Source organism: Phycisphaeraceae bacterium, from assembly GCA_019636735.1.
Classification (GTDB): Bacteria; Planctomycetota; Phycisphaerae; order Phycisphaerales; family SM1A02; genus VGXK01.
The window spans coordinates 171,385-225,578 of the sequence record JAHBWY010000007.1 but is presented as its reverse complement, the minus strand read 5'-3'; the positions used below and the strand labels follow the sequence as shown (position 1 = coordinate 225,578).

General features: G+C 65.7%; 46 protein-coding genes (1 of these 46 running past the window's edge). 17 read left to right on the top strand and 29 right to left on the bottom strand.

Features of this window, described 5'->3' with window-relative positions:
- The 6 genes from KF724_11410 to KF724_11385 all read left to right on the top strand — a co-directional run.
- Positions 1-879, top strand: an 879-nt coding sequence (locus KF724_11410) for a hypothetical protein (protein ID MBX3356290.1), incomplete at its 5' end; no start/stop codon positions are given.
- Positions 880-889: 10 nt separating this feature from the next.
- A complete protein-coding gene (locus KF724_11405) occupies positions 890-1,648 on the top strand; it encodes a DUF4391 domain-containing protein (protein MBX3356289.1) in 759 nt (252 codons plus the stop codon).
- 14 nt (positions 1,649-1,662) lie between these two features.
- On the top strand, positions 1,663-3,687 hold the full coding sequence (locus tag KF724_11400; GenBank protein ID MBX3356288.1) for a site-specific DNA-methyltransferase: 2,025 nt from the start codon (positions 1,663-1,665) through the stop codon (positions 3,685-3,687).
- 2 nt (positions 3,688-3,689) lie between these two features.
- Positions 3,690-4,769, top strand: a complete 1,080-nt coding sequence (locus tag KF724_11395; GenBank protein ID MBX3356287.1) for a virulence RhuM family protein — start codon at positions 3,690-3,692, stop codon at positions 4,767-4,769.
- Positions 4,766-7,747 (top strand): DEAD/DEAH box helicase family protein, encoded by a 2,982-nt coding sequence (locus KF724_11390; protein MBX3356286.1) that lies wholly within the window; start codon positions 4,766-4,768, stop codon positions 7,745-7,747. Before KF724_11395 ends, KF724_11390 begins: the two co-directional genes overlap by 4 nt.
- Before the next feature lie 118 nt (positions 7,748-7,865).
- Positions 7,866-8,366, top strand: a complete 501-nt coding sequence (locus KF724_11385; protein MBX3356285.1) for a hypothetical protein — start codon at positions 7,866-7,868, stop codon at positions 8,364-8,366.
- 65 nt (positions 8,367-8,431) lie between these two features.
- Here KF724_11385 and KF724_11380 read toward each other — a convergent pair whose 3' ends face one another.
- From KF724_11380 to otsB, 3 genes are all read right to left on the bottom strand, one after another.
- On the bottom strand, positions 8,432-9,511 hold the full coding sequence (locus KF724_11380; protein ID MBX3356284.1) for a PCRF domain-containing protein: 1,080 nt from the start codon (positions 9,509-9,511) through the stop codon (positions 8,432-8,434).
- A 111-nt stretch (positions 9,512-9,622) separates the two neighbouring features.
- Positions 9,623-9,868: a 50S ribosomal protein L31 gene (gene rpmE / locus KF724_11375; protein MBX3356283.1), complete on the bottom strand. Its 246-nt coding sequence runs from the start codon at positions 9,866-9,868 to the stop codon at positions 9,623-9,625.
- Positions 9,869-10,216: 348 nt separating this feature from the next.
- A complete protein-coding gene (gene otsB / locus KF724_11370) occupies positions 10,217-12,814 on the bottom strand; it encodes a trehalose-phosphatase (GenBank protein ID MBX3356282.1) in 2,598 nt (865 codons plus the stop codon).
- A gap of 26 nt (positions 12,815-12,840) precedes the next feature.
- On the opposite strand from otsB, the gene KF724_11365 reads away from it, so the two are divergent.
- Complete coding sequence (locus KF724_11365) at positions 12,841-14,505, top strand: Na/Pi cotransporter family protein (protein ID MBX3356281.1); 1,665 nt, start codon at positions 12,841-12,843, stop codon at positions 14,503-14,505.
- A gap of 11 nt (positions 14,506-14,516) precedes the next feature.
- Positions 14,517-14,882 (top strand): CrcB family protein, encoded by a 366-nt coding sequence (locus KF724_11360; protein MBX3356280.1) that lies wholly within the window; start codon positions 14,517-14,519, stop codon positions 14,880-14,882.
- Positions 14,883-14,906: 24 nt separating this feature from the next.
- Here the strand turns inward: KF724_11360 and KF724_11355 are convergent, their stop codons facing one another.
- Together KF724_11355 and KF724_11350 are read right to left on the bottom strand one after the other, a co-directional pair.
- A complete protein-coding gene (locus KF724_11355; GenBank protein ID MBX3356279.1) occupies positions 14,907-16,691 on the bottom strand; it encodes a cation:proton antiporter in 1,785 nt (594 codons plus the stop codon).
- Positions 16,692-16,709: 18 nt separating this feature from the next.
- Positions 16,710-19,199, bottom strand: a complete 2,490-nt coding sequence (locus tag KF724_11350) for a response regulator (GenBank protein ID MBX3356278.1) — start codon at positions 19,197-19,199, stop codon at positions 16,710-16,712.
- A 217-nt stretch (positions 19,200-19,416) separates the two neighbouring features.
- Between KF724_11350 and KF724_11345 the strand changes: the two genes are divergently transcribed.
- The 4 genes from KF724_11345 to KF724_11330 all read left to right on the top strand — a co-directional run bounded on the left by KF724_11345 (position 19,417) and on the right by KF724_11330 (position 22,284).
- On the top strand, positions 19,417-19,959 hold the full coding sequence (locus KF724_11345) for a hypothetical protein (protein MBX3356277.1): 543 nt from the start codon (positions 19,417-19,419) through the stop codon (positions 19,957-19,959).
- A gap of 6 nt (positions 19,960-19,965) precedes the next feature.
- Positions 19,966-20,847: a hypothetical protein gene (locus KF724_11340; protein ID MBX3356276.1), complete on the top strand. Its 882-nt coding sequence runs from the start codon at positions 19,966-19,968 to the stop codon at positions 20,845-20,847.
- Positions 20,848-20,931: 84 nt separating this feature from the next.
- Complete coding sequence (locus KF724_11335) at positions 20,932-21,321, top strand: GntR family transcriptional regulator (GenBank protein ID MBX3356275.1); 390 nt, start codon at positions 20,932-20,934, stop codon at positions 21,319-21,321.
- A 30-nt stretch (positions 21,322-21,351) separates the two neighbouring features.
- A complete protein-coding gene (locus KF724_11330; GenBank protein ID MBX3356274.1) occupies positions 21,352-22,284 on the top strand; it encodes a hypothetical protein in 933 nt (310 codons plus the stop codon).
- A gap of 34 nt (positions 22,285-22,318) precedes the next feature.
- On the opposite strand, the gene KF724_11325 is transcribed toward KF724_11330, so the two are convergent.
- From KF724_11325 to KF724_11265, 13 genes are all read right to left on the bottom strand, one after another.
- Complete coding sequence (locus tag KF724_11325) at positions 22,319-23,302, bottom strand: asparaginase (protein MBX3356273.1); 984 nt, start codon at positions 23,300-23,302, stop codon at positions 22,319-22,321.
- An 87-nt stretch (positions 23,303-23,389) separates the two neighbouring features.
- Positions 23,390-26,476 (bottom strand): efflux RND transporter permease subunit, encoded by a 3,087-nt coding sequence (locus KF724_11320; GenBank protein ID MBX3356272.1) that lies wholly within the window; start codon positions 26,474-26,476, stop codon positions 23,390-23,392.
- Complete coding sequence (locus KF724_11315; protein MBX3356271.1) at positions 26,473-27,591, bottom strand: efflux RND transporter periplasmic adaptor subunit; 1,119 nt, start codon at positions 27,589-27,591, stop codon at positions 26,473-26,475. Before KF724_11315 ends, KF724_11320 begins: the two co-directional genes overlap by 4 nt.
- A 156-nt stretch (positions 27,592-27,747) precedes the next feature.
- Positions 27,748-29,364 (bottom strand): hypothetical protein, encoded by a 1,617-nt coding sequence (locus tag KF724_11310; protein ID MBX3356270.1) that lies wholly within the window; start codon positions 29,362-29,364, stop codon positions 27,748-27,750.
- Positions 29,361-30,884, bottom strand: a complete 1,524-nt coding sequence (locus KF724_11305) for a hypothetical protein (GenBank protein MBX3356269.1) — start codon at positions 30,882-30,884, stop codon at positions 29,361-29,363. Before KF724_11305 ends, KF724_11310 begins: the two co-directional genes overlap by 4 nt.
- Positions 30,885-30,886: 2 nt before the next feature.
- Positions 30,887-31,240 carry an NADH-quinone oxidoreductase subunit K gene (locus tag KF724_11300; protein ID MBX3356268.1) on the bottom strand — a complete coding sequence of 118 codons (354 nt, stop codon included), beginning with the start codon at positions 31,238-31,240 and terminating at the stop codon, positions 30,887-30,889.
- Positions 31,237-32,178 (bottom strand): DUF4040 domain-containing protein, encoded by a 942-nt coding sequence (locus KF724_11295; GenBank protein MBX3356267.1) that lies wholly within the window; start codon positions 32,176-32,178, stop codon positions 31,237-31,239. The genes KF724_11300 and KF724_11295 overlap by 4 nt, the downstream gene beginning before the upstream one ends.
- A complete protein-coding gene (locus KF724_11290) occupies positions 32,175-32,492 on the bottom strand; it encodes a monovalent cation/H(+) antiporter subunit G (GenBank protein ID MBX3356266.1) in 318 nt (105 codons plus the stop codon). Before KF724_11290 ends, KF724_11295 begins: the two co-directional genes overlap by 4 nt.
- Complete coding sequence (locus KF724_11285; GenBank protein ID MBX3356265.1) at positions 32,492-32,827, bottom strand: hypothetical protein; 336 nt, start codon at positions 32,825-32,827, stop codon at positions 32,492-32,494. The genes KF724_11290 and KF724_11285 overlap by 1 nt, the downstream gene beginning before the upstream one ends.
- Positions 32,824-33,294 carry a Na+/H+ antiporter subunit E gene (locus KF724_11280; protein ID MBX3356264.1) on the bottom strand — a complete coding sequence of 157 codons (471 nt, stop codon included), beginning with the start codon at positions 33,292-33,294 and terminating at the stop codon, positions 32,824-32,826. Before KF724_11280 ends, KF724_11285 begins: the two co-directional genes overlap by 4 nt.
- 210 nt (positions 33,295-33,504) lie before the next feature.
- The gene (locus KF724_11275; GenBank protein ID MBX3356263.1) at positions 33,505-34,068 is read right to left on the bottom strand and encodes a carboxymuconolactone decarboxylase family protein; all 564 of its coding nucleotides are present in this window, start codon (positions 34,066-34,068) and stop codon (positions 33,505-33,507) included.
- 8 nt (positions 34,069-34,076) lie between these two features.
- Positions 34,077-34,988 (bottom strand): DUF2950 domain-containing protein, encoded by a 912-nt coding sequence (locus KF724_11270; GenBank protein ID MBX3356262.1) that lies wholly within the window; start codon positions 34,986-34,988, stop codon positions 34,077-34,079.
- Complete coding sequence (locus KF724_11265; GenBank protein MBX3356261.1) at positions 34,985-36,472, bottom strand: DUF3300 domain-containing protein; 1,488 nt, start codon at positions 36,470-36,472, stop codon at positions 34,985-34,987. Before KF724_11265 ends, KF724_11270 begins: the two co-directional genes overlap by 4 nt.
- 278 nt (positions 36,473-36,750) lie before the next feature.
- Between KF724_11265 and KF724_11260 the strand changes: the two genes are divergently transcribed.
- On the top strand, positions 36,751-37,956 hold the full coding sequence (locus tag KF724_11260) for a hypothetical protein (protein ID MBX3356260.1): 1,206 nt from the start codon (positions 36,751-36,753) through the stop codon (positions 37,954-37,956).
- Positions 37,957-38,076: 120 nt separating this feature from the next.
- Here KF724_11260 and KF724_11255 read toward each other — a convergent pair whose 3' ends face one another.
- Entirely contained in the window at positions 38,077-39,396 is a 1,320-nt protein-coding gene (locus KF724_11255) for a lamin tail domain-containing protein (GenBank protein ID MBX3356259.1), read from the bottom strand.
- 169 nt (positions 39,397-39,565) lie between these two features.
- Here KF724_11255 and KF724_11250 point away from each other — a divergent pair, with 169 nt between their 5' ends.
- A complete protein-coding gene (locus KF724_11250; GenBank protein ID MBX3356258.1) occupies positions 39,566-41,605 on the top strand; it encodes a hypothetical protein in 2,040 nt (679 codons plus the stop codon).
- A complete protein-coding gene (locus KF724_11245) occupies positions 41,598-43,112 on the top strand; it encodes a DUF418 domain-containing protein (protein MBX3356257.1) in 1,515 nt (504 codons plus the stop codon). Before KF724_11250 ends, KF724_11245 begins: the two co-directional genes overlap by 8 nt.
- Positions 43,113-43,218: 106 nt before the next feature.
- Here the strand turns inward: KF724_11245 and KF724_11240 are convergent, their stop codons facing one another.
- The gene (locus KF724_11240; GenBank protein MBX3356256.1) at positions 43,219-43,677 is read right to left on the bottom strand and encodes a hypothetical protein; all 459 of its coding nucleotides are present in this window, start codon (positions 43,675-43,677) and stop codon (positions 43,219-43,221) included.
- Entirely contained in the window at positions 43,674-44,225 is a 552-nt protein-coding gene (locus KF724_11235) for a PGPGW domain-containing protein (protein ID MBX3356255.1), read from the bottom strand. Before KF724_11235 ends, KF724_11240 begins: the two co-directional genes overlap by 4 nt.
- Positions 44,226-44,235: 10 nt before the next feature.
- Between KF724_11235 and ettA the strand changes: the two genes are divergently transcribed.
- Both ettA and KF724_11225 read left to right on the top strand, forming a co-directional pair.
- Positions 44,236-45,975: an energy-dependent translational throttle protein EttA gene (gene ettA, locus KF724_11230; protein MBX3356254.1), complete on the top strand. Its 1,740-nt coding sequence runs from the start codon at positions 44,236-44,238 to the stop codon at positions 45,973-45,975.
- Positions 45,976-45,991: 16 nt separating this feature from the next.
- Positions 45,992-47,179, top strand: coding sequence for an aminopeptidase P family protein (locus KF724_11225; GenBank protein MBX3356253.1), 1,188 nt, complete (start codon positions 45,992-45,994; stop codon positions 47,177-47,179).
- Here KF724_11225 and KF724_11220 read toward each other — a convergent pair.
- The 8 genes in view from KF724_11220 to KF724_11185 are tightly spaced (at most 30 nt apart) and all read right to left on the bottom strand, a layout consistent with a single transcriptional unit that may run on beyond the window.
- Positions 47,155-47,823: a hypothetical protein gene (locus tag KF724_11220; GenBank protein MBX3356252.1), complete on the bottom strand. Its 669-nt coding sequence runs from the start codon at positions 47,821-47,823 to the stop codon at positions 47,155-47,157. The genes KF724_11225 and KF724_11220 overlap by 25 nt on opposite strands.
- Before the next feature lie 21 nt (positions 47,824-47,844).
- A complete protein-coding gene (locus KF724_11215) occupies positions 47,845-48,624 on the bottom strand; it encodes a hypothetical protein (GenBank protein MBX3356251.1) in 780 nt (259 codons plus the stop codon).
- Positions 48,621-49,502, bottom strand: coding sequence for an acyl-ACP--UDP-N-acetylglucosamine O-acyltransferase (lpxA, locus tag KF724_11210; protein ID MBX3356250.1), 882 nt, complete (start codon positions 49,500-49,502; stop codon positions 48,621-48,623). Before lpxA ends, KF724_11215 begins: the two co-directional genes overlap by 4 nt.
- 3 nt (positions 49,503-49,505) lie before the next feature.
- On the bottom strand, positions 49,506-50,858 hold the full coding sequence (gene lpxC / locus KF724_11205) for a UDP-3-O-[3-hydroxymyristoyl] N-acetylglucosamine deacetylase (protein ID MBX3356249.1): 1,353 nt from the start codon (positions 50,856-50,858) through the stop codon (positions 49,506-49,508).
- A 30-nt stretch (positions 50,859-50,888) separates the two neighbouring features.
- The gene (gene lpxD / locus KF724_11200; protein MBX3356248.1) at positions 50,889-51,950 is read right to left on the bottom strand and encodes a UDP-3-O-(3-hydroxymyristoyl)glucosamine N-acyltransferase; all 1,062 of its coding nucleotides are present in this window, start codon (positions 51,948-51,950) and stop codon (positions 50,889-50,891) included.
- Positions 51,947-52,567: an OmpH family outer membrane protein gene (locus KF724_11195; protein MBX3356247.1), complete on the bottom strand. Its 621-nt coding sequence runs from the start codon at positions 52,565-52,567 to the stop codon at positions 51,947-51,949. Before KF724_11195 ends, lpxD begins: the two co-directional genes overlap by 4 nt.
- Before the next feature lie 29 nt (positions 52,568-52,596).
- A complete protein-coding gene (locus KF724_11190; protein ID MBX3356246.1) occupies positions 52,597-53,232 on the bottom strand; it encodes an OmpH family outer membrane protein in 636 nt (211 codons plus the stop codon).
- A gap of 25 nt (positions 53,233-53,257) precedes the next feature.
- Positions 53,258-54,194, bottom strand: partial view of a BamA/TamA family outer membrane protein gene (locus tag KF724_11185; GenBank protein ID MBX3356245.1) — the end only. It continues 1,460 nt past the right edge of the window; 937 of the gene's 2,397 nt are visible here — the last part of the coding sequence; its start codon lies beyond the right edge, outside the window; its stop codon occupies positions 53,258-53,260.

Sequence of the window (54,194 nt, the reverse complement as noted above, 5' to 3'; positions counted from 1 at the left end):
CAGGACTGCGACTGGCTGATCAACTACGACATCCACTGGAACCCGGTGCGCATCATTCAGCGCTTCGGCCGCATCGACCGCCTCGGGTCACCCAACGAACGCATCCAACTGGTCAACTTCTGGCCCAACATGGAGCTGGAGGAGTACATCAACCTGGAACAGCGGGTGAGCGGCCGCATGGTGCTGCTCGACATCTCCGCCACCGGCGAGGAGAACCTGATCGAGCAGCAGTCGGGCAACCCGATGAACGACCTCGAGTACCGCCGCAAGCAGTTGCTCAAGCTACAGGATGCCGTCATCGACCTGGAGGACCTCTCCACCGGCGTCTCCATCGCGGACTTGACGCTCACGGACTTCCGCATCGACCTGGCCGAGTACCTGCGCGCGAACCCCGGCGTGCTCGAATCCCTGCCACTCGGCACGATGGCTGTCACCACCACCACCGAGGCCGAGATCCCGCCGGGCATCATCTTCTGCCTGCGGGCGGAAGGTGCGGCCGCCACGCGCGCCTTCGAACCGGGCTACCCGCTGAGCCCCCACTACCTCGTGCATGTCGGCGACGACGGCGCCGTGCTGCTGCCGTTCCCGCAGGCCAAGCAGATCCTCGACCGGCTGAAGCGCCTGTGCGTGGGCCGCGACCTGCCCGACGCTGCGGCCTGCGCCCGCTTCGACAAGGCCACCAGGCATTGCGAAGACATGCGCCACGCCCAGCGCCTGCTCGCCGCCGCCATCGGCTCGGTGGTGGGCAAGACCGAGGAACGGGCGGTCGCAAGCCTGTTTGCGCCGGGCGGCACGCACGCGCTGGCGGGCGAGTTCGCCGGGATGGACGACTTTGAAGTGATGGCCTTCCTGGTGATCCTGCCGGAGGCGATCGCGTGAACGCCGTCGTATGACCGCAGCCGATCTCATCGCCGCCCTCGAGATACCCCCCGGCGCACGGGTGGACCGCCGCGTGCCCAAGACACTGCTGGTGGAGCACGGTGCGCCGACGGCCGCGGACAAGCGGCGCATCAACGAGGGCATCGAAGAAGTGCAGTGGGTGGCGGCGCTCAAGCCCACCACCATCGGCATGCCAGCCTTGCGCGACGAGGTTCGCGAGTACCTGGAGATTGCCGTGCTGAGCGCGACTCTCCGTGCGGAGGCAAAGTCGGACCGGCTCGCCGAGCTGATCCACCGTGCGGTGCCCTATCCGGTGTTCCTGCTGGTGGCCGAGGGCGCTCGCCTCACGCTCTCGTTGGCCCACAAGCGTCGGTCGCAGGGGCAGGCGGGGGCCACGGTGCTGGACGGCGATCTGGTCGCGGCCACGCTCACGGACTCGGATTCAGGCGGGCGGCTATCTCCGTTCCAGGAGGCGCTCTCGCTGGCTCGTCAGCCGCGGGCCGACCTGCACCAGCTCTACCAAGGCTGGATCGATACGCTGATGGCTCTGCACGCCGCCCGGGTGACGGGCGTCTTTGCGGTGGCCACCTCGCCAGATCAGGCCGCAACGAGGCGCGAGGCGCTGCGCGAGTGCGCCCGGCTCGACGCCGAGATCGCTCGATTGCGAGCGGCCGCCGCGAAGGAGAAGCAGGTGCCCCGGCAGGTCGCACTGAACCTGGAACTGAAGCGCGCCGAGGCCGCCTGGACCGCCGCGATCGAAAGACTATAAAGAACGAGGACCCGATGAAGAAGCTGACCGCCACCGACCCCGAGACCAGGAGCCCCGACCTTGTCGCCGAGAATATCGAGCGGCTCAAGGCGCTGTTCCCCGAACTGGTCACCGAGGGGCCGGACGGCGCAGCCGTGAATGTAGATGTGCTGAAGGCGCTGGTGGGCGACAAGACCGTCACCGACGCCGACGAGAAGTACGGCCTCAACTGGCACGGCAAGCGCCGCGCCCGGCAGCTCGCGCTCACACCCTCGACTGGCACGCTGCGTCCATGCCCCGAAGACAGCGTGGATTGGGACACCACGCAGAACCTGATGATCGAGGGCGACAACCTGGAGGTGCTGAAGCTCCTGCAGAAGAGCTACGCCGGCAAGGTGAAGCTCATCTACATCGATCCACCGTACAACACCGGCAAGGACTTCGTGTATCCGGACAACTTCCATGACAACATCAGGAACTACCTGGAGCTGACCGGGCAGGTGGAGGGCGGGCGCAAGATCAGCAGTAACACCGAGGCCAGCGGACGCTTTCACACCGACTGGCTCAACATGATGTTGCCGCGCCTGAAGTGGACCCGAGCGATGCTTTGCAGGGACGGTGTCGTGTTCATCTCCATCGACGACCGCGAGCTCACCAACTTTCGGATGGTTGCCAACGAAGTCTTCGGTGAAGAGAACTTCGTCGCCACGGTCTGTGTCGTGAACAACATGAAGGGCCGAAACGACAAGAAGCACGTCGCAGCCTGCCACGAGTACGTGGTTATCTATGCCGGTCCGGAATTCATTTCGAACGGGCTTCCGTTGACGGATGAACAGAAGGCCGCCTTCAAGTACGCGGACGAGAAGGGCAACAAGTACGCGCTTCGAGATCTAAGAAAGCGCGGTGGGCCGGACAAGCGCGAGGACCGACCGAACATGTGCTTTCCCATCTATTGGGATGAGAGATCCGGGCGAGTAGCGCTTGAGCGGATGACGCCGAGTGACGCCGAGATTCTCCCAATTCGCGGAGATGGGACTAAAGGTCGTTGGCGGTGGGGCATTGACAAGGTGCGAAAGCACTTGGACTGGATGCATCCTAAGCGCTCTGGCAGAACTGGTCGGCTGGATGTGGAGCATCGCGTTTACCTGGACACATCTATCGCCATCGATGACGAACCTGAAGAAGACGAGGACGACGAGGGTGCTGTTGAGCGCACCTCAAAGCCCAAGTCGTTCTGGATTGGCGGCGAGTTCTCAACCGACACCGGAAAGCGCGCCCTCAAGGAATTGCTCCCTGGGGAGGTGTTTGACTTCCCAAAGTCGATCGACTTCCTGCGCACCTGTGTTCTTCTCGGAACAAGCGGCGATGACATCGTGATGGATCTCTTTGCGGGCTCCGGCGCGACTGCGCAGGCGGTCATGCAACAGAACTCACTGGACTCACAGGCTCGCCGTTATATATGCGTGCAGCTGCCGGAACCGTTGGACCCTTCGTACAACGCACAGAAAGCTGGAGCGGCGCTTTGCGACAAGCTCGGCAAGCCTCGCAATATCGCCGAGCTGACCAAGGAGCGCCTCCGCCGCGCGGCGAAGAAGATCAAGGACGAGAACCCCATGTTCGCGGGCGACCTCGGCTTCCGCGTCTTCAAGCTGGACTCCAGCAACATCCGCGCGTGGGAGCCGGACCGCGACAATCTCGACAAGACCCTGCACGACCACACGGAGCACCTGAAGGCCGACCGCACGGAGCAGGACATCCTCTACGAGCTGCTGCTCAAGCTCGGCCTCGACCTCTGCGTCCCGATCGAAACCAAGACCATCGCCGGTAAGGCCGTCCACAGCATCGGCGGCGGCGTGCTGCTGGCCTGCCTCGCCACGCAGATCCCCCGCGACGAGGTGGAGCCGCTGGCGCAGGGCATCGTGGCTTGGCACCAGGCGCTCGCCCCGGCGGGCGACACCACCTGCGTCTTCCGCGACAGCTCCTTCGCCGACGATGTGGCCAAGACCAACCTCGCCGCGATCCTGAACCAGCACGGCCTCACCACGGTGCGGAGCCTGTAGCCATGTCGACCCCGGAAGAGCCACCCGGCGAGATCGTCCTCTACCAGACCGACGACGGGCGCACCCGAATCGAGTGCCGCTTTGCTGGGGAGACGCTCTGGCTCAGCCAGGCGCTGATGGCAGACCTGTTCCAGACGACCCCACAGAACATCACGCTGCACCTCAAGGCTCTCTACGAGGAGGGCGAGATCGACGAGGCGGCAACCTGTAAGGAGTACTTACAAGTTCGACAGGAGGGCGCGCGCGAGGTCCGTCGTTCGGTGAAGCACTACAACCTGGACGCCATCCTGGCCGTGGGATACCGCGTCCGGTCCGAGCGAGGCATCCAGTTCCGCCGCTGGGCCACCGAGCGGCTGCGCGAGTACCTGGTGAAGGGTTTCGCGATGGACGACGAGCGGCTCCGGAACCCGCCCGTCGAGGGGTCGAGTGCCCCTGACTACTTCGACGAGCTGCTTGAACGCATCCGCGACATTCGCGCAAGCGAGCGGCGGATGTACCTGCGCGTCCGGGAGATCTTCGCCCTTGCCGGCGACTACGACTCCGGCAGCCGCGGGACCACGGAGTTCTTCCAGACGATCCAGAACAAGCTGCACTTCGCCGCCACCGGCAGGACTGCTCCTGAGCTGATCGCCAAGCGGGCCGACCACTCCCGCCCCAACATGGGGCTGACGAGCTGGAAGGGCGAGGTGGTCCGAAAGGCCGATGTGACGGTGGCGAAGAACTACCTGAGCTCGGACGAGATCGATGGCCTCAACCGGATCGTCGTGATGTGGCTGGACTTCGCCGAGGATCAGGCCAGGCGTCGCCGCCAGGTGTTCCTGGGCGACTGGGAGCGGAAGCTCGACGAGTTCCTTGCCTTCAACGAGCGGCGCGTCCTGACCGATAAGGGCGGCATCAGCAAGGCGGACGCCGATGCCCGCGACGAAGCCGAATACGACGCGTTCGCTGCCCGCCGTCGCGAGTTGGCCGAAGCTGAAGGAGAGCGTGCGAGGAAGGCTGCGCTTGAGTCTGCGGCGAAGCGCCTTCCCTCGCCTCAGACGAGCCGGCAGAAGAGGGGCCGGAAGAACGGATCAGCCGAGTGAAGCTGCACTTCGAACCCAACCTCGACTACCAGCTCCAGGCCATCGAGGCGGTCTGCGACCTCTTCCGCGGGCAGGAGATCTGCCGCACCGATTTCACCGTCACGCAGCACGCCGTCGGCGGCCAGCAGGCGCTGGCCTTCGCCGAGAGCGACCTCGGCGTGGGCAACCGCTTGACGCTGCTGGACGACGAGCTGCTGAAGAACCTCGGTGACATCCAGCTTCGCCATGGCCTGCCCCCGTCCGGCACGCTCGCCTCCGGTGACTTCACCGTCGAGATGGAGACCGGCACCGGCAAGACCTATGTCTACCTGCGCACCATCTTCGAGCTGAACAAGCGCTACGGCTTCACCAAGTTCGTCATCGTGGTGCCATCGGTGGCGATCAAGGAGGGTGTGTACAAGTCGCTGCAGATCACCGAGGAGCACTTCAAGGGGCTGTATGCGGGCGTGCCCTTCGACTACTTCCTGTACGACTCGGCCAAGCTCGGCCAGGTGCGCAACTTCGCCACCAGCGCCAGCATCCAGATCATGGTGGTCACGGTTGGCGCCATCAACAAGAAGGATGTCAACAACCTCTACAAGGACAGCGAGAAGACCGGCGGCGAAAAGCCCATCGACCTGATCAAGGCGACGCGGCCCATCGTCATCGTCGACGAGCCGCAGAGCGTGGACGGCGGCCTCCAGGGCCAAGGCAAGGCAGCGCTCGACGCGATGAACCCCCTCTGCACGCTGCGCTACTCAGCCACCCATGTGGACAAGCACCACATGGTCTACCGCCTCGACGCAGTGGACGCCTACGAAAGGCGGCTGGTGAAGCAGATCGAGGTGGCCTCGGCCACGGTCGAGGACGCGCACAACAAGCCCTTTGTGCGGCTGGTCTCGGTCAGCAACAACAAGGGCACGATCAGCGCGCGGGTCGAGCTCGACATGCAGTCCGCCAGCGGCGCGGTGCGTCGGCAGGAAGTCACCGTGCAGGACGGCGACAACCTGGAGCAGACCACCGGCCGCGCCCTCTACGCCGACTGCCGCATTGGCGAAATCCGCGTGGCCAAGGGCCATGAGTACATGGAGCTGCGCGTGCCCGGCGGCGAGCAGTGCCTGAAGCCCGGGCAGGCCTGGGGCGATGTGGACGCTCTGGCCGTGCAGCGCGAGATGATCCGTCGCACCATTCGCGAGCACCTCGACAAGGAGAAGCGGCTGCGCCCACAGGGCATCAAGGTGCTGTCGCTCTTCTTCATCGACGAGGTGGCGAAGTACCGCGCCTACGACACCGACGGCAACCCGGTGAAGGGTGACTACGCGCGCATCTTCGAGGAGGAGTACCGCCGCGCGGCAAACCTGCCCGACTACCGCACGCTGTTTGCGGAAGTTGACCTCAGCCGTGCCGCCGAGGAGGTGCACAACGGCTACTTCTCCATCGACAGGAAGGGCGGTTGGACCGACACCGCCGAGAACAACCAGACCAACCGCGACAGCGCCGAACGCGCCTACAACCTGATCATGAAGGAGAAGGAGAAGCTGCTCGGCTTCGACACGCCGCTCAAGTTCATCTTCTCCCACTCGGCGCTCAAGGAAGGCTGGGACAACCCCAATGTCTTCCAGATCTGCACCCTGCGCGACATCCAGACCGAGCGCGAGCGGCGCCAGACCATCGGCCGCGGCCTGCGCCTATGCGTCAACCAGCAGGGTGAGCGCGTGCGCGGCTTCGAGGTGAACACGCTGACCGTGGTGGCGATGGAGAGCTACGAGCAGTTCGCCGAGAACCTGCAGAAGGAGATCGAGCAGGACACCGGCATCCGCTTCGGTGTCGTCGAACCGCACCAGTTTGCCGGCGTTACGGTCGCTCATCCCGACGGGAGCGCGGCGCCGCTCGGCGTGGAGAAGTCGCAGGCTCTCTGGGGGCACCTCAAGGCGGCGGGTCACATCGACGCCGGAGGCAAGGTGCAGGATTCACTCAAGCAGGCGCTGAAGGACGGCACGCTGACCGTTCCCGAGCCCTTCGCCGCGCAGCTCGACCAGATCACCGCCGTGCTGAAGAAGCTGGCCGGGCGGCTGGAGATCAGGAACGCCGACGAACGGCGCCAGGTGCGTCCCCGCCAGGCGGTGCTCCATAGTGAGGAGTTCAAGGCGCTGTGGGACCGCATCAAGCACAAGACCACCTACCGGGTGCAGTTCGACAACGAGAAGCTGATCGAGAGCTGCATTCGCGCGGTGCAGCAGGCGCCCGCGATCCCGAAGACGCGCCTGCAATGGCGCAAGGCCGACATCGCCATCGGCAAGGCCGGCGTTGAGGCCACCGAGCGGGAAGGCGCCGCAACGGTGGTGCTCGACGAAGCCGATATCGAACTGCCCGATCTGCTGACCGACCTGCAGGACCGCACCCAGCTCACGCGGCGCAGCATCCAGCGCATCCTGAGCGGCAGCCGGCGGCTCGACGACTTCAAGCGCAACCCGCAGGCCTTCATCGAGCTGACCGCCGAGGCCATCAACCGGTGCAAGCGGCTGGCCGTGGTGGACGGCATCAAGTACCAGCGCTTGGGCGACGAGCACTACTACGCGCAGGAGCTGTTCGAGCAGGAGGAACTGACCGGCTATCTCAAGAACCTGCTGAACGCCACCAAGGCCGTGTACGAGCAGGTGATCTACGACTCGGACGCCGAGCGCACATTTGGCGACCAGCTCGAGAAGAACGGGGCCATCAAGGTCTACGCCAAGTTGCCGGGATGGTTCACCGTGCCGACGCCGCTGGGCAGCTACAACCCGGACTGGGCGGTGCTCGTGGAGCAGGAGGGCGAGGAGCGCCTGTACTTCGTCGTCGAGACCAAGGGCACGGCACTCTTCAGCGATGCGCTGCGGCCAATGGAGCAGGCCAAGATCCAGTGCGGGCGGGAGCACTTCAAGGCACTGGAGGTTCGAGAGGCGCCTGCTCGCTATGTTGTGGCAAGCTCCGTGAACGATGTTCTGGAGCAACCGCGATGAGCATTCCGAAACAGGTGCGAGAGTTCGATGTGTGCCGAGCATCCGGTTCCAGCGGACGGTCCGCTGCGAGGCCCGCCGCCGACCAGACTCTTCGTGCTGCGAATGCACTTCCCGCCCTATGACTCCAGATGCGCACGGAGACGATCTCGCGTTCGAGGCGGCTCGCACCGCGCTGCGCCCTGATGCACCGATCGAGGTCGATCGCCTGCTGCTGGTGGTGGTCGGCGCTCACCTCCGCGCGGAAGTCGCCGATCGCCCCCTGGCCGACCGCCTGGTGCGACAGATCCGCGCGTGGCAGGCGCGGGAACTTGATGAACTCGATGGTCCGCTGCTGCCGCTTGTCTGCACGGACATGTGGTATCTGAACGAACCCGCGCTCCTTGAGCGCCCAGCCGTGGTGATCGGCGAGCCGGGCGTGAATGCGGCAACCGCCTTCTATGCCACGCGTCTCCCGCAGGCGCTGGTCATCGATGACGCCTGGGAGATCCGCATGGACCCCGAGTGCATTGATCCGCGCGTGGCCCTCTGGGGTGAAGGGCCGATGCAGACCGAGCGAGCGGCCGATGAGTTCACCCGGCGCGTGCTCGATCGATACCTCCGTGCGGTGCATTGCGCCTAGGCGAGGCCGCGGCATCTGGGCAGCGTCTCGCCTTTGGCGACGAGGGCCACATCGGGCTCGATGGGTCAGAGTCGAGCCAGGCGGTCCGCAAGGTCCACCGCTGACAGGGCCGACACGAGCGGGTCGAGGTCCCCTGACATGATCGAGTCGAGCCGCTGAGCACCTTCGATCCGTTGGTCGGAGACGAGGTTCTCCTTCCAGCGGTAGGTCCTGATCTTCTCGGCGCGGTCGCCGGAACCGATCATGCTGCGCCGCTGTTCGCGCCGCGCGGCGATTGCTTCCAGTTCCCGTCGCTCGTGGACTCGGGCCCGCAGAAGCCGCCACGCCTTCTCCCGGTTCTGCGCCTGCGAGCGGGTCTCTTGCATATGGACCTCGATGCCGGTCGGCTGGTGGACGAGGTGAACGGCGGTCGCGACCTTGTTCACATTCTGACCGCCGGGGCCCTGGGCCGTGGTGATGATCTCCTTCACCTCGGCGGGATCGACCTCGCTCTCGATGGTCTCCGGCTCGGGAAGGACCGCGACGGTGGCGGTCGAAGTGTGCACGCGCCCCTGAGCCTCGGTCGCCGGCACCCGCTTGACCTGGTGCGTTCCTCCCTCGTACCCGAGGGCGCTCCAGACGCCTTCCCCGCGCACGCTCACGATGGCGCGCGTCACGCCACCGGCATCACCCGGGGCCAGGTCGAGCTCATCGAAGCGCCAGCCCCGCCTCTGGGCGAAGCGGCGGTACATCTCCAGCAGATCACCCGCCCAGAGGGCCGCTTCCAATCCACCCACGCCCGCGCGGACCTCGAGAATCACGCTGCCAATCGCCAGGTCCTCGGCACTCACGAACTGGCGCTCGATATCGATGATCAGCGAGCGAGCCTCCTCTCGGAGGCGCGGAATCTCCTCCTTCGCCAGCGCGGCGATGTCGCTGGCGGGATCGCGCGCGACCTCCTCGCAGTCGCGCCGCTCCTGTTCAAGGGCCTTCCACCGGCGATAGCGCACGACGATCGGCTCGATCGCGCTGCGCCGCACGGTGCGCCGGCGCACCTCGCGATGGTCCACAACGATCGCCTCATCGGAGAGTTCACGCGCAAGGCGATCGTCCTCCGCGAGGAGTTCATCGAGCTTCCGGATCAGGTTGGGCGAGGGATCGGCCACGCGGCGGGCAATCTCCAGGGAGGCGACGGTCGCAGTGGCCCGGCAGGGCGGCCACCAACACAACAGCCGCGCCCGAACGGACGCGGCTGGTCAGGTGATGCGGCGCTCGACCTACTTCCTGGCGGGGGCGGGAGCCTTCTCCTTGCCCTTGAAGTAGCCACCGGCGAACTTGCGCTGGAAGCGCTCGACGCGACCGGCGGTGTCGACGAAGACCTTCTGGCCGGTGAAGTAGGGGTGTGAACCACTCCACACTTCGACATGCAGTTCGGGCACCGTGGCGCCGCAGGTCATGACGACCTGGCCACGGTAATAGACCTTGCAGTCGTGGTAGTACTTCGGATGGCCTTCCTTCTTCATCGCTGGTCTCCATACCCCGTGACGGGGAATCGGGCATGGTAGCCAAAGGCCGGGGCCATGCCAAGGGTGCTCCTTCGCCGTGCGGGGGGAAGGGGCCAGGGGAAGACTGCGCGTGCTGGCGTTCGGATAAGCCGGGGCAGGATCCCGCGTGCTGGCGTGTGGATGAGCCGGGGCAGGATCCCGCGTGCTGGCGTTCGGATAAGCCGGGGCAGGACCCCGCGTGCTGGCGTTCGGATGAGCCGGGGCAGGATCCCGCGTGCTGGCGCGCGGGTCAGGGTGCCGGGGGTATCGGTGGTGTCGAAGGTATCGAAGGTATCGAAGGTATCGAGGGTATCGAGATCATGGCGTTCATCGAGCACCGGATGACCGCGCTGCTCCCGCCGAGAGGGCGACCGCGGCGTTGATGACTGCCACATGGGAGTACGCCTGCGGAATGTTGCCGAGCGCCCGATGACTGCCCACTTCGGATTGCTCCGCCATGATGCCGAGTGGCCCCGCGCACTCGAGAAGATCTTGGAAGAGTCGCTCCGCTTCGGCACGCCGACCGAGGAGCAGGTTCGCTTCGATGAGCCATCCGAGGCAGAGAAGGAAACCGCCCTCGCGACCGGGAAGACCGTCGTCGAAGCGATAGCGCAGGACGCCCTTGCCGCGGCGGAGGTTCCTGGTGACGGCATCGACGGTGGCGGCGAAGCGCGCATCGTCGGGCGGAAGAAACCCGCTGAGTCCGACCCAAAGTGCGCCCGCGTCGAACTCGATGAGTTCGTACGCCATGGTGAAGGCGCCGAGGCTGTCGCTCCAGCCGCGCGAGAGGATCTCGTTGCCGATCTCCTCTCGGAGGGCTCGCCATGTCGGACGATCCTCGCCAAGCATGGCATCGACGACGCGCAGCGCCCGATCGACGGCGTACCACGCCATGATCTTCGAGTGGACATAGTGGCGCTGCGAGCCACGAATCTCCCAGATTCCGCTGTCAGGATCACGCCAGCGCCGCTCGACCGCGGTCACCATCGCCTCGACCAGGCGCAGGTGATCAGCCGAGAGTGGCGCGCCTCCGGCCGCGAGCATCCATGCGAGGTCGCAGACCGGACCGAAGACATCGAGCTGCACCTGCTGCGCCGCGGCGTTCCCGATTCGGATCGGGCGACTCTCGGCATATCCGGAGAGTTCGGAGATCTCTCCTTCGGGGCCGAGGTCCTGGCCGCGCACCGTGTAGATCGGGCGGAGTCGCTCGGGTGAACCGATGGTGTCGAGAATGCCCAGCATCCAGTCGAGGAAGCGCATTGCCGGGCCGGTGTTCCCCAAGCGGTGCAGCGCCGCCGCCGCGAGGGAGGCATCGCGCGGCCAGCAGAAGCGATAGTCCCAGTTGCGCGAACCACCGAGGACCTCGGGCAGGCTCGTGGTGGCGGCCGCCGCAATCGCCCCCGTCGGACCGTGAATCAGCGCCTTCAGCAAGAGGGCGCTTCGAGTCACCGCTTCCTGCGCGACGGGTGGAAGCGAAAGGGACTTCACCCAGCTCGACCAGAAGCGCTCCGTCTGTCGCCTTCGATCGATCTCGGCCACCTGCGCGGCGCGGAGTGTGCCGGTGCCGTATCGAAGTTCGAGCACCACGGGTTGGCCCTGGAGTTCGACCTCCGCCGTCGCCAGTTGATGGGAACCTTCGTGTTCGATGGTCCACGAGACACCTGGCGCATGGAGCACCACGGGATCGTTCAGTCCACGAAGGACCACGCCCTGTCCCTGAACGATGTCGAGCGTCGCCGGAACGCGCCCGAAGTCAGGCCGCGGCGCAAACTCGATGCGTACACGGCCTCGCCCCTCGATGACGCGCACAAGATCGCTTCGACCGGCTCGCTGAAAGGGGCGCCCGCCCGAGCCGTCGAGGTAGTCGGTCACGCGCAGGTGAGGGCCCCACTCGGTCGTCAGGATGAGCGAGTGACCCAGATATGACTGCCGAGGCTCCGACAAGGCCAGCGATGGATCCGTGGGCACAATCGAGAAGCGCCCGGCGCTGGTCGATCGCTGCGAGCCGACGCCCAGGCGCGGACCGAGGAGCGAGGCAAAGAGCGGGGGAGAGTCGATCTGCGGCAGGCAGAGCCAGCAGATGACGCCGCGCGGATCGACCACCGCCGCAGTCCGCTGATCGGAGAGGATGGCGTGAGCATCGATCGCCGTCGGTTCGGTGTCGTCGGCCCACGCGCGCCGGAGTTCGAGCAGGCGCTCGAGGCTCTGGACGACGCTCGGCACATCGGGAAGCTCAAAGTGAGCGCCGCGGCGACGACCGTTCACAGCCACGCCGCTGTCCTGGAGTTCAAGCACGCGGAAGGCGTCCTCGTCGGTGACATCATCGCCGAAGAAGAGCACCGAAGTCGCTGAGGTCATGGCCCGGATGCGTCGGAGCGCATCGCCCTTGTCGAGGCCCTCGAGCACGAACTCGATGACCTTGCGACCTTCGAGCACGCGCACGCCCTCGTCGCCGCGCGCGAGTCCGCGCGCCGCCACCACGAACTCCGGTGCCGCCTCCTCGGCCACGCGCCGGTAGTGCAGTGCCAGCGACGCCGACTTGATCTCGAGGCGTGCATCGCGCCATGAACGAAGCAGCGTCTCCGCCCGATGCATGAGCGGCTTCAGCCGATGCTCCGCGGAGCGCACGCGATCATCATCATCGGCATCGGGCCATTCGGCGCCGTGACCGCCCACCATGTGCACACCGGCGCCGGAGAGGTCGCCCAGCAACGCCGTGAGCTCGGGAAGCGGCCGTCCGCTGATGAGCGCGACATCGGTCTGTCGGATCGCCGCCAACTCCGCGAGAAGCGAGGGAACCCCCGGCGCCGGACGAGCCTCGGCGGGGTCCTCCACGATGGGCGCAAGCACGCCGTCGTAGTCGCTCGCGATGAGAAGTCGTGGAGTCCTCGCGATCCGCAGCAGTTGGTGTTCAATGGCGCTCATGGCTTCGTGAGGGGTATTCTGCGCTGATGGTCGTGGCGCTGCTTGGAGGAATCGGCCTCTTTCTGCTCGGCATGCTCATGATGAGCGATGGATTGAAGTCCATGGCCGGGGATTCGCTGCGACAAGTCCTGATGCGGGTGATTCGAGGGCCCTGGAGCGGGCTTGCGGCGGGCGCTGCGGCGACGGCCGTGGTGCAGTCGTCAACGGCGACGACCCTCACGACGATCGGCTTCGTCAGCGCGGGCCTGCTCACCTTTCCGCAGTCGATTGGCGTGATCGTGGGCTCGAACCTCGGAACGACGAGCACGGGCTGGATCGTCTCATTGCTCGGACTCAAGATCTCGCTCGGGACGCTGGCGCCGCCGCTGGTGCTCGCGGGTGTGGCGCTTCGCCTGCTGGGTCGAGGGGGGCTTCGTGCGGGCGGTGATGCGCTCGCCGGGTTTGCGCTCATCTTCATCGGCATCGACCTGCTCCAGTCGGGCATCAGTCACCTGGCCACGCAGATCAACCTGGCCGGTGTGGGGGGTGAAGGTGTCGGGGGCCGGCTGATCATGGTCGGCATCGGCTTTGTGATGACCGTGCTCATGCAGAGTTCGAGTGCCGCGGTCGCGACGACCATCGTCGCGATCTCCACCGGCGCGATCACAATGGAACAGGCCGCTGCTCTGGTCATCGGTCAGAACATCGGGACGACTCCGAAAGCGGTCATCGCCGTCATCGGGGCGCCCGTGCCGGCGGTCCGTACGGCGGCGGTGCACATCACCTTCAATGTCGTCACGGGCGTCGTCGCGTTCCTGATTCTTCCCGTGTTCCTGCGCCTCGTGGTCGATGTCATGGAAGCGGAACATGCCTCGCCCGCAACCGCGCTCGCGGCCTTTCACACTGCATTCAATGGCTTGGGCACCCTGCTGATCATGCCCTGCGTGCGGCCGCTGTCGAAAGCCATCGAGCGCATCATTCCCGAGCGTCGGGAGTCCATGACCAGCCATCTCTCCTCACTGACCGCCGTGACGGGGTCGGTCGCCATCGAAGCGGCGCGGCGCGCGATGAGCGCGGTCATTCGGCGCATGGCCCGGTGCGGCCTCGATGCCCTCGATCGCGGTCTGCCGCCGTCGCGGATTCATGAGCAGGCCATCGAGGAGTGTCGCCGAGCGCTCGAAGAGGTCGGGCGATTCCACGCGCAGTTTTCCCGCTCGGCGCACAGTGAGGCGGAAGTGCGCGACACCGCATCGATGTTTCACGCGGCCGATCACCTCAGACGGCTTCTCGTGACTCTCCGGGAACTGACTCCGCCATCGCTCCCGATCACGGGGGTCGCAAGCAGCGAGATATCGAGCGCCGTGACCATCGCCCGAACCATGCTTCACCTGGCACTCGACGACGGGGAGCGTGGCGAAGCAGCCGTGCAGCAGGCCGCCTCGCTCTCGGCGCAACTCGCCGTGCTCAGGAAGGATGGCCGGCTGGTCCTGCTCGATTCGGCGGCCAAGGGCATGATCCCGGCAGAGGCAGCCATCGCGCGTGTGGAGACTCTGCTTCGACTCGATCGCCTGTGTTATCACCTCTGGAGAACCATGCATCATCTCGTGCCAGCTCAGGTCAGCAGCGCTCCTGAGGAGCCGTCCGAAGGGTCCTCACTGGTGCATGACGACGATGCGGTGCACCACGAGCGGGTCGACAGGGGGCTCTCTTGAAACTGGCGCTGATGATCTTTGCGGGAGCCGGGGTCGGCGGCCTCCTTCGCTGGGGCATCGGCGCGGGAGTGACACGACTGCTCGGCAGCGGATTCCCGTTCGGGACGGTGGCGGTCAATGTCGCGGGCTGCGCGCTCGCCGGCTATGCCCACGGGGCGCTCCATGACTCGGCCATCCGCGAGGAGTATCGAACGGCGCTCTTCGTCGGTCTCCTCGGGGGGTTCACCACCTTCTCCGCGTTTTCGCGTGACACGATCATGCTGCTCGAAGAGCGCCAGTATTGGCTGGCGTCGGCACATGTGATCATCGCGAACATCCTCTGCCTCGGCAGTGCGTTCCTGGGCATGAAGCTCGCCGGTCGTTCGGTCTTTGCCTGATGTCGGTGGTCGCCGACTCGGACGCTACTGCTCGATCGACCACATGCGCCGCAATGACGCGACCAGGCGATCTTCGGTGGCTGCATCGATCCCACGACGGCGTAGCACCTGGCGCGCGATTGCCATGCCCGCTTCACCTTCCTCGAAGATGACCGTTCGCGCGCCCGCGCGGCGCAGGGCATCCCGCTCTCCGAGGTATCTGGCGCGCACCGTGATGTCGATCTCCGGATTGAGCTCGCGCGCCTGCAAGATCATGGGAATCACTTCACCGGAGTTGGGAAGCGTGATGATCATCGAACCTGCCCGTCGCACGCCGGCATGTTCGAGAATCTCCAGGCGCTCGGCATCGCCGAAGATGGCCATGCGGCCCTGCGTCGCGAGGGTCGAGATGGTGTCGGCGTTGCGATCGACGATCGCGGTGTCGATCCCCGCGTCGCGCAGCAGTGCATCGACGACGCGACCGACGGGGCCATAGCCCACGATCACGGCGAGTGGCTTGGTGGTCTCGGCCACCTGCTGGGCCATCGCGGTGTTGCGCGCGGCTCCGCGTCGATCGGCGCGCCCGGCGAGCCAGCGATGAAGTCGCGGCCGTTGCTCCACCCAGCGCTCGATGGACCCGATCGAGCGGAAGGTCATGGGGTTCAGCGAGATCGAGATGATGGCCACGGCCACCAGGACCTGTCGTCCCGCGTCGGGAAGAAGCCCCGCCTCGACCGCGACATGCGCGAGGATGAAGGAGAACTCTCCGATCTGGGCGAGGCCCACCGCGACGGTCAAGCCCGTCCGAAGCGAGTGACCCAGGCAGACGACGAGCAGGAGCGCCGTCGCAGGTTTGACGACGAGCACCACGCCGAGGGCTGCGGCCACGAGCCATGGTTCCTGCCAGAGGAAGCGCGGATCAAAGAGCATCCCGACCGAGACGAAGAAGAGGACGGCGAAGGCGTCGCGCATCGGAAGAGCGTCGGCGCCGGCCTGATGGCTCGTGGGCGAAGCGCCGACGACCATCCCCGCAAGAAACGCGCCGAGGGCGAGCGAAGCGCCAAAGAACGCCGCGGAGCCGACGGCGATGCCGATCGAGAGCACGAGCACCGTCAGCGTAAAGAGCTCGCGCGAGCGCAGGCGAGCCACCTGGAGGAGGATCCATGGAACGACGCGTGACCCCGCAAGAAACATGATGGCGACGAGCGCCGCGAGCTTCACCATGGCCCACCCCAGCGTGGCGACGGTAGAGAGCGTGCCTCCCTCGTCAGCGCCGAGCGCGGCGACCGTGGGCAGGGTCGAGGTGCCCAACGCCCGTCCCAGCACGGGCAGCATCACGAGCAGGACCACGGTGAAGATGTCTTCGACGATCAACCATCCGATGGCCACGCGACCATGGACGGAGGTCACCATGCCGCGATCCATCAGGACACGCATGAGAACGACGGTGCTCGCCACTGCCATGGCCATGCCGAGCACGCCGCCACCAATCCATGACCAGCCAAACCACGCGAAGACGATGGCGGTCACAACAGTCGCGCTGGCGCTCTGCACGATGGCGCCGGGGACTGCGATGTTGCGGACCGCGAGGAGATCGCGGGGGCGGAAGTGAAGCCCAACCGCGAACATGAGGAGGATCACGCCGATCTCGGCGAGTTGCTGCGCGATCGCGGAGTCGCCGACCAAGCCGGGCGTCGAGGGCCCGATGAGCACGCCCGCGATCAGATAGCCGACGATGGGCGACAGCCCAAGGCGCTGGGTGATGACGCCGAAGATCCACGCGGCGGTGAACCCGGCAGCGATCGTGGTGAGCAGGCCGAGATCGTGCACACCGAAGGCTACCGCGCGTCAGCACAGCGGGGCCTCGGGGGAAGAGGCCGTCGCGGCGTTCGGAGCAGTCGTCTTGGCTTCGAGCCACCGGGCGCAGATCGACAGCAGCGCATCGCGATCGATGGGCTTCGTCGTGAAGTCGCTGCATCCGGCAACCAGGCAACGATCACGCTCCTTTCCGACAGCGTGGGCCGTGAGCGCGACGATCGGGATCGTCGAACCCGAGTTCCTGATCGTGCGCATCAGGGTCAGACCGTCCATCGTGGGCATCTGGAGATCGGTCACGACGAGATCGATCGGAGCGCCGGACTCCTCGGCCGACTTCAGCCGGTCGAGGGCGACACCTCCATGCTCGGCGAGCACGACTTCCGCGCCGGCGCGGGCGAGATAGTGAGCGATGAGCCTTCGGTTGTCGGCACTGTCCTCGACCAGCAGAATCCGGCCCCTGAGCGTGCGCCGCGCCGAGGATGCGCCCGGCAGGGCTGATCCGACGGGACTCGTCGGCGCGATCCGATGGCCCGATTCGCCAGTGCTCCCGCGCGGCGCTTGGATTCCGACCGGGAGAGTCACTGACTCAAATGCGGCCGGCGCCGTCGTCAAGGTGGCGGTCGATGACATCGGTGCCGCCACCCGGACACCGAAAGTCGAGCCGACTCCGGGCTCGCTTCGAACGAGGAGGACGGTTCCCCCCATCAGCTCCGCGAGTCGCCGACAGATCGCAAGGCCGAGGCCGGTTCCACCATGGGTGCGGGTGACCGAAGAGTCGGCCTGTGAGAAGGGCTTGAAGAGCTTGTTGGCCTGCGCCGGCGCGAGGCCAACACCCGTGTCCTCGATCTCGATCGAGAGGAGTTCGCCGGAGTAGCGGCACTTCATCCGCACTTCACCGACGCGCGTGAACTTGACTGCGTTGCTCAGGAGATTCAGGACCACCTGACGCAATCGGGTGGGATCGATCATGACTCGAGTGGGGATCGGCGAGTCGTAGCGCAGCTCGAGCGCGAGGCCCTTCTCCCTCGCCTTCAGGCGGACGAGATCGAGGCAACTGGTGAGGAGTGCGGGAAGGTCCGTCTCAATGCGCTCCACGCGCATGAAGCCCGCTTCGATCTTCGAGAAGTCGAGGACATCGTTGATGACCGTCAAGAGGTGTTCGCTGGCCGATCGAATGGACCGGAGCGCATCATCGACCGTGAGGCCCTCTTGGCGGAGGTCCTCCGACGATCGGATGAGATCGGTGTATCCGAGAATCGTGGTGATCGGAGTGCGAATCTCATGGCTCATGTTGGCGAGGAAGTCACTCTTCGCCTGATCAGCGGCCTGGGCCGCCTCGACGGCGCGCTTCATTTCCTCTTGGGCGAAGCGCAACTCCGTGATGTCGAGTCCGGCGCCAATGAGGCCGACGAAGACACCAGTCTCCTCGCGTGGCACGCCCTTGTCGATGATGAGGCGCCACTCGCCGTCGGCACGACGGATCCTGTACTCCGACAGGAACTGACGCTGCTCGCGGACGGCCGCGAAGAACTCCTCTCGGACCCGTGCGACATCGTCGTCGTGAATGTGGGTGAGCCAACCTCCGCCGACCTCGTCTTCGGTTCGAGCACCAACAAAGTCGCACCACGGCTTGTTCACGAAGTCGCAGTAGCCATCCGCGCGGGCGCTCCAGACAAGCATGGGAGCGCCGTCGGCAAGGGTTCGGAAACGCCGCTCGCTCTCAGCGAGGCGGCCCGCCGTCGCCATGGCGCGGCGCTCTCCCTCTTCGGCGGCGCGGAGCGCCATCTGATGGCGGCATCGGAGAATGAAGGCTCCGATGCCGACGGCCAGCGTCAGGAAGGCGGCCGGAATCAGCCCGAGCATCACTTGGCGCCGCTGCTCGCGGAGGTTGGCGTAGAAGGTGTCCACATTCAGGTCGACGCCCGCCACGCCGATCTGATGGCCATCGGCGTCAAGGATCGGCGCGTACCCCGTCATGAAGGTGCCCCACTCGTCGGTGTGAGGTCGCCGACTGGATGTCGCCATGCCCGGGCCTCCGGGCCCTCCGAACGCCATCAGGAGTTCAGGTTCCAGGGAGTCGTAGATCTCCCACACCTGCGCTCGGTCCTCTCGCCCATCGCCGTCATGATCTCCAGGCAGCGCAGTGTCGAGCACGAATCGGATGTGCGGCCCATCTTGGACCATGGTGTACATGTACTTGACATCCGGGGTCATGGCCTGCGCCCTTCGCAGACCCCGAATCGCGGCCTCATACAGCGGAGAGTCGATCTGTTCTGGACTTCTGAGCGCCTGATGAAGTTCTGGATCGATCGTGGAGGCCGCGATTCCTGCAAGCGTCCTCAAGTCCTGATGCATCTGGTGCAGAATGGTCCTCTCGCTGGTGCGCCACAGTCCAATGATCGAGACGAGCACGATGGCGGCCACGACCAATGCAGCGGCGGTGCTCTCGAGGAAGGCACGGCGTGCGATGGATGCGGCCGGTCCGGAACGGGCGCGCGAACGGAAAGGAGATCGCAGCATCTCGTGGGGGATCGGCTGAGGAGATCGCCCGGTTCTGGCTGGGTGACCTCCGACTGCAAAGCCAGTGTGAGTGGCGCCGGTGGCGCGATCTGAGCTGGCCCTGCGACTCGACCAGCCGAGGAAGCGGACCTGTTAAAGTGCGCCCGTGGAGGCGAACTCAAACCCCTCGGACCAGCCGAGTATCCCGGTCGCGCCGCCGACCACGCGCGGCGCACCGATGGCTCCACGACCGCCATCGTGGCCGACGCCTATCGCCGTCATCGGCATCGTGCTGGCGACGCTGGGGCTTGCCCAGTCGGCGATGGCGATCGTCGTCGTGACAGGCGTGTCGTTGTTTCTGCCCAGTTTGTTTCAACAGGCCTTTGCCGTGCAGGCTGGCGGCTCCCGTGTGGCCATTGTCCTGAGTGTGGCTGAGCTCGCTGCGGCGGTGCTCCTGCTCGTTGGTTCAATCGGGCTCCTTCAGCGCAAGCGTCGAGGCGTCGCGCTTCTGAAGTGGTGGGCATGCTTCAAGCTGGCGCTTGTCGTGCTGGGATCGGTGGTCGGTTGGATGAACACCATGGCCCACCTTGATGAGGCGTCGCTCCAGGGAATGAACCCGACAGCGATGATCATTCTCACCGTCCTTTCGATCATGTTCGGTGCGTTGATGTCCGCCGCCTTGCCCGTGTTCATTCTGATCTGGACAAGCCGGGCTTCTGTGCGGGCGGATGTTGACCGCTGCTTCACACCGAACCCGGCGCGAACGGCGACACTCTCCTGATGCCCCATGCGTTGCCGGACCTGCGACTATCCGCTTTGGAACATCTCGGCGAGAAGCTGCCCGGAGTGTGGTGCGCCATTCCGCCCATCGGACTTCGAGTTCGTTCCGAACAGCATCCGTTTCTGCTGTCCGGAGTGCCAGGTGGCGTACTACGGCACTTCGCCACAGGGCCATCTCGAGCCGCCGGCGTTCGAGTGTGTGCGCTGCGGTCGAGCGCTCACCATGGATGAGTGCGTACTGCTTCCGGCCGAGGGAGTGGTGGACGAGGAGACCGCTCCCGAGGTGATGCCATGGTTCGACCCCAGGCGGCGCTGGACCTTCGGAGGGTGGTTCACCATGCTCCTTCGCTCCATGTGCGAACCGCGGCGGTACATCCGTTCGATTCCACCTGAACGGTCGTCGGGCTTTCTCTTTGCACTCGTCATCCTGTGCGCCGGCTTTGCGATCGGCGGCGCAAGCTGGACCGGCCTGATGATGGTGGGTCAGGGCGCCTTCATAACGACGGGGAGCGTGCTTGACATGGTGTGGCGGTCGCTCGTCGTAGTCATCTGTTGGGCGGCGGCATCGGCACTGCTCCTGCTGCTCTGGTGTCTCGTGGCGCACGGCCTTCTGCGGATGACGGGGTCCGTGGCCCGGGGCCTGCACCGAACGACCCAGTGCCTCTGCTTCGGCGCGCCCATGTCATTGGCGATGGCGCTTCCATGTGTGGGTTGCTACACCATTCCCGTGATTCCCGTCTGGTGGTGCATTGTCGCCGCGACGATGGTGGCCGAAGCGCAGCGCGTCTCGGGGGCCCGGGCGGCCCTCGCCGTCCTTGCCTTTCCGCTTGTGAGCATCGGATCGTGCTGCGGCTTCCCGATGGTCGCCGTCGCCCTGCTCGGCCCGTGAAGTGGACTGGAGGGGCGGCGAGGCAGGGGGGCAACGCCTTGGGATTGGGCTTGCAAGTGTATCAAAGACTGATACAATGGGTATGTGATCACCGTCTCGCTCGCGAGTCCCGCTCCGCTCCACGATCAGCTGGTCTCCGAGCTGCGAGGGCTGATCGCCTGCGGCAAGCTCGTGGTGGGTGATGAGCTTCCGCCGGTGAGGCAGCTCGCTGCGGACTTGGGGATCAATCTGAACACGGTCGCCCGCGCCTATCGAGAGCTCACCGATGCAGGCCTGCTCGCCTCCACTCGAGGGCGTGGCACGGTGGTCATCGCGACGGTGGAACGACCCTCCGGCCCCCCGGAGCAGGAACGCCGTCGAGTTGAAGCATCGCTCGTCGCGGCGCTCACCAACGCCAAGATCGCCGGGCTCTCGAAAGCGGAGACCCGAAGGCTGCTTGAGAGGCAGCTGGAGCGAATCTGGTCGCCCGCCTAGCTCCGATCAATCATCACAGGAGGCCTTGTCATGTCCGACTCGCTTCACATCTTCATGCGGATGATCGTGTTCCTGATTGCGCCGGTGCTTCTTCTCTCGCCGATGGTGGTGGTGCTGCTCACGCCCACGCGCGTGTCCAATCGCGAGGATCGCATCCTCGTCCGTTCGCGAGTGATGGTGCTCGCCGTGGCCACCGGCGTCAGCCTGATCGCATGGGCAGGGTTGACCGTGGCGTCCGTGCAGTCGGCGTCGCCCGCCCTCTCGCTGACCGCGAGGTCTGCATGGGTCCTCTTCTTTCCCCTCTGGTTCATGCTGGCGATGCCGTCGATCCGGGCGAAGAACCCGGTGTGGGGCGGCGCGCTCGATGGATCGGATGGCCGGAGCGAGCCGGTTCGCACGGCGATGCTCACTAATCGGGAGCGGGAGAATCCGATCTCGCGCCGAGCGTGGGCGCTCGTCACCGCCGCGCTCGTGCTCATCATGCTGGCCATTGCAGCGCGAGGCATGGCGCCGTTCTCAGAGAGTGCCGAGGTCGCCCGCGTCGAGCGCGTTCGTTGGATCGTGGCCATGTGCACCATGGCGCTGTGCGGCACGCTCACGCTCGCGATCATGCCCTGGGCTCTCCGCCGCATCCACAGTGAGCCGGAGCCGCTCGTGCCGGGCGTGGAAGCGGAACTCATCGAGGCCTATCGCACGCATCGCCGTCGCAAAGTCACCGCACTCTTCTGGCTGCTTGGCGTGGCGGTTCCTGGATTTCTTGGTGCCCTCGCCGGAGCCATCGTCTGGGGCTCGGTCGGCTCCGGTGAGACCATTGGCCTCATCGGTGGAGTCGGCGGCAGCATGCTCGGAGTCGCTGGCGCGTTCATCGGGTGCCTGTTCGCCTTCGACCGGATCCGCATTGCCGAAGCGCGGGCGCGCCTCCAGCAGGCCCGCGGCGTGGAAACGGTGGGGGGCTCGGCGTGACCTGGCCGTGCGGGGCGCGGGTGTCGCCAGCGGCTCACTGATACGGCGCGAACGCCGCATCGATTCCCGCGCGGTCCTGGTTCGAGCGCATCACGAGCCCGAGGAGCAGTCGTGCCTTGAGACCGGAGAGATACCCCGCAGGAATGACACCGCGGGAGATGAGATCGATCTCGCCGCCCTCGTAGCCGTAGGTTCGTGTGAAGACCGGCCCGGTCATTGCCCGCGATGCAAGAACCACGGGCATGCGCGCCGCCAGGTGGCCGACACACTCGGCCATGGGCGCGGGAACATGGCCGGCTCCCATGCCCTCGATGACGCAGCCCTTGAAGCCGAGATCTGGCAACGCGCGGAGCAGTCGGCCATCGTCGCCCATGGCGATCTTGACGAGGGCGATCGGCACGGGCTCACCGCCTGCCACGGGCAGCGTTGGATTGCGCGGCACGCGAACATAGAGGCGAGCCTCCCGCTCGACGACCACACCGAGTTCACCGACCAGCGGTGAGAGGAACGCCGAGGGCAGTGCCGTGTGCGACTTCTGAACGAAGCGAGCGGCGTGAATGTCGTAGTTCAGCACCACCAGAGTGCCTTGTCCGCGAGCCTGCTCGCTTCCGGCCACGATGGCGGCGGCGAGCAGGTTCGCCGGACCATCGGCACCGGGGGCCGCCGCGCTTCGCATCGCGCCAGTCATCACGACGGTGCGATCGCCGCTGACCAGAAGATCGAGCATGAAGGCCGATTCCTCAATGGTGTCGGTGCCCTGGATGACCACAGCACCGTCGAAATCACCCTGGAAGGCGCGGTTCAACTCCTCTGCGACAGAGACCATGTGCGCCATCGAGAGCGAGGGGCTCGGCAGTCGCAGGGGCGATCGCGCTTCGATGTTCGCCACTTCGCCGAGTCCGGGCACCGACGCGATCAGTTCCTCGGCGCCGAGCGCGGGCGAGACACCGCCGCGCTCCCCTGGAACCATCGTGATTGTTCCGCCGAGTGAGAGAAAGAGCAGCTTGGGCTTGGACATGGCGAGTGGACGCAGGGAGAGAGGCGATCGAGGTGTGGGGCTCTCGGGCTGGCCGTCCCCAGTCGAGGGCGTTGTCTCCTCTTCAAGCTACTCCGGACGGGGCTCTGCCGATGGTGTCGCAGGCGGTGATGTCATGCGGGGTCGTTCCTGCACTCGGAAGAGCACCGCGTAGAGAACGGGAACAACGACCAGTGTCAGCACGGTGGCAAAGGTGAGACCCGCCATGATGGCGACGGACATCGCCACGAAAAAGGCGTCCGAAAGCAGGGGGATCATGCCGAGCACGGTGGTGAACGCGGCCAGCATGACCGGCGAGAGACGGCTGACGCCCGCTTCTCGGATCGCCATCAACGGGTTGTCCGAATCCTTGATGCGCACGCCGATCTCATCGAGAAGCACGATCGCGTTCTTGATGAGCATGCCGGACAGACTCATGAAGCCGAGCAGTGCCATGAACCCGAAGGGCTGACCGGTGGCGAGCAGGCCGAACGAGACGCCAATGATGCCGAGAGGCACCACGGTGAAGACGATCAGCGGCGGCCGCACGGCGTTGAAGAGCGCGATCACCGTCAGCACCATCAGGATGCCGACCAGCGGGAGATTGCCGGCGAGCGAGCGCTGCGCGGTGGTTGAATCCTCGAACTCGCCGCCCCAGTCGATCGAGTATCCCGGCGGCAGCGCGATCGCGGCCACGGCCGGCATCAAACGGCGCACGGCACCATCGGCATCTCCACTGGCGGCATCGGCCTTCACGGTGATCGTCGGGAGGCGGTCGCGGCGATGGTGGATGGTGTGCTCGCTCGTGGTTCTGAACTCGCCGACCACTTGGCGCAGCGGAATGCGCCGCGAGGCAATCGGCGACCAGATCTCCGCATCTCTCACGCTCTCGATGGTCTGCCGTTCACCCTGGCGCGGCCGCGCGATGATCGGCAGCAGGGCATCGCCCTCGCGATAGAGCCCCACCTGAATGCCGTCGGTGCTGAAGCGGATTGCCTGCGCGATATCGCGCCGCGTGAGCCCTGCATCTCTTGCATGAATCTCGTTGACGACGGGCACCACCAGTGGTGTGCGCTCCCGCCAGTTGTCGCTGAGATCGACGATGTCCGCATCGGCGCTGAATGCCGCCATGACATCGCCCTTGATCGACTGGAGAACCTCGGGGTCGGAGCCGCGAATGCGCACCTGGATGCGCTGGAGATGCGACGGGCCCAGGGAGAAGCGACGGGCCAGGATCGAGTGGTCGGGGAACGATTCGCGGAAATCCCGCTCGATCTTCGCGAGCAGCGGGCCGATCACGCTCGGATCATCGACCGACACGAGCGTGAGGGCATAGGCGGGGCTTGGATCTTCCGGTGTGTAGGTCAATAGGAAGCGTGGAGATCCTGCGCCGACGAATGTCGCCACATCGGTGACGCCGTCGAACCCCATGATCGTGTCGGCCATGGCCAGCGCGTCGCGCGTCGTGACCTCGATGGCCGTGCCGCGCGGCGCCCACGAATGCACCATGAACTGGAGGCGCGTCGACGGTGGGAAGAAGCTGCGCTCCACATGACGGAAGGCGAGGACGGCGCTGATGAGCAGGCCGAGCACGACGAGGAGCACCGCCATGCGATGGCGGAAGCAGAGGTCGAGGAAGCGTCGATACCCGCGGAAGACCGCGCCGGTGAACGGCTCCTTCTGGGGTGTCTTCGGCACCGACATCATCCAGAAGCCGAGCAGCGGTGTGATGGTGATGGCGAGAACCCAGCTCAACATCAGCGAATAGAGCATCACCAGGAAGAGTGAAACCGTGTACTCACCCGTGCGATCCTGCGAGAGCCCGATCGCCGCGAAGGCGAAGACGGCCACGAAGGTCGCTCCGAGCAGAGGCATCGCGGTCTGCCGCACCACGCGAGAGGCCGCCTCGATCGCGTTGATGCCGCGCTGCATGAGCCCCTGCATGCCGTCGACGATGACGATGGCATTGTCCACCATGAGCGCGAGGGCGATGACGAGGGCACCGAGGCTGACGCGCTCGAGCATCACGCCGGTTGCCTTCATGATGACAAAGGTGCCGAGCACGGTGAGCACCAGGCCGAGGCCGATGATAAGTCCGCTGCGAAGGCCCATGAAGATCATGAGCGTGCCGATGACGATCGCGAACGCCTGAACGAGACTGGTCACGAAGACATCGATTGCGGCCGTGACGGTGTCCGCCTGATGCGCCACGAGGCCGATCTCAACTCCGATGGGGATCTGCGCCTCGAGTTCCTTCATGCGGCTGGTGACCGCGTCACCCATCCGGACCACATTGCCGCCCGACACCGTCGAGAGTGCAACGCCGATCGCCGGCGCTCCGTTGAAGAACATCAGATTGGCCGGCGGGTCGGCATAGCCCCGAGTGATCGTCGCAATGTCGCGCAGATAGAGCCGCGTGCCATCGGCCGTGTTGTTCAGGATCAGGAGATCGCCGATCTCCTCGACCGATCGGAACTGCCCGGTCGGTTCAACGCGCAGACGGCGGTTTCCGGCGACGATCTCGCCCGCATCGACGGCAAGGTTCTGGCCGACCAGCGAGGCAATCAGCAACTCGGGGGCCAGACCGAGTTGGGCGATCCGCTCCGTGGCGAACTCGACGAAGACGACTTCCGGCTGGACGCCGAAGAGCTGGATGCTGCCCACATCCTCGACCAGCAGGAGTTCGCGACGAAGCGTCTCGGCGTACTCCTCCAGTGTGGACATGGGGAAACCGTCGCCGGAGATGGCATAGAAGACGCCGTAGACATCCCCGAAATCGTCCCGGACAAGCGGAACCGAAGTTCCCGGTGGCAGCGTGCGAGCCGCATCATCGACACGACGCCGCAATTCATCCCAGATCTGAGGCAGCGCGTTGCCGTCGTAGCGATCGCGCATCACCACCTTCACCACCGAGCGACCGGGCTCTGAAATGCTCTCGACATGGTCGACCTGGCCCATGCGCTGCACAGCCGTCTCGATGGCGTCGGTCACCTCCTCCGCCACCTCTGTCGCCGAGGCGCCAGGGTAGTGGGTGATGATGAGCGCCTCTTTGATGGTGAACTCGGGATCTTCGAGCCGACCCATCGTCATGTAGGCGTAGACACCACCGGCCACCATCGCGAGCGTGGCGATGAGCGAGAAGGTCCGGAACCGGATGGTGGCTTCGGCAATGTTCATTGCAGATCCGAAGGGGAGACCTGGCCAACCGGACGAACGCGCTGGCCATCGACGAGGTGATGGACACCGGCCGCCGCGATGCGCTGGCCCTGGGTCAGTCCGGCGGTCACCATGACTCGGTCGTCGTTGACTTCGCCGAGTTGAACGGGCGCTTGCCTGACCGACGCCACCCCTTGGCCCGAATCGTCGACCACCCAGACGAAGGCGCCGCCTCCATCACCATGGACCACCGAAGTCAGCGGGACAGAGAACCCGCCGGTTCCGGGCGCCGGGGGGAGACGCTCGAACAGGGTGGCCGTCATTCCGGGGAGAATGACGACATCGCCCTGCGGTTCTAGCTGGAAGAAGGCTCGAAAGGTCTGCGTTGCGCGATCGGCCTCGGTTGTGAACTCCACGAGCTTCACCGGATACTCGCGCTCGGGGAGAAAGTCGAATCGCACGGCGTACTCGGCCTGCTCGTTGAGCGTGCGCGCGAGAGCGACCCGCCCGGCATCGACATTGATCTCGACGCGAATCCCCTCTCCCCCTTGGATGCGCGCAATCGCCGCCCCTGCTGTGACATTCTGGAACTGATCGACGAAGACATCGGCAATGATGCCGTCAAAGGGAGCCCGAAGCGTCGCATCTTCAAGAGCCTTCACGGCAATGTCCCGTGCTGCTTGGGCGGAGTCGAGCGCAGCCCTCGCGCGGATCATCTCCATCTCTGTGGCTGCGCCTTGGTCGAAGGCGCGCTGTCGCCGAGCGACCTCTTCGACCTGCTGGGCCAAAGAAGCTTCGGCCGAGGCAAGACGACTCTGGAAGTCGCGAAGGTCGAGTTCCGCGAGCAGATCGCCAGACTTGACCCGTTGACCTCGAACGATGGGCAGGGTTCGGACCACGCCGCTCACTTCAAAGGCGAGGTTCGCTTCGGAAGTTGCTCGAACTCGTGCGGGGAAGCGCCGCTCAACCTCGCCGGAGGTGCCGACGGGGACGACCAGCAGCGGGCGGACCATCGGCTCCTTGGGCTCTGCCGGCGCGCGACCTCGAAGGGTCAGCGCCCAGATGATGGCGGAACCGGCGATCACAAGACCCACGATGAGCCCGGTGATTCGAGATGCATTGAAGCTCGCATTCATGAAGACCTCTCGGAAGTGATCAAGGAGCGTTGGCGATCTGACTCGGTGACTCGGTACCGGCTCGGACGGATCCGCTCATTCGCCATGACGCTCATTGAAGATGCAATCGTTGTACCACGAGGTCGCAAGCCTCGGATCGCTCGAATCACCGGTCGATCATGGGGCGGCGCCGCGAAGGGCGGCCGCAAGGAGGACGGTGATCAACAGGAAGAAGGTGCCGCCGACCGCCCATCGACCCAATGCGCCTTCGAGCCTTTCAACCTGAGGCGCTGCGCGTACGAGGCGCACGGCGGCCGCTTCTCCGAACACAATGACATCGCCGCCGGGAATGGCGGGTGCGAACGGTGCGAGGCGCGTCCACGCGAACGCGACTGCGCCGCCGATCATCACCGGCCACGATGCCGACCAGAGTGTCGCAGGTGTGATGAGAGCGCCCGGTTCGCTGCGCAGCACGGAGTGCATCAGCATCCACGGCAGCGCCACGGCGGCGATGGCGGCAAGGGCCCAGGGAGTGGTCATTCCGCCAAGGCGCATTGGCGGTGTTGAACGCGCAGGCACGCGGACAAGGTGGTGCATGAAGTGGAGCATGAGAAATGCGCTGCCGACGCTCGACACGGTGGCAAGCAGGGCCACGAGATTCCCCGTGAACCACGGCTTGGTCGCCTCCTTGGCGAGGAAGCCGCCCGTGAACGGCATGCCCGCGAAGCTCAGTGAGAGAATCAGGCAGGGCGCGATGATCCACCAGCGCTGGTGCAACGCGACCGACGCGATGAGCCCCACGGCAAGGAAGAGGGCGCCCTTCGTGAGGACATGATGCATGGCGTAGAAGGCCGCTGCTTCGCTGACCGCACTCGCGCCAGCCATGGCCCCCGCGCCGATCAGCGCCGCGGTCACCCCCATCTGGCTCACGCTTGAGTACGCGAGAATCGTCTTCGGCGACGACTGCGTGACGCCAATGACCACACCCGCGATCGCGGTGATGAAGCCGATCACCAGCAGCGCCATCCCCCAGGAGGGCAGGGCATGATCGAGCGGCAGAAGGAGGAGGAAACCGATGATGCCGGTCTTGATGATCGCGCCGCTCAACACGGCGCTCGCCGGCGTCGGCGCCGCCGGATGAGCAAGCGGAAGCCAGCCATGCAGCGGGACGAGTCCCGCCTTGATCCCGAACCCGAGCATGAGCAGCACCAGCACGGCGCTTCGATTCGGTGACTCGGGCAGCGCCTGCACCACTTCGCGAATCAGGATCGAACCATCGCTTGCATTGGACGCCAGCATGATGAAGGCGAGCAACAGGAAAGCCTCTCCGAAGATCGTCAGCGCGAGGTATGCGTTAGCCGCACGCCGCGCTGCCGGAGTGTGATCGTGAATCACGAGCACATACGCTGCGAGGCTTGACAGCGAAAAGAGCAGGTAGAAGGAGATCAGGTCACCGGCAACAAAGACGCCGAGGCACCCGGTCAAGGAGAGCAGCCACGCGACGGCAAAGCGCCCTCGATGTGGATCGCGCCCCATCGAGGCCCAGGCAAAGCCGCCGGCGAGAGCCCAGAGCAGGGCGATTGCGCCGAGAAGAAGGCGACGCGGCCCGCCCATCGTGAGCATCACCTGGAGCCGCCCCTCACCGATGAAGTGATCGGCCCCATCGGACCACAGCGCTGCGGCGATGGCGGGAAGCGGCGCCAACCAGAGCAGGCCCATCGCCCGACGCCTGATCTCGGCGCTCAGGCACGCGAGCGCCAGCAGCGCCGGTGCGAGGAGAGACGCGAGCATCATGGCGTCACTCCTGCCTCGATGAGGGGCCGTCCGATGAAGAGCACCTTGATCGAGGTGAACGCGAGAATGCCGAGAAGGAACGAAGTGAGGGCGAGCGCAAGGGTGACAATCTCGCCGAGTGTCACTCGACGATCGCGCGAGGGTCGTGGCGCGGCGCTGCGGTCGAGGGAGATCGTCAGGATTCGCGTGATGTAACCGACCGCCAGCATGCCGCCGATGAGAATCACGACGGCCCACCACCACTGGCCGCTCTCGACTGATGCGGTGAGCAGGCGCCACTTGGCCCAGAATCCACCCGAGGGGGGAAGACCGATCAGGGAGAATCCAGCAAGTGCCATCGCGAAGATGGTCATGGGTGCTCGCTGTGCGATGCCTCGCAGCGCATCGAGTCGATCGCTTCCGCAGAGGCCGGCAAGCACTCCTGCGCCAAGGAACATCGCTGCCTTCGCAAAGGCATGCGAGATCGCCTGGAGCATGCCCCCGGCCAGCGCCGCACTCTGGAGGTCATCGCCGTGCTGGGCGAGAGCCGCTCCAGGCGCCGCCAGCGGAAAGACAAGGAAGAGGTAACCGATCTGGGCAATCGTCGAGTAGGCGATCAACATCTTCAGGCGCGCCTGGCGAAGAGCCATGACGCTGCCATGAAGAATGGCGAGTGACCCGAGCGCCCCGAGAAGAATCGCGCCCTCGGTGAGCGGCGCCGAAGGCAGTGCATCGAACCAGAGCCGCACGAGAATGAAGAACGATCCCTTGACGACCAGCGAGGAGAGGAGCGCACTGGAGCTCGGTGGCGCACCACCATGCGCCGCCGGAAGCCAGAGGTGAAGGGGAACGAGCGCCGTCTTGGCGAGCAACCCTGCAACCATGAGCGCGACCGCGAGAGCGATCGGAGCGGGGAGGGGCGCTCCGCCGCTCATCGCCTCGGCGATCAGCCCGAGGTCCAGCGTGCCGAATGAGCCGTACAGCAGGGCGGTTCCGAGCAAGTAGGCCATCGAGCCCAGCAGCGCAAAGAGCAGGTAGCGAAGTGCCGCCGAGATCGTCTTCGAGGATCCTTCGAGTGAGACCAGCGGTACTGCGGCGAAGGTCAGCAGCTCGATCGCGACATAGAGGCTGAAGAAGTCGCTGCAGAGGAAGACCGCCATGAGGGCCGCGGCGAGCCCCTGAGAGAGAAGCCAGAACGCTCGAGCCTGGCGACGCTCATGCGCTCCATGCTTTCGGGCCGAGTCGCCCATGACCGCGATCGACACCGCGAGGACGATCAGCGATGCGGTGACCATCATCGCCGCGGAGAGCCCATCGGCGCGCAGGAGAATCCCGAGGGGCGGCTGCCATCCGCCCACCGCGCAGGTGAGTGGTGCGTCACTTCGCACGATCACCGTCGCTGTGGCGAAGGAGATGCCGAGTCCGACGATGGCGGCCCCGATGGCCACGCGCGCGGCGCCCCGATCACCGGACATGAACGAGAGAAGCGCTCCAACGACGGGCGTCATCAGGGTGAGGACCAGGAGATGGCCGGGGTCCATCGTCACGACTCATCCGCTCCCTGCGCCGGTTCCGTGTCGATGGCGCCCTTCTGCGGCTCGGCGCTCTCCGCCGAAACGCCTTCGGTCAGGCGCTCAAGCAGCGTGACGGCAAGAACGGTGGCGGCGAACGCGACGACCATGCCGGTGATGACAAACGCCTGCGGCACGGGATCGGCTGCGAACGCGCCGTCGGCGCCGCGGCGGGCGATGACTCCGAAGAGGAGGAAGATCCCGCCGCCGAGAATGTTGCACGCCACGATGCGGCGCAGGTACGAGACGGGCACGATGACGCCGTAGAGCCCAATCCCTATGAGCGCCGCGGCGCCGATCCCCATGATGGTGGGTGTGTCGATCAAGCGGTGCGCTCCACCGGGGGGCCTGCAACAAGGAGCGCGAGCATCACCGCAACGGAGATAGTGAGTGGCACTTCGATGGCGATGATGAGCGCCTTCGCCCACGCGTCGGGGTAGGCGAGGAAGGCGCGCGTGGTCACGATTCCGGCAAAGGCCACGACGATGAAGACCACCGGACCCGCGATGACCGAGAGGCGCAATCCGCGCGACGCGATCGAAGGCAGTCGGATGATGCCTGTCATCAGGAGGAGCAGAGCCATAGCGGTGAGAATGGCCGCGCTCGCGAAGGCGCCGCCCGGATGGTCGGCACTGTTCCAGAGAAGATAGAACGCGAAGAGAAGTCCGATCGGCGGCAGCACTCGTCCGAGCAAGGTGATCGACCCATGCGAAGGCTCCGCGGCCACGCGCGGTGCGCCGGGGGACGCGCCTGAAGCAGCCAGTGACCAGACTCCGATCAGCGCGAGGAGGAGGACCACCTTCTCAAGCAGGGTGTCAAGTGCTCGAAAGCCAAGCAGCACGCCATTCACCGGGTTGCCAAGACCGAGCCTCGGCAGTTGTTCGGCGGCGGTGGTGGCCAGGGTCGGCGCCGGCGACGATGGTTGCAGCACCACCCACGCCACTCCTGCGGCGATGACTCCGCACAGGACGGCGGCGGCCCCGCGCACCGGAAGCGCCGGCCGGACCGGATCGACCGAACGCGCCTGACCTTCAGATCGCGAGAGCGCCCGAAAGAAGACAAGTCCCGAAAGACCGGTCGAAATCGCACCCTCGGTCATGGCGACATCGGGCGCGCGCAACCTCATCCACGCCAGCATCAGCAGCGAGCCATAGGCGATGAAGCCGGTGAGCGATGCGAAGCCGCTTCGCGCCGTCACGCTCCACCACGCGAGCGCCGACATGAGAATGGCCAGTGCACCATCGAGGAGATGCGAGCCGGTCACGGTGTGCGGTCTCCATCGAACATCGGTGTGTCGAGGTCCTCTCGGGCCAACTGTCCGGCGAGCGGGCCGATGGTCGCGGCAGCAACCAGCGCGGCGACCCACACGAGGAGCATCTTCACGGCCGTGAGCGGATGGTCAACCGTCGGAAGGAGACCCACGATGATCAGCCCGAGGCCGAGCGTGTCCGCCTTCGTCACGGCGTGCAGGCGAGAGAGCGGATCGGGAAAGCGCAGAAAGCCAAGCGAACCGGCAAGGAAGAAGAACGCTCCAGCCGAGACGGCGACGATCGTCAGGAGGTCTGCAAGGCCGCTCATCATGCGCCGCCTCCGTGAACCCTCGCCTCCGCGCCGGGCTCAACTCGCTGCGAACCTGGGGTTCGCTCCGCCGTTCCGCGATGTCGTGTCCGCCGCTCGCGCGACACGGCGGTCATCAGAAACGGAGCGAGCACGGCGAGGATGAGCGATGTGTCAATCGCACCTTGCGAACCCACGGCGCTGCCGCCGAGAAGGATCGCCGCCATTCCGCCTGTCGCGAGGAGTTGAACCGCAACGGCGCGATCGCTGCGGGAGGGGCCACGGATCACTCGAATCACGCCGAGCGCGACGGTCGCGAGGATCACCGCCGCCATGACCAGGAGGAAGGTGTTCAAGACAGACGCTCCCTCTTGAGGGCCGTCCGCCGACGGGCTTGGTCGAAGAGTGCTTCGTCCATCCGGAGGCTCTCGACCACCGGTGCGTTGACATCCAAGCAGTGGATGCGCCACGGATCGCCCTCGGGCGGGTCAACCGCAAGCGTGCCCGGCACGAGGCTTGACATGCCCGCGAACGCCGCCCGTTCAAGCGGCTCCTCAAGCCCGCTCCGAAACTCCACGCATCCGGGACGCAGCGCCAGTCGCGGCTTCATCGCAAGCCACGCGACCTCCACTCCCGCTCGCACCAGTTGAGTGAAGAAGCGCCCGACGACTCGAGCGCGAGCCGCCCATGCGCCGCGGCCTCGCCGAGGCGGCAGAAGGTGAAGGCTCAGCCATGCCGATACTGCCGCGACGATGGCACCCGCGATCAGATCGGGCAGAACGCTCCGGAACCACGATGGTGCGCCGAGATCTGTGGAGGGCACTCCGATGAGCACCGCCCAGAGCCCTAGGAAAAGCAGCCATCGCCCGAGGGCTCCGCGCAGTCCCGCCGGCGGCCGTGAGAGAAGTGATCGAGTGTCCGTCCGAGCGTCGGCGTGACGCGGCGCGCCGTCACCATTGGCCCAAGCGCCGGGATCGTCCGGGCTTCGCTGAGTCCGGCCGGATCCTTGATCGCGCGGGATCGCCACTTGACCTCATCCAGCTGCCGAAGGTTGGCTGCCCGTTGAGTGATAGCGCACCCCGAGAGCGTTGTTGAAGAGATTCAACATCGTGATGAGACCGGTGATCGCGGTCAGCTCAACCACTTCGGCATCGGAGAAGACCGCGTGGACCTTCTGCCACAGCGATTCAGGCAGGGCATTCGCATCACGCGTCACGGCCCGGGCGTACTCGACGGCAATGCGCTGTCGCTCGGGCAGGGCGGCGAGATTGTCAAGAAGCTGCGAGGCGTCGTCACCCATGCCGAGGGCACGCGCCATGTCGATATGTGAATCAGCGCAGAACTGGCAGCGGTTCCTGATCGAGACATCGAGAATGATCAGTTCCTTGATCTCACGCTCAACAATGCCGCCCGGGTAAATCGCTTCGCTGACCGCCCCGAAGGCAGCGAGGAGCTCCGGCCGGAGGCTCATCGCCTGCAACATCTCAAGGGGAAGGTGACCTGCCGCAACTCGCGCGGCGCTCTCCGAGAACGCCGTCGAGTGTCGCAGCGGTTCGAACGCGCGGCGAACGGCGGTCGGCTCAACCTTGACGCGCATCGCTCTCCTTACTCCCAATCCTGGGGGACCACCGTCCATTCGGGATCGGGATCGAAGCGATGAATCGAGGCGACCCGTGACGCGGTCCGCGGGCCGAAGTCCCGCTCAAAGAGCACTCCTGAATGGCTGATCATGAAGGTCATGACCCCCGTCTCGCCGTACTCGACGGGCCAAGCGATCACCGCGAAGCCCTTGGTCAGACGACCATCGACGACATAGTCCATGGCGCCTCCGGGAGCAAAGCGACCTTGACCGAGAAGGGGACGGAAGTGGTAGCCCGCGAAACTCCGCCGCGATCCAGTGGAGGCGTCGCCCGGATCAAACCCCGAGTCAGCAAGGAAGGGGCCGATCGGACTGGGGGGCTCGCCGTCACTCGTCTCCCAATAGAGCCCGTCGCGACTTCCCGGCGTGCTTCGCAGGCGCGAGGCGTAGACACCCGGCGATCCGCCGTATCCGCCCGCTGCGTACTCACGCTGGGCGTCGACGATCGCGTGGCAGGCCTGCATGACATCGAGCTCGTTGCGACCGACCCGCCGCGCGTTGATCTCGTCGATCCCGGCCGCCGTGTCAAATCGCCAACCCTGGCCGGATCGCACCAGTGGAATCGGCAGGGGCCATCCATCGTCGCCGACTTCGACGATGACGATCTCGTCATCGATGGTGATGAACTCATGCTGGCTTCGGAAGGCCGTCACGAAGCGATCGACCATCGTCTGATCTGCCTCGGCGTCACCGGTCTGGAGGAGATCAACACCTTGAGAACCCAGAACGGTTCTCACCTTCTCCGAACTGAGCGGACTCAGCGCGTCAACGAGCGCCGCCGTGGCCGCCTCGGGGGTCTCATAGACCGCACCGGGAGTGTGGCAGCCAAACTGGACGATGCCGATCAGAATCAAGGCACAGAATGTGAACGCTTTCATCGACGACCACCTCCTCCACGAGATCCACCGCGGCCGCCACCGCCGCCGCTGCGACCGCCACCGCTATAACCGCCCCGATAGCCACCCGAGCCTCGGTTCTGGCTGGCGCCATACGAACCGCCGCCGCGGTTCTGGCTGAAGTTGCCGCCACCGCGGTTCTGGCTGAAGTTGCCGCTTCCGCGGCTGTAGGCCCCGCGATCACTGGCACTCCGGCTGGCGTCTCCACCTCGGTCCATTCCACCGAACGCGCCACTGTCACCGCGCGAACGATCGGCGGGGAGCGGTCGCGCGGTGCCACGATCGCCACCAGCGGCGCGATCTCCACCAAAGGATCCACTTGGTGCGTCGCGTCCGCGGAACTCGGAGGCCGCGCCCTGATTCAGGCTCTGTCGCCCCTGATCGGCTCGCCCCCTGAAGTCCTGCCGCGCCTGCTCGGCCTGCTGCTGCGTGTAGCCGCCGAAGCGCTGCGCCGCATCGCCGCTCCTGTAGGGCACTCCGCCTCGATTGGCCGGGTCGTGCTTCCATGTGCCTTCACCGCGCTGCCAGTCACTGCGCGAGCCGCTGACGGATCGATTGGAGTTGTTCTGGTAGTTGTTGATGTAGTTCTGGCGGTTGATGTTCTGATTGAACTGCCGGTTCTGGTTGACATTCACATTGATGTCACCGCGGTTCCAGTCGCAGTGCCCCCACGCGTAGCCCCACGCGAGGCCGCAGGCGACGCCCACGCCAAAGGAGATTGCCGCCGCGCCGGCTGTGTACCCCGGCGGGTACCAGTAGTACGGGGGATATGCGGGGTACGCCCAGCCGCCATACACCACGGTGGGGTCGTAGGTCGGCACATAGATGACATCGGGATTCGACGGCTGGATCACGATCGTCTGGGATGATGGCTCGACCGTCACGGTCTGCTGATCGGTCGATTGAAGATTGCCCTGCGCCTTCGCCTTCGCGCGAAGCGACTGAATGGCGTCCATGGTCGCCTTCTGTTCAGTCACAAAGGCATCACCCAGTTGCTGGGTCCATGACAGCTGCGAGCTCATCATGTCGAGTACGGTGGGGAAGTTCACAAGCGACTTCACGCTCGGATCCCACGCCTGGGACTCGAGGGCCTTCGCGGCGGCATCGCCTGCGACATTCGGGTTGGCCTTGACCCAGCGATCGGCTTCCACCACTTGGAGCGGATAGGTCGAAGCCATCAGGATCTGCGAAAGCAGGGCATCGGGATAGAGCGCCACGGGCGCGACGACCTGCTCGAGCTGGCCCTGATTGAAAGTGCCGGTCGTCCCCGCGGTCGGCGCTGCGGCAGGCGTCGCGCTCGCGGCACTCGGCGCCTGCGGAGGCGGTGCCGTGCTCATCTGCAATGCAAGCGCCATCGGCGCTGGCAGCGCAGGCCCATGGACCGCGATCATCGCGCCGCCGAACGACGGTGTGATTGCAACGCTGGAAGAGAGGAAGGCCAGGAAGGCAGGAAGGATTCGATGCATGTCGCCTCCGTGCACGGGAAGTCGGAGCGAGGGACCTCGCTCGTGCGAGCGGCGGGAGTGTATACCGCCGTCGCACCTTTGGCCGAGCGTCAATCGATCACTCCGGGCTCGCTGGGCGTCGTGCGCGGCGACAGACTTCACAAGACATCCGCGGAGAAGTTCACATTGATCGCGACCGAGGGATCACTGGATTGGCTCGGCCGCGCGACATGCAGCGATCTTCTCCCGATTGGATGTCCCTCGCCGGCACTTCCGGCATGAACGCTAGGCTTCCCCTGATGGCGATACCTCGGCTCACGGGCGATTGCTGGCTGCATGTCGCGTATGACGCGGCGGCGGCGATTGACCTTGAAGCGGCCGAGCTCGCCGTTTCAGCGAGCGGAAGGGCAAGGGGCTCCACGGCGACACGCGAATCCATCTCCGATCTCCGCCGGACTCCGCCCAGCGTGCAGTTCCGCCCGAAGCCACTGCGCGTGGTTCGACCGGAGGAGCCCATCGACCTCGATGAAGGCCGCGTTCGGACGGCCGCCGAAGTGGAGATCACGATCTACGACTTCGGCGCAATCTCGATCGCGCGGCGCATTCCCTTCGTGACTGCAACTCCGGACGATCTTCAGCGTCTCTCACTGCTGGCGGTGAGGGAGCACCCGATCCTCGAGATCCACGCGAGGTCGGTCGTCGAGAGCCTGCTGATCGAACTCGGTGACGCTGCGCGCCGGGCGAAGATCGCCGACCCCGTCGAGGATTCGATCGTCTTCCATGTCTCGAGTTGGGAGGGCACCGAGGCTTCGACGCCACCCATCTCCCTGGAGCGTGATGGAGAGTGGATCGCGCGTCTGCTGCGATCAGCCGATGAGCCGCTGTCTCGCGACGAGGTGACGGATGCCCTCTCCTGTGCCACGGCCTACGGCCAGCGGGACCTCATCGTGATCGACTGGAATGCGTCGCTCATCATCGAGCCCGACGCCGCCAGTTGCGCCGACCTCCTCGCGGTGCTTGAGTTCGCCAATGTCGAACTCGTCGAGATGCGCTTCCTTGATGATCGCCTCGATGAGGTGCTCGATCGTGCCTATCACGAGCTCTGGCTCGGCGGAGCGAAAGTGGGGGAGGAGACAACGCCCGCGAAGGCGATGCACTCGACCGGGTGGCGCGGGGCTTTCGCCGGGTGGAGCCGCGAAGCGCGGCGCGATCGGCGTCGCCTCGCGGCCCTGCACATGGACAGCGCGCTCCTCTTCGAAGGCGTGAACAACGCCATCAAGCTGCTTGGCGACCAGTATCTCGCCCGCGTCTATCGACTGGCGGCGCGGCGCCTTCATCTGGCCGAGTGGGATGCCGCCATCCTGCGCAAGATCGAAACTCTCCAGCGGCTGTACGAGAAGACCGCCGACGAGCAGGCGACGCGTCGCATGGAAGTGCTCGAGTGGATCATCATCATCCTGATCGCCCTTTCGATCGTGGTGATGTTCATCCCCGGAGCCAAGTAGGGGAAGCGATCCGAGCGCAAGGAAGCGGGGCGCGGAACGAATCCGCACCCCGCTCGTGGGAGCCCACAACGCGTCGAGGTGGGCGAAGGTCAGGCTTTGAGAAGCTGCAAGAACGCCGTCTCAGCTCCAGTTGCCAAGCACGAACGCGATGTCCGCGCCGTCAACCACGCCGTCGCCGTTGAGGTCGCCGGCGCATCCGGGCGCACCGCCGGGGCAGCTTCCCCAGTTGCCGAGCACGATCGCGATGTCGGCACCGTTGACGACACCGTCGCCATTCGCGTCACCGGGCGTCGACGGCTGCGTCACACGCGGGTAGAAGCCAGGGTTGCCCTTGTCGTTGCCGGTCGAGGCGTAGCTGTTCTGGGCATCGCCAACGGTGGCAAGCACCCAGGCGAAGGGGTCATTCGCGCCGAGCGCCGACTCCGGAACCCAGCCGCTCGAGTTCTGCGCCCGGATCGAGCCGGGGAACGCCTGGTCGCCGAAGGTGAGACGATCGACGAGGTTGCACGCATCGTCGTAGATGTTGATCTCGTCGTTGCGCCCGAGCTGGTTTCCGAAGGGCTTGCCGAGGTCGCCGATGACCTTCACCGACGCGGAGAGACCCCACGCGGCGCGGAAGGCGTCGGCGGCCGACTCGGTCACGATGACGCTCTCACCCGGCGCGACCACGCCGAAGGCGCTGAGGTCGAAGGGACCGTCAGGACCGCCGAGGAGATTGCTGTCGTCGAGCTTCCAGCCGGTCATGTCGATCGGCGCGTCGGAGAGGTTCGTGAACTCGACGAACTCACCGCCGGGGCCCTGGTACATGTACTCGGTCAGCACCATGCCGAGACCGCGCGGGGCTTCGCCCACGATCACGAAGGTGCCGGGGTTGCCGCGAGCATTGAGCGAGCTGTCGTAGGAGTTCTGAGCGTCACCGACAACCGAGAGCTGCCACGCATAGGCGTTGTTTGCACCGAGGCCCTCCGCCACCACCCAGCCGCTGATGTTCTGCGTTCGGATGGAGCCGGGGAAGTCCTGGTCGCCATAGTCGAGGCGATCGACGAGGTTGAGCGACGCGTCGTACAGGGCGATCGTGTCGTTGCGGCCGTAGTTGTAGCCGTCGGCCTTGCCGAGGTCGCCAACGACAGGCACGCTGAGGGGCAGGTTCCACGCGGCGCGGAATGCAGCCTCGGTTGACTCGGTGATGATCGCGCTGGCGCCAGGGGCAAGAATTCCGATGGCCCCGATCGGGAAGGTGCCGCAGACTCGGGCGCTGTCGTCATAGGACCAGCCGGCGAGGTTCACCGGGGTGCTTCCGACATTGGTGATCTCGATGAATTCACCATTGGCGCCGGTGTACATGTACTCGGTGATGCGGATCTCAGCGAGAACGGCAGTGGCGAGGGCGAGCGACGCGATGACCGCAACCTCGCTGCGAAGTGAGAACGGATTCGACATGTGGACTCCTTGAAGTGACGATGACGGCGCAACGACGCCGTCGGACGGGCGGCAGGTTCCGTGCCGACCGTCAAGCGTTCGTGTGCGGAGTGATGGCAACGATTCAGGATCGGGCGAGCTTTCCCTTGCGGCTCCATGAAGCCAGCGCTTGGCGGTGTAGACTCCGGTCATGCGCCTTCCGATCCGCCGCATCTGGCGGGCGTTTCCGGAGTTGGATCCCTATGACGATGCCCGCTGCCGGGAGTTTGTGAAGGCGGCACGACGGAGCATGCTGCGGATCGCGGCGGAGTTCATCCTGATTGGCGTGGTGTGGGCCGTGACACTGGGGCTTGTCATCGCCGCGCTTGCTCTGATGTCCAGGTCCGCACTTCGACCCAGCGCCACAAGCGATGTGGTGGCGGCGCTGCTGACCGCACTCGTCATCGTGGTGGTCATCGGTGGACCGTCACTGGCGGCGCTCTATGTGCGCGACCGATTGCTTCGGCGCCGCCTCGTTCAAGTGCTTCGGTACCGGGGGTGCTGCTTCAAGTGCGGTTACTCGCTTGTAGGTATGACGGTCCCCGAGTCATTGAGCATCATCTGTCCCGAGTGCGGCACCTCATGTACGGTCGACGCCGCGCTGGGGGTTCTTGCGCTGGACGGCGGGCTCAGGGTCATTGGCGACGACGGTCGATTCTCGATTCGGCATCAGAGCCTGTGGACATCAGAGCGCCGTCGGCGGTGGCTCCGGCGCGGCCTTGCGATGGCTGCGGCGAGCGTGTTTCTGGCCGTGCTGGCGGCCGGGCTCTATGAGGTCCGTGTGCGGCGACAGGCAGCGCAGGCCCGTGCGGAGGCGCCGACGGCGGCGGACATGACGGCCCTGATAGAGCGGTCGAGGCCTGGATTCGCCCGAGTGATCGACCCCAAGGCGCATGCGATCATCCGCCGGATCAGTCCGGAGCTCGACCGCGTCGAACAGCAGGTCAAACTGGAGATGAACCTCAGCCCTGGGGAATTGGTGGACTTCTCCAAGCTGCACGGGGATTCGCCACTGGGCGAGGGCGCGAGTCAGGCTCAGATCGAACAGGAGTCGATGTGGATCGCGCTCTCGCGTCGAGTCTTCGACGCCCTTGAATCAGAGGTCGAGCTGGCCGACGAGCTCGCGAGCATCCGGCACCTTCCGCGAGAGGTGCGCGATCTCGAGATTCCGCCATCGCAGTTCTTCGGAACCGTGCTCCCCCATCTGGCGGGCAGCCGCAAGGTCACTCGCTACATGGGATCGCGCATGCTCGAGGCCGTCGAGCGCGGCGACATCGAGCGGGCGGCATCAACGCTCGAGACGATCTTCGCGATCGGCGAGGCCTGCCGTGTGCAGCCGCTCCTGATCGAGGTCCTGGTCGGCTGGGCGATCGAGTCGTTCGGTCGCGATCATGCTCGGCAATGGCTCCTCTCCCTGCCGACCCGAGAGGAAGTCGATGCGATCGAGCGCGCGATCCCGCCGGCGGTCGACCCGGCACAGGCCGTGCTCGCCATCGAGGTCGAGGCGATTGCCCAAAGGGCCCTGATCGCCGAAGTGCTTGGTGACCCCTCGGTGGTTCGACTCGCACCGCTGGGTGGTGCGGTCGCGCAGCTTGGCGCCCTGGGTGTCACGCCACCCGCGGGGAGGAGCTTTGGCACATGGACGGCCAACCGCGATGCGATCGACGATGCGTGTCGCTACTGGGCTGCAGCGATTCCCTACGAGGAATTCCAGCGGGCCACGGCAGTCCTTCCGCCCGCTCCCACCCTGGCGGGGGCTGGTTTGGCGTCACTGCTCCTCCCGGGGCTCGATCACTACCTGAGCGCGGCGGACCATCAGCGTGCGGAGGATCGGGCGCTGCGAACGATGATCGCCCTCGAGCGATGGCGGCTGGAGCATGGGGCCTATCCGGAGCGGCTCGAGGATCTCGTGCCCACGCTCCTGAAGGGCGTGCCGATCGACCCATGGAGCGGGCGGCCCCTGTCCTACCGGCGCATCGATTCGTCCACGGATCACTGGCAGCGTGGCTATCTCCTCTATGTTCTAGGTCAGGATGGGGAGGACAACCTTGGTCGAGACAGCTCGGTTGCCCGCTCTCCGCCCGGCGCGCCACGCGGAGGCAGTCCAATGAGAATCCCCAAGGGCGAGGATGGTCAACTGAACACCGGCAAGCCTCTTCGACGACGCACCACGGAGCACCCTGATGATTGAAGCACCACGGCTCGGGCCTGTTCGGGAATCCGATCGCATCATGGCCCTCGATGTGGCTCGCGGTGTAGCGCTGCTGGGCATCTTCATGGTGAACATCGCCGCATTCAGCGAGGCGTTCGGCTACTTCATCGAGCCGGTGCCGCGGGAGGGGCGGGGCCCATGGGAACCGTTCATGTGGACGGTGAACAAGATCTTCTTCGAAGGCCGCTTCTATCCGCTCTTCTCTCTGCTCTTCGGCATGGGATTGGCCATCCAATACCAGCGCGCGGCAATCGCGGGACGAAGGTTCGTGCCGATGGCGGCTCGGCGCATGATGGTGCTTGCGGCGATCGGCATGGTGCATGCGCTCCTTCTCTGGTGGGGTGACATCCTTTTTATCTACGGGATCGTGGGCTTGGTCATGCTGGCCTTGATCGGCCTCTCCCCGCGCATCCTGACTGCCATCGGATGCGGCGCCGTGGCTCTCGCTGTGCTGCTCTCGATTGGGTTCGGAGCACTCCAGGTCGCGATTGAACGCCAGGAGAGTCGCCGGGCCGAGCGAGCCGCGGCCACCGACACCGTGGTCGATGCGGAGATCGGTGCCGGACTGGCGAAGCCAGACGCCAATGACCCGATGGGTGCCGCGGTCGAAGACGCGTTGTCCCGACCTGCCCAGGCCCTCGCGGACGATCCGGCCACGGCGCCGCACACGGCCGCGATCGAGGCGCAAGCCGCCGGGAGCGCGTCGAACTCCGGAGAATCCGGCTCGGATGCCGTCGAGAACGACCCCGGTGCAGCGGCGCAGCGGAAGACACCCTTCTTCGCATGGCTCGCCGATGTGCAGACGCGGGGCACCGAGGGTCCGTCGGACCCCATGTGGATCGAGTCCGAGACGCGCGCCTATCGCGAGGGTCCTTGGCTCGATGCATTTCTCTTCCGCGCCATGTCGTGGGGCTTCACCCTCGTTGCCGCGCTGACCTTCTTCGGGTGGGATGTGCTGGCGATGTTCTGCATTGGTGCCGCGCTCATGAAGTGGGGCATCTTCGAGAGCGATCGACGCCGATGGGCGGTGGTCTTCGTGATTGCGGCGGCCGTGGTCGCACTGCCGGTGTCAATCGCGACGGCCATGATGCTGCCCACGCAGGGGGTGACCTTCAACTTCATGGTCAACGCCCCGGTGCAGCTCATCTTCGGTCCCGTGATGAGCCTCGGCTACCTCGGCGCCGTGATCCTGCTGGTCGACCGCCGCCTCGTTCCGCGAGCCCTCGGTGTTGTCGCCGCGGCGGGCCGCATGGCCTTCACCAACTACCTGATGCAGACCGTGCTGGCCACGGCCATCTTCTATCACTGGGGCCTTGGGTACTTCGACTCGATGAACCGTCTGGAGCGAGCAGGCGTGGTCCTTGGCATCTACGCCTTTCAACTCGCGTTCAGCGTGGCGTGGCTCCGCTTCTTCGCGATGGGACCACTGGAGTGGCTCTGGCGCGCGGCCACCTACATGAGATTCACCCCGCTTCGGCGCGCGTGAAACACACGCCGACGAGCATGCCCGCGGTGCGGAGCGCGTCAGCGACATCAGCCCGGCACAGTCGAAACCGCGGGGGGGGCGATCGACTTGGCCGGCGGCGCCGGGCTTACTCCTCGATGACGATCGCTTCGACGGCGAGGTCTGATCCGCCCTGCGTTCGTGCCGTGGCGTTCAGGCCGACAAAGTTGCCCTGGCCGATGGCCAGCATGATCGGATCGCCCGGGGAAGACTCGACGAGCGGGCCGCAGAGCGTGAAGCGCGCCCACTGGCCCTGAACGCCGATCCTCGCGCGCACGACGGCGCACTCCGAGTAGGGCTCAATGGGGTGATCCATCTGATCCGGCGAACCGGGTCGAGCGGTGGTCCAGACACCACCCGGATTGATCAGCGCTTCATAGACGCACTTGCATCCGCAGTGCCATGGCACCTTCGGCTTGGGAAGCTGAATCTGCACATGCAGCATCTCGTTCGTGTCGTTGCGGACATAGACGCGCTCGTTGCAACTGCAACCGACCAGAAGCGCGAGAATGGCCAGCGCGGCCACGGGAAGGAGTCGTTGAATCATGGGTGGGGATCCTCAGAAGGAGTTGGCGTCGTGCGCCCGACCTTCAATGACTCTAGCAGGCGGGTCGCGCTCCCGTCGCCCTGCTCGGCGGCCCGCTCGAGGCGATCAAGGGTGGTCCAGGAGTGGGCGTAGGAGAACTTCTCGTTTCGAATGAGCCGCCACCCGTCGGGTGTTCGGACCACGGAGATGAAGCCAGGGAGCACCATCATCACCAGACCGAAGAGGAGGCCGCCGATGATCACTCCGCGCCGGACCGCGGTGGGAATCCCGGCGCGATCAGCAGCCTCGTTCGTTCGCTCGCGGACCACCTTCAGCCAGCGCTGGGCGAAGGCGAACTCGACGGAGAGCATCGCGAGACCCAGGCCGATTGTGACGATGCCCGGGCCTGGGAGCACCAGCATGGCAACGCCCGCCAGGACCACGGTGCCGCCGGTCACGCCGATGACAATGCGCCGGGCCGTTCGAACGGTGGTGTTGGTGAGCCAGTCGAGCATGGTCGGCTCCCGCGCCGGTGTGGAAGGGTAGCGGGGCAGGTGGTGCGATACCATCGACGATCCAATGGCCCCGTCTCCGTCAACCGGCTCCTCATCGGGCGGCTCTTCCTCGAACAATGCCACCGATACCACGCGCATCATTTATTCGATGCTCGGTGTCTCCAAGGAGATCGAGCGCAAGCCGATCCTGAAGAACATCTCCCTCTCGTACTACTACGGGGCGAAGATCGGCGTCCTCGGCCTCAACGGGAGCGGCAAGAGCACCTTGCTCAAGATCATGGCGGGCGTCGAGCGCGCCGACGAAGGCAAGATCGTCGCCGCGCAGGGCTACACCGTCGGCTACCTGGAACAGGAACCGCTCAACGGCGAGTCGCGCACGGTGATCGAACTCGTGCGCGAAGGCGCGAAGCCCGTCTACGACCTGCTCGCCGAGTTTGATCGTGTCAATGAGAAGCTCGCCGGTGACCTCTCGCCGGAGGAGATGGAGCGGGTGCTCAACCGGCAGGCGGAGATCCAGGAGCGGATCGACGCGGTCGATGCATGGACCATCGACAACCAGCTCGAGATGGCGATGGAGGCCCTTCGCTGTCCCCCGGCGGAGCAGTCGCTGGCGAGCGTGTCGGGTGGAGAGCGACGCCGCGTGGCGCTCTGTCGACTGCTTCTCTCGAATCCCGACATCCTGCTGCTTGATGAGCCGACGAATCACCTCGACGCCGAGAGCGTCCAGTGGCTCGAACAGCACCTCAAGCGCTTTCCCGGCACCATCATCGCGGTGACCCATGACCGCTACTTCCTCGACAATGTGGCGGGGTGGATTCTCGAACTCGATCGAGGTCACGGCATTCCCTACAAGGGCAACTACACGGGATGGCTCGAGCAGAAGCAGGCGCGCCTGGCGGTCGAGGAGAAGCAGGAGAGCCAGCGCCAGCGCACGCTTGCCCGCGAACTCGAGTGGATCCGCAGGAACCCGAAGGGTCGCCAGGCGAAGTCGAAGGCGCGCGTGGTGAGCTACGAACAGCTCCTCTCGCAGGATGCGGCGCAGAAGGTGAAGGAGATCGAGATCTTCATTCCTCCCGGTCCGCGGCTCGGCAATGTGGTGATCGAGGCGAAGGGGGTGTCGAAGGGCTTCGGCGACCGGCTGCTTCTCGATGAGGCGACCTTCTCGATCGCACCCGGCTCCATCGTGGGCATCGTCGGTCCCAATGGCGTCGGCAAGACGACGCTCTTCCGCATGATCACGGGGCAGGAGATGCCCGACTCGGGTTCCTTCAAGGTCGGTGAGACAGTCAAGCTCGCCTACCTCGAACAGGGGCGCGACTCCCTCCCTGCGGGTCGCTCCGTCTTCGATGCGATCGCGGATGGATCCGATGAGATCAAGCTCGGCGGCGCGACTGTCAAGAGCCGCGCGTATGTCGCGCGCTACGGCTTCTCGGGGAGCGATCAGCAGAAGCTGGTGGACACGCTCTCAGGGGGGGAGCGCAATCGAGTGCATCTGGCGCGCATGCTCACCAGCGGCGCCAATGTGATCCTTCTCGACGAGCCGACCAACGACCTCGATGTGAATGTCATGCGAGCGCTCGAGGAGGCGATGGTGAACTTCGCCGGCTGCGTGCTGGTGATCAGCCACGATCGCTGGTTCCTTGATCGTGTCGCGACCCACATTCTCGCCTTCGAGGGAGACAGCAAGGTCTTCTTCTTCAACGGGAACTGGAGCGAGTACGAGGCCGATCGTCATCGTCGGCTTGGTCTGGCGGACGACGTACCGCCTCATCGCGTCCAGTACCGCAAGCTCACCCGAACCTGAGAGGCCACGGTCGCCCATGTCAGACTCCGCCGGATCTCCCTCCGCCGACACGGCGCTCCTCATGGCGGGCGTGCCCGCCAGCAATCTCTCGCTCTTTCATCGTGTGCGCTTTCGGGTGGGCGACCCCACCGCCTATCTCGAACTGCCGAAGCCCGCCAAGCCGCGACGCATCTTCATCTGCCGGGATATCGAGCTCGATCGCGCCCAACGCACGGTGCGAGCCGACGCCTGTGCCGCGCCGCGCGACCTCGTGCCCGCGGGGGAGCTCTCGGCGGATCGGGAGATTGCGACGGCGCAGGCGGTGGTGGCGTGCCTTCGCCGAGCGGGTCTCTCGAAGGTGCGCGCCGATCGATCGCTGCCGCTCATCTACGCCCATGTCCTTGCGCAGGCCGGAGTGGAGGTGGAGTGCGACCCCGATCTCGGGGTTCTCGAGCGGCGTCGCAAGGATGCGCAGGAGCTCGCATGGCTCGACGAGGCGCAGGTCATCACCGAGTCGATCATGGAACGGACCTGCCGTCTGATCGCCCGCGCGACGGCATCCCGGGACGGCATCCTGCACCATGATGGAGCGCCCCTGACCAGCGAGCGCATCTTCACCATGATCGACCTCTGGTGCATGGAGGCGGGCTGTGACAATCCCGGCTCGATCGTGGCATGCGGCCCGATCGGCGGCGATTGTCATGATCATGGCCACGGCGAGTTGCGCGTCGAGCAGCCGATCATTGTCGACATCTTTCCGCGAGTGAAGAGCAGCGGCTATAACGGCGATTGCACGCGCGTGGTCGTGCATGGCAATGTCCCGCCGCGCATCGCCGAGATGCACGCGGCGGTCATCGAGGCGAAGGAGGCGGCGGAGCGGGCCATCAGGCCGGGGGTGAGCGCCGACGCCGTGCATGGCGTGACCGTGGCCACGCTCGCCGCTCGCGGATTCCCCTTTCACAGTGGCGGAGCGCCCGAAGGCGCAGGAGTCGACTGGTGCGGCCTCGTCCATGGCACGGGACACGGGCTGGGCCTCTCGGTGCATGAGCCGCCGCTCGTTGATCGCGGCGGTCCCGACTTGGTTGAAGGCGATGTCATCACCGTGGAGCCCGGGCTCTACAGTCGCGAGCTCGGCGGCGTGCGCATCGAGGATGTGGTGGTCGTCGAGCAGGCGGGCGCGCGCCGATTGGGGCGCGCGCTTCAGTGCGGCCTCGTGTGGGCGTGAGCGGCTTGCGCGGTGTGGGCGTTCTCTTGGCGCAGTGCGCGCACTGACTGCATCGCTCGTTCACGGTCGGGCATCGAACTGAATGCTTCACCGAGTCCTGAGCCCCATTGGGAGATGGACCGGAGGACATGGCCCGGTGAGACATTGACGGGGTGCAGCCGCTCCAAAGGCAGAATGCGCACGCTGCCCGAAAGCGGCGTCGGCGCCCCCGGAACGAAGATGGTCGCCCAGCCATCCGCGAGTTCTTCGACGATGAACACCGGCACAAGGCCGTCGTCTGCCTCAGCGAGCGCCGGCCTCCACTCCTTCGCCCGACTGCGACCAGTGAAGCGGAGCGTGAGGCTTCGGAAGAGCGCATAGCCCGGCAGTCGCTCGAGCAGCCATCGCTCGAGCCGCTCCTTGACCACTCGGCCGATACTGAGGCGCAGCGCGACCCCGATCAGCACGCAAGTGGCGAGCAGTCCTGCCAGTGCGACAAGGTGCGGCTGCGGCATCCACCCCGGCAGCACCATGGTGATGGGGCGCAGCAGGCCGCCGATGAGATCGACCGTCTTCAGGATCAGCAGCAGGGAGAGGTAGAGCGGAAGCAGGACCAGCACGCCGCCGATGAAGGCGCTGACGACGGACTCTCGAATAAAGCGCATGGAAGACCTCCGATTCGGAGGCTACTCGTCGTCATCGCGACACTCGGCGGCGGGTGCGCTGCCGGTGTCGAGATCGTCGAGATCGGCGGCAAAAAGTCGGGGCGGCAGGCGACGCTCGAATCCCTTGGATGCCGTCCGGCAGAGGTCGTGGAGAAGCTGGTGGAGCTTCTCGTGATCGGGGATCGAATCGAGTGACGCGAGCACATGATCGATCTGGCGATCGAGGTCGAGGCCCGTATCAAGCAACTCGATGGCGGCATCGCCCAGCGCTTCCATGCCCGCCACGAACCACTCGATCGTCGGTTTCTTCGGCTGCTTCGGAGGCGGGACCTTCGCTCGGATGGTGATGGCGCCGATCGCTACCAGCGGCCAGCGCTGGAGCTTGGTGAGCGGCTCCCGGCAGAGCACGGCGGCGCAGACCTCCTGGCGGAGCGATGAAAGGCGAAGGCGCCGCGCGTCGGCACCGACGAGCGGCGGCTGAATGAGGTAGCACCCGGGTTTGACCGTGTCGGTGTCATGAACCGCGTCCTCGACGATCACCACGCGCCTTGAATCAAGGGCCTGCTCACGACGGAGCCGACGCGCTTCCTGGAGCGGCAGAGTGACGCGGGCCATCGTGTCCCACTGTTCGCTTCGACGGGCGAGCGTGAGAGCTCGATGCGCCAATCGCTCTGCCTCGAACCAGCGCCCAGCGCGGAGGGCTTTCTCGGCGAGTTCCATCGACTCGTCAATGTTCGGCGCGGCGCGGGAGCGCTCGGGCCCCGGCGCTGTCGTGCCGCTGGGTTCCGTGTCGCTGGTCACGATCGCTCCATGCCGGAGGCGCCGCTCCGCGACGCCGAAGCTTGCGGTGCTCCAACCCGGACGGCGCGCTTGTCATCGGTGCGACGGTTCTCAAGGGCTCGTCCATTGACGCCGGCGCCGGATTCGAGCACCATCGCGCAGAGGAGCTCGACCGGGCGACTCCGCGGGTGGGCTTCCCGGAGCATGGTGACCTTGTCGAGCATGCCGCCGCCGCGCTTCATGAAGAGCAGCTTGAAGGCGTCCCGCATCGCCTCGACATCCTCTTCGGTGTAGCCGCGACGACGCATGAGGACATCGTTGTGCTTGCGCACTTCGGCGGGATTGCCCTCGACCACCATAAAGGGGGGGACATCCTTGGAGCAGCGGGCCATGGCGCCGACGAAGGCGCAGGTACCGACGCGGGCGAAGTGATGAATGCCGGCGCCACCACCGATGCTCGCGAAGTCCTCGACATGGACATGGCCCGCGATCATCACATTGTTGGCGATCACGGTGCCATCGCCGATCACGCAGTCGTGCGCGACATGCGACACGGCCATCAGCAGATTGTCCGAGCCGATTCGCGTCACGCCGCCGCCATTGGCCGTGCCGCGGTGAATCGAGGTGTGCTCGCGAATCTGGTTGCGATCACCGATGACCAGTTGCGTCTCCTCGCCGTGATACTTCAGGTCCTGCGGGTCGCCGCCGACGAGGGCGAAGGGATGGATGACATTGCCGCGGCCGAGTGTCGTGTTCTGGCCGATCACGACATGGGAGCGGACCTCGGTTTCGGCGCCGATCACACATCGGGGACCGATGACGCTCCAGGGGCCCACGGCGACTCCATCGTGGATCTCGGCGGAGGGGTCGACAATGGCGGTGGGGTGGATCTTCGGCATGAATCAGGCCTGTTCGGAATCGACCATCATAAAGCGGATCTGCGCTTCGGCAGCCAGTTTGCCCCCGACACTGGCCCGGCAGTGCACGGTGGCCGATCGGGCGCTGGCACGAAGGGTCTCGGCCTCCAGGATCACCTGGTCGCCGGGCACGATCGGCTTGCGGAGTTTGACTTTGTCGAGGGAGAGCAGCATCGCGACCCGCCCGGTGTGTTCGAGCGTCTGCGAGAGCAGCAGTCCGCCGAGTTGCGCCATCGCTTCAACGATGAGCACTCCCGGCATGATCGGCGTGCCGGGATAGTGACCCTGAAAGAAGGGCTCGTTGATCGTCACATTCTTCACGCCCACGGCCCGTCGATCGCCATCCATTTCGAGCACCCGATCGACCAGCAGCATCGGATAGCGATGGGGCATGATGCGCTGGATGGCTCGTGCATCCATCGCGCGGCCGCTCACGAGCGAGGCGGCGAGATCGGCGGCGTGCATGCGCTCGCGCAGACGCAGGCCCAATCGTCGGTTGAGGCCATGTCCCGAGCGATGGGCAACGACTCGGCAGGCCACCGGTCGCCCGACCAGCGAAAGGTCGCCGATGACATCGAGGATCTTGTGTCGTACGGGCTCATCATCGAAGCGATAGGCGTTCTCGATCGGGCCATCCTCGCCGATCACCAGGACATCGCGCGGCGTGAGATGCAGGCACATGTTCTGATTCCACAGCGCCTCGGCCTCCTCCCGGAGGCTGAAGGTCCTGGCCGGGGCGATCTCGCGGAGGTAATCCTGCCGCGCGGGATCAAAGGAGAAGGCCTGACGCGGAATGCGATGGTCGCGCCCGTAATCGAGATCAAAGAAGACCTTCATTCCATCACCGTCATCGGGGAATGCCGCAATCATCGACTCACCCTCTTCGACGAGGATCGGGGCATCGAGATGGAAGACTCTGCGCGGTGCATCCTGTTCCGCGAATCCCGCCTCGAGGAGCTTCTCGGTGAAGGGCGTCGCCGAGCCGTCGCCGAGGGGGAGCTCCGGTCCGCTCAAGCGAAGAAAGGCATTGTCGATGCGAAGGCCCGCGAGCGCGGAGAGACAGTGTTCCACCGTTTCGATCGTCTCAGTGCCGATCCGGAGCGTGGTGCGTCGCTGGCGGGGCACCACATGGTGCACGCTGGCCGGCGCGGAGATCGTCGGCTTCAGATCCGTTCGTTCGAAAATGATGCCGGTGCCGGCGGGAGCAGGGGCGATCACGAGTTCGACTTCGTGCCCGGTGAGCAGGCCCCTGCCGCGCACGGTCACCTCGCGGGCGAGCGTCCGCTGGCGGTCACTTCGATGCATGACCATGCGTTCAGAGTCGGCGACGGCGCTCATGAGAAGAGGTCGGCCTCGCCTCCAATTGCCTCACGATCGCTCACCCTCCAGCAGGTGACGCAGGCGACGCGACCACTCCGGAAGCTTACGCACTACGGCCGCCTCACGCAATGCAAGACGCGCATCCTGCGCGGGAACGCCCGCCCATGTCGCGCCATCTGGAATGTCGCCCATGACGGCAGCGGTGGCGGCGATGCTGACGCCACGACCGATTGTCAGGTGGTCAGCAATGCCGACCTGCCCGCCAATCTTCGTGCCATCGCCGATCGTCGTACTGCCGGCAACGCCGACCAGCGCGGCGATCACGCACGATCGACCAATGCGCACATTGTGGGCGACCTGGCAGAGATTGTCGATTTTGGTTCCCGCACCAACAACGGTCTCGCCGAACTTGGCGCGGTCGATGCAGGTGCACGCGCCGATCTCGACATCATCTTCGAGGCGCGCGATCCCGAGGTGCGGCACGCGCCGAAGGCCTCGGCCATCGGGTGACGGTCGATAGCCGAAACCGTCGCCACCGACCACGACACCGGCGTGGAGGACCACGCGCTGTCCGAGCGAGCACCGTGCGTGGACCACCGCATTGGCGTGCAGTTCGCACCCGTCACCGATGTCGCCACCGGCGCCGATGCGCACGCCTTCATGCAGCGTGACCCCGCGGCCCACTCGGGCGCCTTCACCGACCGAGACGAAGGCGCCGATGCGCGCGTTCTCGCCGATCGTCGCGGTCGGGTGCACGGCCGCCATCGGATGCACTCCGGGCTCGGGTCGATGCGGCGGGGGAGCGAACGCCTCAAGCAGCGCGATGATCGCGCTCTCGGCGCTTCGCACTCGGATGATCGCACGACCGCGCGCCGCTTCACCGGGATCGAGTCCCTCCGAGAGAATGACGACGCGGGCTCGGGAGTGCTCGATGCGGCGGCAGTGCGCCTCGTCACCCGCGAAGGTCACCTGCTCCGCCGAGGCTCGATCCAGCGCGTCGATGCCTCGAACGGGCAGATCTCCGGGGCCTTCGAGCGTGCCGGAGACGAGCGCCGCGACTTCCCCGGAGGATGCCGGTGGCGAGGAGCGGGCGGACTGCGCAGCGCTCATGGCGTCGCGGAACCGCCGCTCCGCGCGGCGAAGTCGCGATTCATCCGCTCGATCACCGCCTTCGTGATGTCGATTGACGGGTCGACGAAGAGCGACCGCCGTGCGGAGATCTGCTGCATCATCGGCCGAGGATCGGTCGGGGCGAACTGCGGAGTCGCATCGTCGAGCAGCACCAGTTGAATGCCCTGTTCGCGGGCGATCGCGGCACAGGCGAGCTTCACCCGGTCGTAGGTTTCCTTGAGAAGTCGCTCGCTCTCCCGCTCCGTCTTGATCTTGGCGAACTCCTGGTAGGCCCGGAAGCGCCCGATGGCCGCCTCGACCTTGGCCTGAGTCTCGACGAATCCCTGCCCCTGAGGTGAGAAGGCCTGAAGTTCGAGCTGGACCATCTTGACCTCCTGCTCGCGCTTCTGGAGTTCAGACGCGAGCTCGTCGACCATGGCGCTCAGGCGGGCCTCGGCGTCCTTGTGCTCGTTGAGGTTGTCGTAGATCGCTTCGAGGTCGACGACGGCGACGGTCGTCGGTGAGTTGACGCTGCGGAACGCGAGCAATGCTCCAAGAACGAGCAAGGCCGTGATGACGACGCCGCGGTGGCTTCTGAGGGCGCTGAGTGTGTGCATGGATGGGATTCCGGTGGAAGTCGGCGAAGTCATCGCGCCGGGGGGCGTCCGCCGCCGACCGCGTAGGAGTTGTCGAGGCGCGCCCGGAGTTCGTCGGTGATGTCATGCGCCGGACTGGTGTAGAGATATCGTCGGCGGGCGATCTGGTCGAGCGCACGCTGGGTCAATGGCACGCGAGGATCGCCACCCTGCAGATTGAGTTCATCGCCAGGTTCGGCCACCAGAACATAGTCGTAGCCACGGCTCTCGGCGAGTTTTGCCGCTTCCTCGCGCACACGCCGATAGATCTGACGCCACATGAGGCTCGCCTCTCGGTCGAGTTCGCCCTCCTTCATGGCGGCCCACTGCTCCGTCTCCAGTCGAGTGAGCTGCGCCTCTTCCAGCGCGGCGAGCTTCTCAGTGGCATCCTGCATTGCGTTGATGCGGTTCACCATCTCCTCGAGCTTCGCCTTGCGAGCACGAACCTCCTCCATGATGCTGCCCTGAAGATGACGGAGGCGGATCTCCCACTCCGCCTTCTCCTGAAGCTTGTCGATCAACTCGACCAAGTTCACCGTGGCCACGCGCGTCGGCGGCACGGAACGGGAGGCCTGAGCGCCGATCAGCAGGGCGGTGCTGGCGGCCAGGCAGAACCCAAGCACGATCGTCAGGGGGCGGATTCGCATGTCCGCATTGTACGGCCGCGCGAGCTCAGAAGGGCAGGGCGGCCGTGAAGCTGAAGACCTGCTCGATGTCGGAGTCCTGCTTCAGGATCGGCCACGCGAGGTCGAAGGCGATCGGTGCGGGGCCAAGCGCTTCGATGTAGAGGCGAATGCCGAATCCGACGCTGACGCGATACCGGTCGAGGGTGAAGTCGTTGTCGACGGTGCCGGAGTCGACGAAGAGCACGCCGGAGATCAGCTCGCCCAGCAGCGGCTGTTCATACTGGGCACCCGCGAAGAAGAGGAACTGACCGCCGACAGGATTGTTGTTCGGAAAGTCCGGGGCAATGATGTACCCACGGCTCGTGGGGCTGATGGACCTGAACTCGAAGCCGCGGAAGCTCCGACCACCGAGATAGAAGCGCTCGTAGGTGGGGGCGCTGCTTGAGAAGATGTACCCAAGCTGCGAGTTGAGTCGAAGCGTGCTTTTGCGGCCGAGGAAGTCCTCCGACACCGTGAGGAACTGCGTGTATCCGACCCGCGCCGCCGGATAGCTGTACGCCCCACCGAAGGCACCGTAGTAGCTCGCGGAGAAGTCGATCACGGTGCCCCGCGACGGCCGGATCGGGTTGTCCACCGTGTTGCGCGACACGGAGAATGCAGCCACGCTCAGGTAGCTCGGTCCGCGCTCGTCGAAGACCTCGATCGGCGTGAAGGGAGAGAAGTCATCGAGCCTGATGCGCTCGAAGCGCGTGCTCACCGAGGCGCGCCAGAGGTCTCCGAGCGTGCGCGCGAGCGTGAGATTGAGGCCCATGCGCTCTTCGCTGTAGGCGCCGAGGGAGAAGGCCCGGTCCCGGTAGAACGCGCTGACGCCTCCGCCGTAGTCGCTCTCGAACAGATGGGGCTCGGCGAAGCTGATCGAGTAGGTGCTCACATCGACGCCCGGCGCCGCCGTGATGTTGAAGGACTGGCCGGCGCCGCGGAAG

What these genes read in the sequence shown, in the direction of transcription:
- KF724_11405 (MBX3356289.1), top strand. Translation starts at nt 890, where the DNA reads ATGACCGCAGCCGATCTCATCGCCGCCCTCGAGATACCCCCCGGCGCA.
- KF724_11400 (MBX3356288.1), top strand. Translation starts at nt 1,663, where the DNA reads ATGAAGAAGCTGACCGCCACCGACCCCGAGACCAGGAGCCCCGACCTT.
- KF724_11395 (MBX3356287.1), top strand. Translation starts at nt 3,690, where the DNA reads ATGTCGACCCCGGAAGAGCCACCCGGCGAGATCGTCCTCTACCAGACC.
- KF724_11385 (MBX3356285.1), top strand. Translation starts at nt 7,866, where the DNA reads ATGACTCCAGATGCGCACGGAGACGATCTCGCGTTCGAGGCGGCTCGC.
- rpmE (MBX3356283.1), bottom strand. Translation starts at nt 9,868, where the DNA reads ATGAAGAAGGAAGGCCATCCGAAGTACTACCACGACTGCAAGGTCTAT.
- otsB (MBX3356282.1), bottom strand. Translation starts at nt 12,814, where the DNA reads ATGAGCGCCATTGAACACCAACTGCTGCGGATCGCGAGGACTCCACGA.
- KF724_11365 (MBX3356281.1), top strand. Translation starts at nt 12,841, where the DNA reads ATGGTCGTGGCGCTGCTTGGAGGAATCGGCCTCTTTCTGCTCGGCATG.
- KF724_11360 (MBX3356280.1), top strand. Translation starts at nt 14,517, where the DNA reads ATGATCTTTGCGGGAGCCGGGGTCGGCGGCCTCCTTCGCTGGGGCATC.
- KF724_11350 (MBX3356278.1), bottom strand. Translation starts at nt 19,199, where the DNA reads ATGCTGCGATCTCCTTTCCGTTCGCGCGCCCGTTCCGGACCGGCCGCA.
- KF724_11345 (MBX3356277.1), top strand. Translation starts at nt 19,417, where the DNA reads ATGGCTCCACGACCGCCATCGTGGCCGACGCCTATCGCCGTCATCGGC.
- KF724_11340 (MBX3356276.1), top strand. Translation starts at nt 19,966, where the DNA reads ATGCGTTGCCGGACCTGCGACTATCCGCTTTGGAACATCTCGGCGAGA.
- KF724_11330 (MBX3356274.1), top strand. Translation starts at nt 21,352, where the DNA reads ATGTCCGACTCGCTTCACATCTTCATGCGGATGATCGTGTTCCTGATT.
- KF724_11325 (MBX3356273.1), bottom strand. Translation starts at nt 23,302, where the DNA reads ATGTCCAAGCCCAAGCTGCTCTTTCTCTCACTCGGCGGAACAATCACG.
- KF724_11320 (MBX3356272.1), bottom strand. Translation starts at nt 26,476, where the DNA reads ATGAACATTGCCGAAGCCACCATCCGGTTCCGGACCTTCTCGCTCATC.
- KF724_11315 (MBX3356271.1), bottom strand. Translation starts at nt 27,591, where the DNA reads ATGAATGCGAGCTTCAATGCATCTCGAATCACCGGGCTCATCGTGGGT.
- KF724_11310 (MBX3356270.1), bottom strand. Translation starts at nt 29,364, where the DNA reads ATGATGCTCGCGTCTCTCCTCGCACCGGCGCTGCTGGCGCTCGCGTGC.
- KF724_11305 (MBX3356269.1), bottom strand. Translation starts at nt 30,884, where the DNA reads ATGGACCCCGGCCATCTCCTGGTCCTCACCCTGATGACGCCCGTCGTT.
- KF724_11290 (MBX3356266.1), bottom strand. Translation starts at nt 32,492, where the DNA reads ATGAGCGGCCTTGCAGACCTCCTGACGATCGTCGCCGTCTCGGCTGGA.
- KF724_11275 (MBX3356263.1), bottom strand. Translation starts at nt 34,068, where the DNA reads ATGCGCGTCAAGGTTGAGCCGACCGCCGTTCGCCGCGCGTTCGAACCG.
- KF724_11270 (MBX3356262.1), bottom strand. Translation starts at nt 34,988, where the DNA reads ATGAAAGCGTTCACATTCTGTGCCTTGATTCTGATCGGCATCGTCCAG.
- KF724_11265 (MBX3356261.1), bottom strand. Translation starts at nt 36,472, where the DNA reads ATGCATCGAATCCTTCCTGCCTTCCTGGCCTTCCTCTCTTCCAGCGTT.
- KF724_11260 (MBX3356260.1), top strand. Translation starts at nt 36,751, where the DNA reads ATGGCGATACCTCGGCTCACGGGCGATTGCTGGCTGCATGTCGCGTAT.
- KF724_11255 (MBX3356259.1), bottom strand. Translation starts at nt 39,396, where the DNA reads ATGTCGAATCCGTTCTCACTTCGCAGCGAGGTTGCGGTCATCGCGTCG.
- KF724_11250 (MBX3356258.1), top strand. Translation starts at nt 39,566, where the DNA reads ATGCGCCTTCCGATCCGCCGCATCTGGCGGGCGTTTCCGGAGTTGGAT.
- KF724_11245 (MBX3356257.1), top strand. Translation starts at nt 41,598, where the DNA reads ATGATTGAAGCACCACGGCTCGGGCCTGTTCGGGAATCCGATCGCATC.
- KF724_11240 (MBX3356256.1), bottom strand. Translation starts at nt 43,677, where the DNA reads ATGATTCAACGACTCCTTCCCGTGGCCGCGCTGGCCATTCTCGCGCTT.
- KF724_11235 (MBX3356255.1), bottom strand. Translation starts at nt 44,225, where the DNA reads ATGGTATCGCACCACCTGCCCCGCTACCCTTCCACACCGGCGCGGGAG.
- ettA (MBX3356254.1), top strand. Translation starts at nt 44,236, where the DNA reads ATGGCCCCGTCTCCGTCAACCGGCTCCTCATCGGGCGGCTCTTCCTCG.
- KF724_11225 (MBX3356253.1), top strand. Translation starts at nt 45,992, where the DNA reads ATGTCAGACTCCGCCGGATCTCCCTCCGCCGACACGGCGCTCCTCATG.
- KF724_11220 (MBX3356252.1), bottom strand. Translation starts at nt 47,823, where the DNA reads ATGCGCTTTATTCGAGAGTCCGTCGTCAGCGCCTTCATCGGCGGCGTG.
- lpxA (MBX3356250.1), bottom strand. Translation starts at nt 49,502, where the DNA reads ATGCCGAAGATCCACCCCACCGCCATTGTCGACCCCTCCGCCGAGATC.
- lpxC (MBX3356249.1), bottom strand. Translation starts at nt 50,858, where the DNA reads ATGAGCGCCGTCGCCGACTCTGAACGCATGGTCATGCATCGAAGTGAC.
- lpxD (MBX3356248.1), bottom strand. Translation starts at nt 51,950, where the DNA reads ATGAGCGCTGCGCAGTCCGCCCGCTCCTCGCCACCGGCATCCTCCGGG.
- KF724_11195 (MBX3356247.1), bottom strand. Translation starts at nt 52,567, where the DNA reads ATGCACACACTCAGCGCCCTCAGAAGCCACCGCGGCGTCGTCATCACG.
- KF724_11190 (MBX3356246.1), bottom strand. Translation starts at nt 53,232, where the DNA reads ATGCGAATCCGCCCCCTGACGATCGTGCTTGGGTTCTGCCTGGCCGCC.